This window comes from Acinetobacter sp. P8-3-8, from assembly GCF_000214135.1.
Lineage (GTDB): Bacteria > Pseudomonadota > Gammaproteobacteria > Pseudomonadales > Moraxellaceae > Acinetobacter.
This window is the reverse complement of record NZ_AFIE01000027.1, coordinates 1-46,097: the sequence shown is the minus strand read 5'-3', so window position 1 is coordinate 46,097 and position 46,097 is coordinate 1. Positions and strand designations below refer to the sequence as shown.

Below are 46,097 nucleotides of genomic sequence, written 5' to 3'. Positions count from 1 at the left end.
TAATCAAAAAAAGATTAAAGGACTATTTGAAGAGTTTCTGGATGAATTCTTAAAAGATAGACATTCTATTGTACATGGTCATGTTTTAAAAAATCCTACAGATGATTTTGAAATATTTGAATCCAAGATTAAAATTGAAATCTTAATATATGCATTTATAATCTGCCTATGCTCAAATAGTACTCCTATTTATTTTTTTAATACTAATCAAGAATATTAACCTCATATTTCTAACTCATACCTTCTATAAAAAATCTCCCATTTTACTCCAATTCTTTTTATCAATAAAAACCCAAAATATTATCCAATTCATGTTAAAAAACACTCAACAATAATTTTCTTTGAACCCTTATGAAAAAATCTATTCTAACTTTTACAACCTCAATCGCACTACTCAATTCATTTTCAACTGTGGCAGAAACCAATAAAATGCTACCTATCATCGAACAACAGAAACAAGTCGCAGGCTTCTATCAACATCAAGTCGGAAATACTCAAATCACCGCTTTACTGGATGGAACAAACTTTATATCCCCGACTTTATTTCAAAACACGCCTCAAGATCAGGTACATAAAATTCTTAAAAAGTACCATGCAGACCAAGCCAAAGGTGTACAAACCTCAGTGAATGCTTTCTTGGTCAATACAGGACAATCTTTGATTTTAGTTGACAGTGGTACTGCGGATTGCTTTGGAGCGCATTTAGGTTCTGTGATGAAGAATTTAAAAGCTGCGGGATACCACCCTGAACAAGTCGATACCATTTTATTAACGCATTTACATCCTGATCATTCGTGTGGCGTCAGTAAAAATAGTGTTGCGAATTATCCAAATGCCACAATTTATGTTTCTGAAAATGAAGCTGATTATTGGCTAGACCCAAAACAACTGCAAAAAATCTCAAAAGATAAGCAAGCGAATTACACTGGTACTGTGGCAAAAATTAAAGCAGCACTTGCTCCATATCAGGCAAAGCAACGATTTAAGACCTTTAAACTTGGTGACAAAATTGATGGATTTGAAGTGATCAGCACCGCAGGACACACCCCTGGTCATTTCAGCTATATGCTTAAAACCTCTGATGAAGATGTGGTTTTTATTGGAGATATTGTGCATTCACATACAGTTCAGTTTGATCAACCGAAAACAGCCATTGATTACGATATTGACCCGAATAAAGCCGTTGAAACGCGCTTAAAGCAATTTGCTGATTATGCAAAGAATGGGCAAACTATTGCTGCGCCACATCTTCCTTTTCCGGGAATTGGGCATATTTATTCAGCGGATGGAAAAAGCTATCAGTGGATTCCTGTACATTTTAAAGATTGATTTATAATGCAATTCTCCACTCCTGTTTAGAATGTGAAACATTGTTCTGCAAGCGGATGAAGTAAAACTTTTACTTCATCCCAAAAATTAACTTCAACCCAAGTACAGTCATTACCCCACCTGCAACACGGTCAAATATTTTTTTAGATTTTAAATAAACCCTACGAGGGCCTTCCGCTGAAAGTGCTACAGCCACCAATGAATACCACCCTGCATCAATAAAAAAACATAAAACAGGTAAAACAAAATAATAATAAGTTGGAATTTCTTTCGGTAAAAGTGCTGTAAAAACACTGGCTAAAATGATGGCTATTTTCGGATTACTCAATTGAGTGATTAAACCCAAACGATAAGCATGCGCAAAACTCATCACTTGCGCTGCGCCATCCATCTGTTGCATCGGCTCTTTGGCATGTTTAATAATTTTATACGCCAGCCAAAGTAAATATAAACCACCACAGATTTTCAAAGCTAAATAAGCAGATGGTACTGCCAATAAAATCGCTTGTAGTCCCATGACTGCTAAAAGTCCAAACAAAGCAGCCCCTGTCCCTGTCCCCAAAGCGGTGAATAAACCATGTTGACGTGAAATCGCAATAGAGTTTTTCGCTACATAAATAAACGTAGGCCCAGGACTAATCGCACCCAACATGAGGGCTAAAGCAATTGAGCCTAAAACAATTAACGATTCCACAATGCGCCACTCAGATAGATTTTTAGCAAGGCAGATTTTACCCTAAAAGTATTTTTTAAAATATAAATATTCATTGAAAATGGTCATACGATACACTTCATTTCACTCCTGACCTGCTCAATTCTTACTGACAATAACGGTCCTTCATGAAATAACGACTCGTGATAAACAATAGGCATTAAAAAAATGAATAAATTCAAATAATAAAATAATTTTCAAAGATTTATATAAAAAGCCATTGAATCAGACGACGGATACTTTCATTTAAAATAAAAAAAGCATAAACTAGCCCAACAATTAATTACAACTTAAAAATAAATGTAATGAATCTAAAGAAATCATCTAAAAATATGACCATCGCTGAAGCACTTTTACTTCGTGGTGAGTTGATCACGAAACGAGATGCTTTGCAGCAAAGGATCAATAATAATTTATTGATCAAATCAGATGCAAAACTCAACGATGCACCTCATATTTTGATCCGTGAAGCGTTTTCAGTGAATAGAGAAATTTATGAGCTGACCAATCGTATCGCAGCTACCAATGCCGTAACAAAAACCATTCATGGACGTAAAGTTTTAAATGTACTTGCAGATCGAAAAGCTCTCCTCAAACAGCAAAGAATCATACAACAAGCCATTGATAAGATTAACGAAGACTACCACCTGTATAAGCAAGATGCGTCATGGATTCATACCATCACGATGAATGATCTACAAAAACACTATGATGAAGTCACCGCTCAATTGCATCAATGTAACTTAGAAATTTTCGCATCAAATTGGCAAATTGACCTCATTTGATCAAACTTTTAAATATTTTATTTTGATTTCTAACGGAAAATATATCGTACTCGTTTAAATTCTTAGATCTAAAAACATGAGAAATAAACAAAAGAGCATCTGATTTGATGCTCTTTTTATTGATTCATAAAGAAAAATCTAGCGCTCAGTCTCAATAACATTTTCGCGCGTACTTAGGCGATAATCTTTTTCATAAACAGGCATCCCTGCGATATGAATCGAACGGACTTCTGTTTTTGCTGGGTTGGTTGGTGCTTTCTTTTCACATCCCACTAAAAACACAGCCAACACTATACTCAAACCGATGGATAGCTTATTCATCACATATCCTCTTTCCTTATTTTTATCTATTCAGCATATCATTTTTGTATAAAAATACAGCTCTTTTTTGCACAGCTTAGTTTTTAAATTCTACTTTAACGTCAGTTCGGGATAAATTTTGATGTAAGTTATTGAAAAGATAGATCAGACACAACGGAGTCTTACCGTTTAAAAGTCAAATGCAAGGATTAACCTTCGGTTCGACCTGAGAGGTGCTACCTCGCAAGGCTTTCGGGATGAGTGGCACTGCCACGCAAGGGCAAAACCATTTGTCAGTCGCCAACTCGACAAATATCATCAAGTACCAAATAGATCACAAAAACAGTATATTACAGATGTAGCCCGGCCTCGAACAATGCGACTGACGTTTCCGCGTATCAAATAGTTGGGAACATATCTTATCTCGAACTCAGGTTACTTTAAATTTTCAAACATGCTGAACTTGTAGATTGATAATCTTTACCCCATGTTCGATAAGCTTGCGTATCAATATGAAAACGATTATGACCGTAAACGCCTAACCCCATTTTAAAATGCTTACCTTCAACTTTCCAAAATTGACACATTTTTTTCAGCAATATTTTGCGATCACTTTCATTTGTTTCTTTAGGATCAAGTACATAAAAATCCACTGCAAAATTATATAAATGCTTACTTTTCTCGGCACCATGTATACATTTATTTAACTCAGGAGAACGATAAATTGCGGTAATGGTATATTTTTTAAAAAATTCATTACGATTCAATTTTTCCACTAACTGCAAACTATTTACGACATTTTTCCAATAACGCTGAGGTGGAATGGCAAACCGTTTGGAATAGCATCGCTCAGGCATATAGTTCCGTGTTGTTGTTAACTCAATTAGACTCGGAGGATGCTTTAAATATTGTGAGATAAATTGATAATATTCAGCAAGTAATTTTGGATTTTGCTGTGCTTTCCATTGCTCAAATTGTTGTTGTAACTGAGCACTGCTTTTATTGTGTTGGGTTTCTGCATGATCTGGTGGATTACAACCACTTAACAGTATGAGGTTGATTGAAAAGTATAAATATAAAAACTTCCTAAACAAATCCACAAATTTTCCCATTTTTATCAATCATATACTGCTTAAAGTCAGTCTTGTTTTTGCTATCCATCATCCACAATATGTATTTTTAGATGGATGTTCATTTTATATAGATTCGGACTGTTTCTTTTTTTAAATTACAAAAATAAACAGCGAAGCATTTTACATCGGACAAAAATGTCCGTTAAATATATCTATCGACTTCTCATCCCTCCTCTCCCATGCTTAAACGTCAACAACAAGCTGCACAGAACCGTGAAGATTTACTTTCAGCTGCGCTGAAAATATTTCGTGAGCAAGGTATTCGTGCACCTTTACAATTGATCATTGATGAAGCAGGTGTAGGACGAGCGACTTTTTATCGAAATTTTCAAGATCGTCGAGAGTTGGTGATTGCATTAATGGAGCAAGGTTTGACTCGTATGGAAGAACGAGCAAAGAACTATGTCCAATACCCAGATGGTATGTTGCAACTCGTTCAAAATCATGTCGATAATTTGCCTTATTTAACAGCGCTGATGGAGTATTGGAGAGTCATTGATCACGATGATCCTGCTTTGATTAATATTTACCAACGGCGTGACCAAATTTTACAGCCTTTAATTGATAAAGCGATTGCGCATAATATTTGCCGTCCAGATTTAACAACCAAGGATTACTCTCTCATCACGGGGATTCTCAGAGCATCTTTTCAAGGTATGAATGATGAAGAGCAGATCAAACTGGCAAAACGCGCTGTAGATTTATTAATAAATGGTATGAAAGCATAGTAGGTATAGAAATGGAGAAAACACCACGTCTATTAGAACCCACGCCTGACTGGACACCTGAAGAACGTCCAACTTTACCGGGTTCACCTGCTGCAATTGCACATCCACTTCCTAAGAAACTGATTTATTTTTTTATCGGTTTATTTATCGCTATTTCAGGTAGTTTGAGTAATGGCTTTATCACAGCCAATCTGCCTTTAATTCAAGGCGAATATGCGCTCACACCAGCAGAAGGTGCATTAATTCCTGCTGCTTATGTCATGGCAAATATCAGTTCGAATTTGCTGCTTTTTAAAGCACGACAACAGTATGGATTACGGCTTTTTTCAGAAATTGGCTTAGTTCTTTTTATCTTTGTCCTTGTCTTACATATCTTTGTGCATAATTTTCACATGGCACTGTTGGTACGCATCATTAGTGGCTGGGTGGCAGCACCTTTAAGCTCACTAGGTATGTACTACATCATGCAAGCGTTTAAACGTGAGAACTTTGGGCGAGGGCTTTATCTCGCACTCGGTTTTCAACAATTGGGGATTCCTGTAGCGTGGATCATCTCACCTTACATTGTCAATGTGAATGATTGGACTGTTCTTTATACCTTTGAACTGGGTTTGGCTTTGTGTTGTTTGGCAATGGTGGTTTCGGTCAAACTTCCACGAAGTATGCGAATAGAAGTTTTTGAAAAACAAGATTTTTTCACATTCCTCCTTCTCGCACCGGGTTTTGCATTACTGTGTATTGTCCTGACGCAAGGGCCTATTCTGTGGTGGTTTCAAGAAAAATGGTTAGGTTATGCCTTAATTGCTGGATTTAGTTTAATCGTCATTGGCTTAACCTATGAACATTTTCGTGTAAACCCACTGATTATTACCCGCTGGTTAGGTTCATCAACGATGCTTAAATTCATCTTTGGTGCTTTAACCATTCGCATACTCATGTCTGAACAGAGTTATGCCGCGGTCAATTTTCTCAAAGCCATGGGAATGGGGCCTGACCAGTTCGTTACGTTTTATATGGTGATCGCACTCGGTATTGTTTCTGGAACTATTTTTAGTGCATTAACATTTAAAAGAGAACGAGCTGTTTTGCATTTAATCGGCGCTGTCGTGCTTATTTTGATTGCTTGTGCGCTGGATTACCATCTCACTAGTGATGTACGTCCAGAAAATTTTTACCGTAGCCAGTTTCTGGTTGGATTTGCCAGTGGTATGTTTATTGGTCCATTACTGCTTACAGGAATGATCCGTGCCTTACAAAAAGGCCCAACGCATATGGTTACTTTTGTGGTTCTGTTTTCTGCAACCCAAAGTTTTGGGGGATTGGTCGGAAATTCATTTTTCTCAACTTATCAGAAAATTCGTACACAAAATTATAGTGTTGAAATCATCAGTGATTTACCACGTACAGATCCTACCGTAGAGCAACGTATAGCAACCTACCAAAAAAGCGCAGGCAAATATACTTTGGATCAAAGTCTGGAACAGAATCAAGCTGTTCGAAATCTAAACCAAGTGGTTACGCGTGAAGCTCAAGTTCGTGCTTATAAGGATGTCATCGCCCTCAATGGCATATTTGCAATTGTATTATTCATTTGGGGAGTTTTTAATATGCTTTGGAATAAGTATCAATTGAAAAAACAGCAACAAATGATCAATAGCAGTTAAGCTAAAGAGATGTTATTACTCAATAAAGTGCTTGGTTTTCATTATATGTTTTCAATTTGAGATTCACTATGTCGCAAGATCAAAACCCATCAGAACAAACATCAAATACACCGCCTCAACAGCCTCAACAGCCTCAAGCTACAGTAACACCTGCTGCTGCTCCGCCGTCGAGTAAATTGATTCCAACGACCAAACGGACCTTGGTACTGATGTTTTTTGTCTTATTACTGGGAATTACCTTGATCTTGTGGGCTTGGAGAATAGGCCCATTTGATAATGCTATTGAATCTACGGATAACAGTTATATCAAAGGTAAAACGACTGTTCTTTCCTCTCAAATTAATGGCTATGTTAAAGATGTACTAGTCACCGATTTTGATCATGTCAAAAAAGGTCAAGCGCTCATGCATATCGACACCACGACCTATGATCAAAAAATCACCCAAGCTCAATCAGGTGTAGAGCAGGCAGATACGACCTTAGCCAACCAAACCCAAGCCATTCAACAACGCAAAGCAGACATTGTTGCAGCTCAAGCCAAAGTGGATCAGGCTCGTGCCTCTTATGAGCTTGCCAATGCGCAATTGAATCGTTATCAACAATTGGGTAATACAGGCGCTGCTTCTAAAACCGAGCAAGACAAAGCTGCGGCAGATGCAAAAAATAATTTGGCGCTACTTAAACAAGCTGAAGCAAATGTATTGGTCGCACAAGAAGCACTTAAAACTGCACAAGTTGCAGAATCAGGCTTAAAAGCCCAAGTGACCAATGCCAAAGCACAATTTGACCAAGCGGTGACAACGAAAGATTACAGCGTGATTTCGGCACCCATGGATGGTCAACTGGGTGAAGTAACGCCACGAGTTGGGCAATATGTTGCGGCAGGCTCTCAGTTAATGTACTTGATCCCGCAACAAACTTGGGTTATCGCCAACTTTAAAGAAACGCAAATTGCTGATATGAAAATTGGACAGAAAGCGTCTTTTACAGTTGATGCGATGAAACATCAAAAATTTACAGGGCATGTAGAACAAATCTCTCCTGCTGCAGGTGCGGAATTTAGTGTGCTCAAACCTGACAATACGACTGGTAACTTCACTAAAGTCGTGCAACGTATTTCAGTACGGATTGCGATTGATCCAAATCAAAAAGGAAGCGCCTTTTTAAGACCAGGGATGTCTGTAATCGCTTCTGTTGATACAAGCTCGAAATAATTAAATATCAAGACTGAGTTTGAGTACAATACGATTTAATATCATGAATACAATATTGTTCTATGTTCGATCGTATTGCTCAAACGATTTCTAACCAAAGCCTAAAGCTCGATCTTCCTGTACAAGTTGCAGTTAAACGTCTGGATCAAATTCATCCGCGAATTTCAGGCAATAAATTTTTTAAGCTCAAATACAATTTTTTAGAAGCTCAGCGTTTAAATTTAAAACAAACCATCACTTTTGGCGGTGCGTATTCCAATCATATTGCAGCAACCGCTTATGCCGCACATCGTTTTGGCTTTCAAAGTATTGGCATCATTCGTGGAGATGAATTAGCTCATAAAGCGCTGAATCCAACCTTGCTCACAGCACAGCAATTGGGCATGCAACTTCAATTTGTTTCACGTGAAATATATAGGCTAAAAGATACACCTAAATTTTTAGCTGAATTAAAAGGAAAATATCCGCATGCTTATATCATTCCTGAGGGCGGAACCAATACTTTGGCAATCCAAGGCAGTCAAGAGATTCTGACTAAAGCAGATTTACAAGATTATGATGTGATCTGCTGTGCTGTTGGGACTGGTGGCACAATCACAGGGTTGATTGAAGCCAGTACAGATCGAAACACGATTTTAGGATTCTCAGCATTAAAGGGTGATTTTCTACAACAAGAAGTGGCTCAACGAACATTGAAAAGAAATTGGAAAATTATCGATGATTACTGCTTTGGTGGTTATGCCAAAACAAATTCAGAGTTATTTCAGTTTATTCAAAACTTTGAAAATAAACATCAGATTCCCTTGGAACAGATTTATACAGGAAAAATGCTCTACGGTATTTTTGACCTGATTACCAAAGGCTATTTCGATGAAAATACCCGAATCTTGGCAATCCATTCAGGTGGGTTACAAGGTCGAAAAGTCCCTTAAAAATATTGGAATGGATTCAGAATATTGTTACTTCTAAATACATTAACTCAAGATTAATTCTGAAAATGAACTCAAATTTGTCTATAATCCCCTGCTTTGACTTTTCATGAGTTTTTGCATGTCTTCCAACCAATACGATGTGATTGTCCTCGGTGCAGGTGCTTCAGGTTTAATGCTTGCAGCAAAGGCTGCTGCACGTGGTCGTAAAGTTTTGGTGGTTGAAAAAGCCAATAAAATTGGTAAGAAAATTCTCATGTCAGGCGGTGGCAAATGTAACTTCACCAACCTCTATGTCGAACCTGAAAACTTTATTTCACACAATCCGCACTTTGTTATCTCTGCTTTAACACGCTATACCAATTGGGACTTTATTGGCATGGTATGCGAGTATGGTATTGAATACGAAGAACGCAAGCATGGTCAGCTTTTCACCTTAAAAGGCTCGAAAGAAATCTTAGCCATGCTACTCAATGAATGTGAAAAAACACATTTAGTCGATATAAAAACCAATTGTGAAGTCAAAGCAATCACACAAGTTGATCAACAAGGTTTCCAAGTTGCAACCAATATCGGTTATTTCCAAGCTGAATCAGTCGTTGTGGCTTCGGGTGGTTTATCTATTCCGACCTTAGGTGGTTCAGATATTGGCTATAAAATTGCAAAGCAGTTTGGTCACCATATTTACCCAACACGTGCAGGGCTGGTTCCCTTCACTTTTTCAGATCAATTCAAAGAAGTCACCACACGCTTAAGTGGTAATGCTGTTGAAGCCACTCTTTCCAATGAGCTGAATAGCTTTACCGAAGCACTCTTATTTACACATCGTGGTTTAAGTGGGCCGAGTTCATTACAACTCTCGAATTATTGGAATGTTGGGCAAAGTTTTAAAATAGACTTCTTACCATCCGTTGATCTTTTGGCTTTTTTCAAAGCAAAAAAACAAGCTCAACCTAAAGTTTTACTTCGTACTTTATTGATCGAACATTTGCCTAAAAGTGTCGTACTCGAACTACAACAATTAATTTGGACTGAATTTGCAGAAATAGCGATTGGACAATTAAGCGATGAAAAGCTTGAAAATATTGCCAATAAATTGCATCAATTTGAAGTTAAACCATCTGGAACAGAAGGTTATCGTACTGCTGAAGTCACGTTAGGCGGTGTTGATACGACAGAGGTTTCATCAAAAACCATGGAAAGTAAAAAACAAAAAGGTTTATTTTTTATAGGTGAAATTTTGGATGTGACAGGTCATTTAGGTGGTTTTAATTTCCAATGGGCATGGGCATCTGCATACGCCGCATCTGAGTATGTTTGATGAATTGATTTCAAATCATTTATTTTCAATCATTCTTTTTAAATCAATGCTTTTGGCGGTTTTGTTGAAACTGTGAAATCGCCAAACTGCACGGCATTCAGCTTCTTGGCTATTCTCCAATCACATCTAAAAGTATAAGATTTAAAAATATAAGATTTAAAAAACATAAAATTCAGATTTTTAGTCTTGCGAATCTTTTGGATGATCCTCTTGCGCTTGCTGAGCAGCTTTGCTGCGTTGCTTGTTGGGTTTAGCAAAAACAAATTTATACGCACTGGCTAAAAATCCAATCGTAATTCCAGCAATCACAATTGGCGCAATCAATTTATTCGGCTGCTGGTTTGTAGGTTGTTGGTTTGACATTATTTTTCTCCTCTACGTTTTATACAATACGATGTATTCGCTAAACGATCATAAAATAAAAAGATCGATCAAATATCCTGATCGATCTTTTTTAAAAATTAAAGGTTATTTCGGGTCATTTTCATCATGATGATGAGAATTATCCAATGTATCATTCAAAGATTGATACTCCGTTTCAATAATAGGTGCATCTGCTGTCACTTGATTCGATTCGGCAATCGATGCATCTGAGGATTGGCTATTCTTTTGATTTAAAGGATTCGGTTGATTGGCTTCCTTTTTAGCCTTATCAATTAAATCAGTTAAAACTCGTTCAGCAGGTTGACGTCCACCTAAGCCAAAGGCCAAGGCAAATGCGACTGCAACAGAACCTAAGGTTAAACCAAATGCAAGATTGACAATAGAATCTGCAATTCCCATTGCTTTTAAACCCATCGCAATGACTAGACCCATAATCAAGATACGAACTAAATTTCCCAACCAGCGAGAACTATTATATTCCCCACGTTGCACTATATTTGCCACAATATTGGCTAACCAAAAACCAATCACAAGAATTACAGCACCTAATAAGATGTTCGCACCAAAGTGAATAAACATTGAGATTAGATTACTGACTTGTTCAAACCCAAGTCGATTTGCGGCTTCTGAAACCGCAAATAACATGGTAAAAATAACGATCAGATAGCCGATCATACAAGAAACTTTGGTATCACCTAAGAACCGTTGAACGTCTAATTTCGCAGGAATTTCATCTACACCTGTCCCTGCAACAACTTCAGCAACCAAACGTCCTACAAAACGTGACACCACATAGGCAACGATGAGAATCAAACCTGCTGCAATAATATGCGGAATGGCATACATAATCTCAGCCAACATTGCAGTAGCAGGCTGAGAAATCGCTTGGATACCAAGCGCTTCAAACGCAACGATGAGCGAAGTAATCATCACGATTGCGAAAACAAAAGAGCCTAAAAACTTAGATAAACCTTGATTTGAGTTTTTGAATAAGCCTACTTTTTCAATTTGAGCTTGCAAATTCAAACTGCTAATCAAGCCTTCAACGATACCTCGTACGATTTTCGCCAAGATATAACCAACAAAGACGATCACACCTGCGATAAAAATATTTGGTAAGTATGAAACAGCCTCACCCAACATGTTTTGTATTGGAAGCAATAAACCTTGCAAACCCAATATAGATAAGACGATTGGTAAAAATAATAATAGAATCAACCAATAAACGATATCCGCAACATTTTGAGTAATTGGACTCACACCAACTTCAGCACTGAGTTTTTCATCTAATCGTGTTCGATCTAAAACCCGTTTTAAACCGACTCTAACCAAATTCGCGACAATCCAACCAATAAAACCAATCGCAACTGCAGCCAATAATTGAGGGATAAACAATAAGAACTGTTGAATCATCAGGCTAAATGGACCACTGACACTGGTTAAATTCAGTACATTTAATGCACCTATCAACGCAATGATCATCACCACCCAAAAGACGATTCGAGATAGAATATTCTCAATATTTGAACGATGACCTGTAGCCGTGGATAATTTCTGATTCGTGCCGAGCTTTTCGAGGATTTTTTTGATACCAGCAGCGATAATTAAAGCAATAATCCAACCAATAATCAGGATCGCAACTGCAGCCAGTATGGGTTGAAATTGATCCCAATAATACATGGCATCAAAATGCCCCCGTGCTTGTAAAATTTCATTCATTTTTATATTCCTCAAGCTTGAGATTTATACTTCGTTGAGATTCACAATCATTCTAGGTTGACCCTAGAATGTTGATTTGTTTTTGATTGATTACACATTCACTTTATATTTTGCATATTTATTGTTCAATTCTTACTGCATAACTCCTACAAATATGATTCAAAATAAATCATAAGTACGCTATGCATTAGGCTTAAACTATGAATCACATATAAATTAAATGGATTTAAATTTGAAAAAAATAGACCCTTTTTTAACGTTTATAAATTTTTTTTAGTGAATAAAAATCAAAGACTAAAATCATTTTATTATTCAAATTGTTCTATCAAATCTATCGAAAACATAAACAAAAACTCTAGCAATATGAATATGGCTAGAGTTGGTGAGATAAATCATTTTTCATTATCATAGGGCTGATGTTTTTATTTCATCATACCCAATGCGCTATCATGTAAAGAAGCATCGCGATTAGAAATAACCCCACAAGAATAAGCATATAAACGGGTAAGCGTTTCTTTTGAGTGATTTCTTCTGCACTGGTTACATGAGATGGTTTGCTGAAATCGTGTCGCATAATTTCTACCTCCATCCATATGATGTATTCTCATATTAGCAAGTTAATCTGTTGAGTTGTGTAAAATATTTTAAACGAAAGTAAATTTTGCCCTGAGCAGTTCTTCACAGATAAATAAGCTATAATATGTACCCCATTTTTTGGCTATTGTAGATATGGCTTATCAACGACAAAGTGTCGCACTCGATTTAGACACTGATGTCACACATCAATGCTACTTGCATACGTCTCGTGACGAACATTTGATTGGTATTATTGAATTTAGTAAGCCGAGTTACGTGGTGAAATGGGGCGACCTAGAATATTTCCGCCGCCGTACAGATGAATTTTCTGTTATGCCACTTCCCGACTGTGTCAATGCGATGATTATTGATATTCGTAATGTAGTGCCATTTTTGGATAATGAAGTTCCGATCATCCCGTGGCGCTTGATTGAAGAAGACTGCCCTATTCGTTTGGTTGTTCCACAAGATCGCTTAGAACATTATGCAGGATTTTTTGAACCAACGTGGTTAACGACCGATATCGACACAGCAATTCAAGAATTACGCGAATTTATGGACATGTTTGTGCATTGATGAATCAACGCACAAATATCAGCATAAAGCTTAGATTTTCTATTTAAAATTGACTTGATGGCGCATAAATCATTCAAATAACAAACGATTTCACCAATAATTCTCTACAGCAATATTCCCTTCACCACGACGATTCATAGTTAAGCCACGCGCTTTCAAAGCTGCTTTGGTGTCATCCACCATTTGTGGATTTCCACAGAGCATGACATGGGTCGTTTCAGGGTTAAATGTAAGACCAGCGACTTTTTCCAATTCACCATTTTCAATTAAAAGCGGTAAACGATCGTGCAAAGTTGCATTTGGATCACGGGTAATAATCGGAATAAATTTAAATCCAGTATGCCCTTCACCAAATGTTTCGGCAATTTCCTGAATACGATCGACATAAGCCAATTCTGATGCTGTTCTAACACTATAAACTAAATTAATTTTTTCATATTTAGACCATGTTTCAAAATCTTGTAGCATGGAAATAAAAGGCGCCAATCCTGTACCCGTTGCCAATAACCATAAATCTTTCGGTAATGGCAATTGATAACGTGCTAAAGTGAGGAAACCGTAGGGAATTTTTTCTAAATATAGTTCATCTCCCACTTGAAGGTGCTGTAAATTCGAAGTAAAAGCACCGTCTGGGACAACAATTGAAAAGAATTCCAAGGTTTCATCAAATGGAGAAGAAACCACAGAATAAGCGCGTACAATTAAGTCATCATTCACTTTCAAACCGATTCGTGCAAACTGCCCTGCGGTAAACTTAAAATGTGCAGGTCGGGTCATGGTAAAACTGAAAAGTGTATGCGTCCAACGACGAACAGACAAAACTTTTTCTACGCTAAATTTTTCAATTGACATGATTTCTACGTGGCATGAAAGATAGTGCTCATGGTAGCATGACTATATAATTTATGAATATTTAAAATGTTAAGGCTCTACACATGCGAATGACTTTACGCCAATTGGCTGTTTTCGTAGCTGTTGCTCAAGAAGGTACTGTTACCAAAGCGAGTGATGCAGTTCGGTTGACTCAAAGTGCTGCAAGTATGGCTTTGGCAGACTTGGAGGATGGACTAGGTGCGCCGCTGTTTGACCGTCTTGGGAAACGATTACAGCTTAATGATTTAGGACGCTTTCTACTGCCTCAGGCTTTAGAAATTTTAGGCCGTTGCGAAGCTTTTGAACAAGCAGCGAAAGGTGAGTTACAAAGCATCGATTTACGCATAGGTGCAACATTAACCATCAGTGATTACTTAATGCCTGATTTAATGGCCGATTTTTTACAAGTTCAACCTCAAGCACATTTACAACTTCAAGTCGGCAATACCCGTCAAATGATTGAAGCAGTCAATCAATTCCAACTTGATTTAGCATTGATTGAAGGTTCATGTTATTTACCTCAACTCCAATGCATCCATTGGCGTGATGATGAACTTGCCGTATGTTGCTCACCAAATCATTCATTGGCCAATCTTAACCGCCCACTCAAGCCAGAAGATTTTTATCAAAGTGAGTGGATTCTTCGTGAAGAAGGTTCAGGTACACGTGAAGTTTTTGATAATGCGATTTTAAAAGATTTACCCAACGCCAAAATTCGTCTTACTTTAGGTCATAACGAAGCCATTTTGAAAATCGTTGCAGGTGGTTTGGGGATGTCATGTATTTCTAAACTTGCCATTCAACCTTTGTTGGATAAAGGTGAATTAGTTATTCTCGATACACCTTTTTGGCAGTTGACTCGCCCTCTTTTCATGCTAGTTCATCGTCAAAAATACCAAGGCCCTGGTTTAAAAGCCTTTATGAAATTTTGTGAAAAATAAAAGTTGTGAAAAAAATAAAAGCTCCTTATGGAGCTTTTATTTTTTAAGTCATTTTTGCCATTTGAATAGTTAGATTTCTTCTAATTAAAGAAGAATGAGTTTTTAGAACTACGCTGTGTATCTCAATTAACATGATTCCAATAATACCGTCTGAAATAATCCTACTTTTCTAATTTAATCTCAATAGGTTGAGGTTCAAAATGAAGAGACTGAATATTCTCTTTTAAACTACTTTGAGGCTGTTCACTTAGTGCAATTGGGTTAATCTGACCATTATCTTTACGTGGTTGCATCACTTGCTTTTGCTGCTGTTCTAATTGTGCAAATTTTGCCTTTTGATTGGTTTGGTAAGTTTTATATTGCTCCCATGCACCAACACTAAAATAGACTAAACCTGAGAAAATAACCAAAATCACAACTGAAACAAAACCAAGTTTAGAGCCATCGTTTTTAGCTCGTTTCAAAATATTTTCCTGCTATGATTCATTGGCTTTCGGGATATCTAAATCGTAATTGATTATAGCACCTTAAACGAATCATTTGACTCGTTTGTAATACGCTCAAGATATTTCTACCACGATATATTTTATATTTTCACCCAGTTGAGATCATCTATCATAATGAGGAAATTCAGCCATATACAATTACACTGACAAATTGGGATTAAGATTGGGTAAAAACCCTAAATCCCTCATCATTATAATACTTTATCACTTTGTCCAAATCGAACACACGTTCCCTCATATTCAAATAACGTCGAATCATCTAAATTCACAGATGGAGTTAAAATAAATTCATTAATGATTGATCTAAATACCAACAACAATTTATTTTAAAACTTAACGTGCAGTTGCTTCTCTCTTTTGACGTTTAATTTCTTCCTTCTGTTCCTTTTCATACTGTTGCAATTTTAATAAATTCTCACTTTTATATTCTGTATAGCGATCATGCGCATAAAAGCCAAAGTTAATCGTCACTAATAACACAACACCTGTGACTAAAATCCATGGATTAAAATGAAAACGCTTTTTAACCTCGGGCTTCACTTGAACTTGTTTACGTTTAGAATATAAAAACTTAACCTTCATTTGCTGTATAAACTTTTGAAAGCCACTTAAATTCATCTTTTTTTCAAGCAATTGCCGATCACGTAATTGTTGCTGTAAATCCACAGATTTGACTTTCGGTACTGGTATTTCTTTTTCAGCCACCACTGTATCTAATGCAGGTACTTCTTTAAAAGTTTGCTCATTTGCAACAATACTTTCCATTGATTTATCAATATGAAGATGGTTCTGAGTCGGTTTAATAAGTTCTACTGGTTGAACGGCTTCTACTGGTTTGTAAATGCTTTCATTTAAAACAGGTTCGCTAATCTCAATTACTGGCGTTTCTTCTACTACAGGATTTGATACTGCTTCAATCTGAATGGATTGAACAGGTTCAGGGATGATTTCTTCAACTGCTTGAATTTCATCGTTGATCGACTCATTTAAAACAGGTTCGCTAATCTCAATCACTGGCGTTTCTTCTACTACAGGATTTGATACTGCTTCGACCTGAATGGACTGAACAGGTTCAGGGATGATTTTTTCAACTGCTTGAATTTCATCGTTGATCGATTCATTTAAAACAGGTTCGCTAATCTCAATTACTGGCGTTTCTTCTACTACAGGATTTGATATTGCTTCAATCTGAATGGATTGAACAGGTTCAGGGATGATTTCTTCAACTGCCTCGTTAATCGATTCATTTAAAATAGGTTCAGAAGCATCTACTTCCTGAATTGTTGCAACTTCTTCGAGAATGACTTCATCTGAAACCGATTCGGTGATTTCCGCAACTGGCACTTCTTCTACAACATTATGCTTTTCTATAATCTGAATGGGCTTAATTACCTCAACAAATTTCTCAGTATAAGAGCTGCTTTTGATAATTTGTGGTTGAATCGCTACTCTTTGGAATTGAACTGTTTGAGTAGATTGAGTTGCAAATACATTTTTACTACTGGCAGGCTCATTGTTATCCTTTGCAGCAGGAATGTTTTGATCAACTACAGCATTCTCAGAAATATGCTCATTTTTGTGTGCAATCGTGTCAGCAGAAATTCGTCGTTTCTTCAAAATTTTTCTGGAGTTATGCACATTCTCAAATGAACTTTCATCATAAACAAGCTTGGAAGATGGCTGTTTATTTTTATCAGCGACATAATTTTTATGATCTAAACGCACAATGAATTTAGCTAAAAATTCACCATGTTCTTCTACAACAATACATTTAACCCGTTCACCAATTTGTGGCAAAATCGAGGTGTTGGAAAAATTTTCTAATTTAAAAACAACTTGTTGATGATCAGATGCCAACTCTATATGGCCTAAACCCAAACGATCATCAAAAAAAGTAACAATGCCTTTACGAAACATTTTTTGTTCTCTTTTTAAAGCGTAAAAAAAGGAGACTTTAAAGCCTCCTCTGATCATACTAAATTTTAATCTTTTTGCACACTACCAAAAATTTTATCTCCAGCATCGCCAAGACCTGGAACAATATAACCATGTTCGTTCAAACCTTGATCTACTGACGCAGTAAAAATAGTGACGTCTGGGTGCGCATCTTCAACACGCTTAATGCCTTCTGGTGCAGCAACTAAAACCATCACACGAATGTCTTTACAACCACTTGCTTTAAGCACATCAATCGCAGCAACCAAAGAAGAACCTGTAGCAAGCATTGGGTCAATGATCATCGCGATACGGTTTTGAACATCAGGAACTAATTTTTTATAGTAAGTACGTGCTTCTAAAGTTTCTTCATCACGTTCTAAACCTAAAACTGAAACTTTAGCACTTGGAATAAGATTTAAAAAACCTTCCAACATACCAATACCTGCACGTAAAATTGGCACTACAGTAATTTTTTTCCCTGCAATTCTATCTACAGTGACTTTACCAGCCCATCCACCAATTTCATGGTCACACACTGGCAAATCTTTCGTTGCTTCATAGGTCAAAAGCATGGTGACTTCTTGAGCAAGTTCACGGAAATTCTTAGTACTAATATCTGCACGACGTAATAAACCTAATTTATGACGAATGAGCGGATGACGAATTTCTTGAATAGACACGGGAGTACACCTAAAAAGATAAAAGTAAATTTGCACTATTATAAATGTTTTTTATATTAGAGATAAGAAAAGCCCTCAACGAATGAGGGCTTTTTTTGTTAATAGCTATCGTTTTTTCAGATTATTGCTGTTGTGACATCAAAAAGTGTATCGGAGATAAAATTTCTGATTTCAATGCGAAATTAATAATTGGATCAGGATAAATACCGATCAACAATACTAATGCAGCCGCACCAAGAACCATCAAACCACCAACTTTTTGTCCCCAATGATCCACAGCATCGATACGTGGTGTTTCAGGTGGTGTCATATACATCACCACCATAACACGTAAGTAGTAATACAAACCGATACCACTACCCACCACTACCATTGCAGCCAAGAACCAATGTTGTGTCGTTACAGCAGCCATAACCACCATAAACTTACCAATGAAGCCTGCGGTTAATGGAATACCTGCCAACGATAACATCATTACAGTTAAAGTCGCTGTCAATACTGGACGACGCCAGAATAGACCACGGTAATCCGCAAGTGATTCTGCTTCATCAACATTGTTATAAGGACTAGACATGAGTGCTACAGCACCAAATGCACCAATCGTCGTTAATGTATAAGTCACCACATAAACACTAACGCTACCTAAGCTTGCATAAGTCATACTCACCAATGCAATCAATAAATAACCAAAGTGTGCGATTGATGAATAACCCAAAATACGTTTCAAGTTAACTTGACGTACTGCAAGGAAGTTACCAACGAGGATTGAAAGTACGGCAATTACAGTAATGATCGTCACAATCGATGGGACAAGAATCGCACCTGAAGTCAGTACAAAACGAACCATTAAACCAATGGTTGCTATTTTCGCCACAGTCGCAAGGAAAGTTGCGATTGGCGCAGGCGCACCTTGGTAAACGTCTGGTGTCCACTTGTGGAATGGTGCAAGTGAAAGTTTAAAGCCAATTGCAAAAATAATTAGACCTAAACCTAACACAACCATCGGTTGCTTAATTGCTTCAAATAACGCTTGGAAAGACTCATAGAATGCCAATGAACCTGTATAAGCATATAAATAAGCCATACCCATTAACAACATTGCAGATGCTGTAGCAGAGAGTACTAAATATTTAATACCCGCTTCTAAAGACTTTGAACGTTGATGTGTATAAGCCAATAAACCATAAACAGGAATAGACATTAACTCTAAGCTAATAAAGAACGATGCATAATGTGAACTTGTCACCATTAACATTGCCCCTGCAACAGAGATCAACATTAAGATATACAGCTCTTCACGATTATCCTTATACGTTTCAATATAAGCGTGAGATAAAGTACAACAAGCCAATGCCGCAATAAGAATCATTAATTGATAAAGCAATGTAAATGGATCAACCATAAACATATTCATCACATTCGATGGTGCATAAGCACCACCAAACATCATGAATAAAATATCAATAACTGCAAGGTTTAAACCCACAACCGAAGCTGTCGCAATCAGATTATGATTACGTTTAATCGCAGTTAAGATCATCACGACGATCGCAGTTAACGCTACGATCATTACAGGAGCCAAAGGCATGAGCTCCGAAAATGACATTGTGAAGTTCATGACTATTGGATCTCCACATTTTGTTGTGAAATTACTTGTTGAGTAACATCGACAACTTCTTGAACTGGAATGTAGCTATTTGCTAACCATGCCATGCTTGAATGTGAAATATCCAAGAATGTTTGAGGATAGATACCTAACCAAACTAAGCCGAAAGCACAGATTAATAAAATAACAGTTTCACGTGCATTTAAATCTTTTAATGGGCTTTCATAATGTTGTTTCTGTTCTTCATTTGGCGTACCAAACAACGCTTTATGAATCAAGATCAGACCATAGAGTCCTGCAAATACTAAGCTGATTGCAGCAAGAATAGTAAATGTTGGGAATTTAGCAAATGAACCCATCAAGATCAGGAATTCACCGATAAAGTTACCTAGACCTGGAATACCTACTAGCGCACATACAAAGAACATTAAGAAGAATGGTAAGTATTGGAATTGACCACGAATACCACCCATCAAACGCAAATCACGTGTATGTAAACGCTCATACACCTGACCACACATAATGAACAATGCAGCAGATGATAAACCATGCGCTAACATCATGATCATTAAGCCTTGGAATGTCAGGATATTACCTGCGTACAACGCCAGTAAAACAAAGCCCATATGAGAAATTGATGTATACGCCAGTAAGCGTTTCATATCTGTTTGTTGGAAAGCACACCAAGCGCCGTAGAAAATACCAATCAAACCTAAAATAATTGCAATATCTGCGAATTGTGCAGAAGCTGCTGGGAAGAATGGCATAACAAAACGCAGTAAACCATACGCAGCAGTTTTAATTAAGATACCTGCCAAGTCTACAGAACCCGCTGTAGGTGCTTGAGCATGTGCATCTGGTAACCAACCGTGCAAAGGGAAAACAGGAAGTTTTACCGCAAAACCGATGAAGAAACAGATCATTAATCCATATGCAACATGTGGTGCTTGCGCATCAAGTGTATTTGCAACTGCTAATAAGTAGTTGTAATCAAATCCAATCATACCAGTCATCATGTAACCATAGACCACTAAGCCTAGGATACCGATCAGCATGATTAAACCAGCAACTTGGGTATAGATAAAGAACTTGGTTGCAGCGTAAACACGTGATTTACCACTTGCACCACTGTGACCCCAAAGTGCGATTAAGAAATAGATTGGTACAAGCATCATCTCCCAGAAGAAGAAGAACATGAACAAATCAATCGCTAGGAATACACCGATTACCCCACCTAAAGACCATAAAAGGTTTAAGTGGAAGAAACCAACGTTCTTTTGGATTTCACCCCATGAACAACCTACTGCAAGAATACCAAGCAATGCAGTTAAGCCGACCATTAACAGTGAAAGACCATCTACAGCTAAATGAATATTAATACCGAGTGTTTTGATCCACGGTAAATAAAATTCTGCTGCCCAAGTTGGTACTTTCGCACCCAACTCATAACTAAATCCACCTTGTTTCCATAACACTAATGTTAGGACCAAAGTCAGGATCATCCCGACTAAGGCAATATAACGAGGTAGATGTTGATCAAGTTTATCAACTAACCAGCAAATGAAACCTGCAATAAAAGGTACAAGAATCAGTGCGGGTAAGATCCAGTTGTTTGTGATTTCCATCTTATTTCCCCACTACCTGAATCACGATCAAGATCATCAGCAATACCACTACACCGAGTGACATACTTGATGCATATTCACGTAATGAACCTGTTTGACGGGTACTTGTAAATTTATTACCACTTTTCACAATCGCAGGTAATACCAGCCATAAGCCATCAATTGGGTCACGACCAAGAATTTTTGCAATCAATAAATAAGGTTGAACAAACACAAGGTTATACAGCGAATCAAAACCAAATGCGTTACGGCAAATGTTTGCAAGACCTGCACCGAATGAAGTTTCAGCAAAGCCTTTTACTGCTTTATATGCAAATGCAAATAACACAATAGCGACAGCTAAACCAGCCAATGCAATACCTACAGCAAGATGCTCTGCACCATGCATACCTTCTTCAAGTGCTTGAGAAACTTCAAAAGCAGGAATGTGTGCTGCATTTAAAACGTTCATTACAGGTGCTTTTAAGAAATAAGCCAAACCTGTTGAAAGCACAGCTAACACACCCAAAGGCGCCCAGTAAGTCACACCTTTGATCTCGTGATATGGCGTATTTTCCTTACCAAAGAATACAACCCAAATTAAACGGAATGTATAAATCGAGGTTAAGAACGCACCAGCAACACCTACCCAATATAATGAGTCATATAGTGCTACAGATTGACCTTGTGCCCAAACAGCACCTAAGATCGCATCTTTTGAGAAGAAGCCCACTGTGATGAATGGAATTGCAGCAAGTGCACCACCACCAATGGCGAAGCAAGCAAATAAGAATTTGTTCTTGTAGAACAAGCCACCCATTTTGAAGATGTTTTGTTCGTGATGATATGCAAGGATTACCGCACCTGAAGACAAGAATAATAATGCCTTGAAGAATGCGTGAGCCAACATGTGGAATAGACCTGCTTGGTACGCTTCAGCACCTACAGCCATAAACATATAGCCCAACTGACTCATTGTAGAGTAAGCAAGAATACGCTTGATGTCGGTTTGAACCAATGCAGCAAAACCAGCAACCAATAACGTTACCGCACCCGTAATCGAAATGAACTGCATCACTTCTGGTGTCATTTCAAACACAGAGAACATGCGGCAGCACAAGTAAACACCAGCTGTTACCATTGTCGCAGCATGGATCAATGCTGATACTGGTGTAGGACCAGCCATCGCATCTGCCAACCATGTTTGTAATGGAATTTGTGCAGATTTACCAGCAGCACCCAAGAACAACATTAACGAAGTCCAAAGTGCAAGATTATGATCAAGTGCTAACACTTGTGATGCATTTGCAACAATCGTTCCGATGTGCAAAGTACCAAATTGTTGGTAAAGCAAGAACAATGCGATGAGTAAGAATACATCACCAACACGTGTTACGGTAAATGCTTTGATTGCCGCAAAACCATTTGCAGGGTTTTGGTAGTAATAACCAATCAATAGGTAAGAACATAGACCTACGCCTTCCCAACCTAAGAATAACAACGCTAAGTTGTCACCCAATACAAGCACTAACATGCTCGCAACGAAAAGGTTGAAGTAAGAGAAGAAACGTGCAAAGTCTTCTTCGCCACGCATATACCACGTTGCAAAGATATGAATAAGGAAACCAACACCTGTGATCATGCCCATCATCAATAATGATAAGCCATCTAAGTGCAAGTTCACACCTGGTGCAAAACCGCCGACATTAAACCAAGTCCAAAGGTGCTGTGTCTGAGCAACAGAACCATTATTCACAAAGTCCATGCCTGCAATTAAAGCAAATAATGCAGAAAGTCCAACTGAACCCGCACCAATAATTGCAGCTACATTTTCAGGAAGTTTATTACGCCCTGCCGCTAAAAGGATAAAACCAATGAGCGGAAATAAAATCGTTAAATATAAATAACTCATCCGCGCATCTCACTAGCAGCATCTACATCCAAGTGATGGAAGCGATGATAGAACTGAAGGACGATCGCAAGACCGATACATGCCTCTGCGGCAGCAAGGGTTAAAATCAAGATAAACATGATTTGCCCATCTGGTTGCGCCCATGCGCTACCTGCCACAACGAATGCCAATGCTGCCGCATTCATCATGATTTCAAGGCTCATTAACATGAATAATAAGTTGCGACGTACCATCACACCATAAAAACCCAGTGCGAAAAGGATAGATGCAACGATCAAACCATGTTCTAAAGGAATGTTGCCCATTATTCTTTATCCCCTTCTGCACTAGGTTCACGTTTGCCTAAGTGGAATGCTGCAACAAGTGCTGCGAGCAATAACATTGCAGCAACTTCAACCAATAATAAATATTGTGTGAATAGCGCTTGACCAACCGCTTTAGGACCAACCACTTGTGTGCCAATAACTGCACCTGAAGTTGTGTAATCCGAGCCCAAGCTCCAAACCAAGCATAAGCCTAATAAAAAGCACATCAGTGCAGGATAAGCCCATGCATCTGAAGTTAACCATTTACGTTCTTGATCAACAGTATGTTGACCAAGATTGAGCATCATCACCACAAATACGAACAAAACCATGATCGCACCTGCATAAACAATAATTTCTAATGCTGCTGCAAATGGTGCACCAATGGTTAAGAAAATACCTGCAACTGCAAGTAAAGACACGATCAAACTAAGCAGTGCATGTACTGGATTCGCATTGGTCACAACACGAACCGTAGAAACAATGGCCACGAGAGCCATTAAATAAAATGGCCACATCATGGTAATAAGCTCCGTACATCAACAGGTGCGCTTTCACGTTGCGCTTGACCTTTCTCTTTACCGTCAATTGCCATACCCGCTACACGGTAGAAGTTGTAATCTGGGTATTTACCAGGACCTGAAATAAGTAAGTTTTCTTTCTCATAAACAAGGTCTTGACGTACATATTCACCAAGTTCGAAATCTGGTGTTAACTGAATCGCAGTCGTAGGACATGCTTCTTCACACATACCGCAGAAAATACAGCGTGAGAAGTTAATGCGGAAAAATTCTGGATACCAACGTCCATCTTCTTTTTCAGCTTTTTGCAATGAAATACAACCGACTGGGCATGCAACAGCACATAAGTTACATGCTACGCAACGCTCTTCACCATCTGGATCACGTGTTAACACAATACGACCACGGTAGCGCGGAGGTACGATTTGTTCGGCTGGTACTTCAGGATATAAAATCGTGTCACGTTTACGTGTGACATGGCTAAACACCATCCACAACGAACGAACAATTGACCCGACTCCAGCTAGAATTTTATACATTTTGTACTCCCTGCTGTCCTAGGCTTGATTCATCAGAATCACAGCACCAGTCACCAAAAGGTTAACCAACGCCAGTGGTAAACATACTTTCCAACCAAAGTTCATCACTTGGTCATAACGTGGACGCATTAACGAACCACGAGCCAAGACGAACATCATCACAAAGAATGCTGTTTTTGCGATGAACCAGAACGCATCTGGAATGAATGGAATATTTAAATTGAATGGCGCTAACCAACCACCGAAGAATAAAGTCACGATCAGTGCAGAAATTAAGATGACGTTGACGTATTCAGCTACGAAGAACATCCCCCATTTCATACCGCCGTATTCTACGTGGTAACCTTCAGCCAATTCTTGTTCTGCTTCTGGTTGGTCAAATGGATGACGGTGAGTTACCGCAACACCTGCAACCACGAAAATCATGAAGCCAATAAACTGAGGAATAACAAACCATACATCACGTTGAGCTTCTACGATGTCACGCAAGTTAAATGAACCCGCAATCGCAACGACACCCATCAATGAAATCCCTAAGAAGACTTCATAAGAAATGGTTTGAGCTGCTGAACGTAGACCACCGAGTAGCGCATATTTGTTATTTGATGACCAACCACCAAATAACACGGCATATACTGCAATACCTGCCATTGCCATAAAGAACAATAGACCGATGCTCATGTCTGCAACACCTAAATAAGGTGAAACAGGAATAACCATGAACGACAGTACCGCAGTTGCCATTGCAACTGCTGGTGCTAAACGGAACGTCAGTTTATCAACAAATTTTGGTGTCCAATCTTCTTTGAACATGATTTTAAGCATGTCGGCAACGATCTGGAACATACCGCCTGGTCCAACACGGTTTGGACCATAACGGTCTTGCCATAGACCAAGCAAACGACGTTCAATGAACGACATCAATGCAGCAAGTAAAACCACGACCAACAAGATCACGATAGCTTGAATCACTGAATAAGCGATTGGCCAGTCCTGAGCCCATGTTGGTAGAGCGCGTAAAGTTTCATTCATGATTACACTCCTACCGCCACAGATACAGGTTCTGCAAGAGATACCGTAGGTGCTTGACCTACTGGATAACCAATATAACCTGAAGGTAAATATTCAATCACTTGCACAGGAAGACGAATTATTGTCTCACCTGCATTAACTGTAATTTGCTGACCATCTTGTACATTCAAACGTTTCGCATCTTGCTCACCAACTGCAAATACAGGTGCTGGAATGCGTGACTCCATCGCAGGTGTTTTCGCAGTGAACTCACCCGAAGCAAAGATATGGTGCATTGGCACTAAACGGAAACTGTCTGGATTTGCCACAACTGCTGCTGGAGCAACATAGCTACGTGTAGGACGTTTAGCAAGGCGGTCAAATAAACGAACACCTGCATCACCACCTTTCAAATGCCCACCCACTTCATCTTGGTATTTGTTCCAAGATTGCGGAGAGTTCCAACCTGGTGCCCATGCAAATGGAACCAAAGAAGACGCATTTTGAGGGCCAACATAACCTTCCATAGAGAATGTTAATGCTGAATCTTTATCTACAGGTTGTTTAGGCTCATGTACATTTAACAATGCACGAATAGCTGTACGACCTGAGTAACGACGTGGTTCACGAGCAACTTTCAAACCATGTACACGGTAACCCGCATCAGGTGCAACATCTTGAATCGCTTCAAGTGCAGGAACGTTTTTCACAACCGACTCGATAACATCATCAAGTAGCGTCCAAGAAATCGCCTTACCTTTCACGCCAGTTTCAATGGCATGTAACCAACGCCAAGATTCTTTAATCGCAAGTTCAGGTTTGTAGTAACTCGGATCATAAACTTGATAGAAACGCTGTGCACGACCTTCTTGGCTTACCACGGTACCGTCACCTTCGACGAAACTCGCAGCAGACAATACAACATCAGCAGCTTTTACAGTATCCGTTTCAGAATGATCTAAAACAATCACGTTTTGCGCTTTATCTAATGCAGCTTGAACTTGAGTCGCTGGTAAATGACGGAATAAGTCATTTTCCATAATCACGATAGAATCATAATCTTGTGCAAAAGCTTGTTCTAAACTTAAACCGCCAAACAACGCTAAGCCCATTGAGTTCACTTCAGGAACGGTCAATGTTAAACCTGCATTTCCACCAAGATTTTGCGCTACTTGTGTAGCCGCTTCCATGATCGCAGCATCTTGTAAACTTGTACCAGAAATGATCAATGGTTTTTTCGCAGCTTTTAAAGTATCCGCAATGGTTTGAGCAAATGCTTTCGCATCATCATCTAAACCAAGAATGACGTCACCTTTCACTGCTGCAGCGACTGCAAAGCCTAAACGTGCAATATCATTTGGAGAAGCAACAACTTCACCTGTAGCAACATCAGCAAGACGAGTTTGCGTAGCAGCCAAGATATAAATCGGAGATTTCGCATCTTGAGCAATACGTTGTAGAGGTTCTGCTAACCAGTCTTGAGTACGACGTTCTGCAGCCATTTCTTTGGCTTTGTTTTTCGCAGCTTGGCGAACAGACAATGCCATACGTGGCGCAGTTTGCGTTAAGTCTTCACCGAGAATTAACACAGCATCATAACTTTCAATCTCACGCATACCCGGATTATAAATACCTTCGGTTTGCATAATTGAAGCAGCAAGCTCAACCAAACTTTGTTCTTTCTGTGACATACCTGTTGAATAGTGTTGCTGTCCAACAAGCTCACGCAGTGCATAGTTTGATTCAAGTGATGCACGTGGCGAACCAATACCCAAAACTTTTTTGCCTTGAATATTTTCAATCACAGTATCTAAAGCCGTATCTACAGAAACTGTAGTGACTTCAGTACCACTGCGGAATTGTGGTTGACGTGGACGATCTTCAAGATTCACATAACCTGCACCAAAACGGCCTTTATCGCAAAGGAAGTATTGGTTAACGTCACCATTGAAACGGTTTTCTATACGACGTAACTCGCCATAACGCTCACCCGGTGAAATATTACAACCTGAAGAACAGCCTTGGCATACGCTTGGCGCATACTGCATATCCCATTTACGGTTATAACGTGCAGAATGTGTTTTATCGGTAAATACACCTGTCGGGCAAACTTCAGTTAAGTTCCCTGAGAACTCTGATTCTAAAGTGCCTGATTCTGGGCGACCGAAATAAACACGTGAAGCGCTCGCATATACACCAAAATCTGTACCGCCTGCGTAATCATTGTAATAACGAACACAACGATAACATGCGATACAACGGTTCATTTCATGTGCAATGAATGAACCCAATTCTTGATTGTGATGCGTACGCTTAGTGAAACGATAACGACGACGGTCGTGACCTGTCATTACTGTCATATCTTGTAGATGACAATGACCACCTTCTTCACAGACTGGGCAGTCATGTGGATGGTTAGTCATTAAGAATTCTACGATAGATTCACGGAAATCTTTCGCTTCTTTATCTTCAATCGAGATATAGGTATTGTCAGAAGCAGGCGTCATACATGACATTACTAAACGACCACGCGTATCCTCAGGATTCGCATATTGAGTAACAGCACATTGACGGCAAGAACCGACTGAACCTAAGGATGGATGCCAACAAAAATATGGGATGTCGATGCCAAGACTCAAACATGCTTGTAGCAAGTTTTCCGAGCCGTTGACTTCATACGATTTTCCATCGACATGAATTGTAGCCATAGTCGAGTTCCTTAAACTTGTTCTACGTTGCTTGCTTGAGCAGCAGGACGATCTGTCACTTTTGCTTCAAACTCGCTACGGAAATATTTGAGTGCGCCCATAAGTGGTTCCATCGCACCAGGTGCGTGAGCACAGAAAGTCTTACCAATCCACAATTTACGTGTGAGTTCTTGAAGATGTTGAATGTCTTCCATCTTCCCTTCACCATTTTCAATTGCTTTAAGCGCTTTAACTGCCCAAGGTAAACCATCACGGCAAGGCGTACAGAAACCGCATGACTCACGAGCAAAGAACTCTTCTAAGTTACGTGTCGCTGAAACCATACATTGTGTTTCATCAACCACCATCAACAAGCACGTACCTAAACGTGAACCTGCTTTCATGATGCTTTCTGCATCCATTGGAAGGTCGATGTGTTCAGCGGCCAAGAAGTCAGTCGATGCACCGCCCGGTAACCATGCTTTAAGTTTCAAACCATCACGCATACCGCCCGCATAGTCTTCGATCACTTCACGTGCAGTTGTACCAAATGGAAGCTCCCATAAACCAGGGAATTTCACCTTACCTGATGCACCATAAATTTTTGTACCCGGATCTTTCGACTTACCCGCAGAAAGATTGATGTACCATTCAGGGCCACGCAAAATAATTGCAGGCAAGTTATTGTAGGTCTCTACGTTGTTGACAATCGTAGGACGACCCCAAGCACCCGCAACCTGTGGGAAAGGTGGTTTAGTACGTGGATTTGCACGACGACCTTCAAGTGAGTTAATCAATGCAGTTTCTTCACCACAAATATAACGACCTGCGCCCGTATGTACGTGTAAATCAAAGTTCCAACCTGTACCGAGGATATTATCACCCAAGTAACCTTTGGCACGAACTTGCTCTAAAGCATCATTGAGATACTGAGCAGCTTCGATGTATTCCCCACGAATGAAGATATAGCCTTGAGTTGCCTCTAAGGTATAAGCTGCAATCAACATTCCTTCGATTAATTGATGTGGAAGTTTTTCCATCAACAAACGGTCTTTGAATGTACCCGGTTCCATTTCATCAGCATTACAGATCAAGTAACGAGGGCCACCATCATTAGGTGCCATCAATGACCATTTAATACCTGCTGGGAAACCTGCACCACCACGACCTTTTACAGTCGCCGCTTTAATCACTTCAAGCACATCTTTCGGTGGCATAGTGATGGCTTTTTTAAAGCCTGCATAACCTTCAAGCGCTTCGTAATCATCTGCATTACGTACAAATTCTTGTTTGCTTAAACGCCATGTTAATGGATGGGTTTCTGGGTTACCTTCGCCATAAATTGGTTTTGGTTCGGTATTCATACATACTTCTCCAATAACTGTTGAATTGATGTCACTTCAACCAAGCCGTGAGTATCTTCATCAATCATCAACGTCGGACCTTTGTCACAGTTACCTAAACAACAGATTGGCAATAAAGTGAAACGACCATCAGCGGTTGTTTGACCAAATTGAATACCCAATTCACGTTGAAAAGCTTCTGCCAAAGTTTCCGCACCCATCAAGAAGCAAGCAATTGAGTCACACAATAAAATCACGTGACGACCAACAGGTTGGCGATAAATACGGTTATAGAAGGTTGCAACACCTTCAAGATCAGCAACACTGATTGTCAACAATTGTGCAATCGCATGTAGCTGTGCATCATCCACCCAACCATTACGGCGTTGTACGCATTTTAAAGCATCCAAGGACGCTGCGCGTGGGTATGGATAATGACCAATGTGATGTTCAATTTCATGGATTTCATCCGCAGTCAAAATCCCTTCAACATTCACACGTGGCTTTTTATCAGTCAAAATCATCATAATGCGTCTACCCCTAGCGATCCACGTCAGCCATAACGACGTCAATAGTCGCTAAATAAATGATCAAGTCAGATACAAGACTGCCGTTAATCACGGAAGGAATTTGCTGCAAATGTGTGAATGTTGGCGTACGAATACGGGTACGGTAACTCATCGTTGACTTATCAGAAGTCAAGTAGTAGTTAGATGCACCTTTCACAACTTCAGCCATTACAGACGCTTCGCCTGCTGGCATTACAGGACCCCATGACACGCTCAAGAAGTGCGTAATCAAAGTTTCAATATCTTGTAAAGTCTTGTCTTTTGGTGGTGGAACAGCCAATGGATGATCTGCTTTATACGGACCAGATGGCATATTATCCAAACATTGCTTAACAATCTTCAATGATTGGTTAATTTCATGGAAATGCACCATCACACGCGCATAAGCATCGCCTTCATACTCTAATGGCACTTCGAAATCATAGTTTTCGTAGCCACTGTATGGACGATATTTACGAACGTCAAAATCAATACCTGTTGCACGTAAACCTGTACCTGTTACACCCCAAGCCAATGCAGATTTTGCATCGTATTGCGCAACATTACGGGTACGACCAATGAATACTGAGTTACGTAACGCAGCTTTGTAGTATTCATTCATACGACTTGGCATCCATTCGAGAATTTCACGAATGAGTTTTTGCCAGTTATTTGGTAAGTCGTGCGCTGTACCACCGATACGGAACCATGCTGGATGCATACGGAAACCTGTGATCGCTTCAATCGCGTCATAGATTTTTTGACGATCCGCAAACATATAGAATACTGGTGTCATACCACCCGCATCCTGAATCGCAGTACCGATATACAACAAGTGGTTATTGATACGGAATAATTCAGACATCATGACACGGATACACTGTGCACGGTCAGGAACAGTGATTCCCGCCATTTGCTCCACACCCATCACATAAGGCATGTTTTGCGCACAACCACCCAAGTAGTCGACACGGTCTGTATACGGAATGAAAGAGTGCCAAGTCTGACGTTCAGCCATCTTTTCCACACCACGGTGGTGATAACCAATATCAGGTACACAGTCTTTCACTTCTTCGCCATCAAGCTGCAAAATCACACGGAATGCACCGTGAGCAGATGGATGGTTAGGACCTAAGTTAAGGAACATGAAATCTTCATCGTCATTACCACGAGTCAGACCCCAGTCTTCTGGTACGAAACGAAGATGTTCTTGTTCAAAATCTTGCTTTGCTTTGTCTTGCATGTACGGCGTGTATTCAGTCGCACGTGCAGAGTATTCTTTACGCAGTGGATGACCTTCCCAATACGTCGGTAACAAAATACGACGAAGCATTGGATGCCCCTCGAAATTGATCCCAAACATATCGTAAGCTTCACGTTCGTACCAGTTAGCATTTGGCCAAATATTGGTCGCAGTTGGAATATTAAGATCATTCTCACTCAACGCCACTTTAATACGAATATCACTATTGCGTTCCAAAGAAAGCAAGTGATAGAAAACCGTAAAGTCAGATGCAGGTAAATCCTCACGATGAGTACGTAAACGCTCATCTACTGCTGACAAGTCAAACAGCATCACATAAGGACGTGACACTTTACGCAGGTACATTAAAACGTCTTGTACACGTGCGCGTTCAACCCAGACCGTTGGAAAATCTTCAAACGTCGGTTGCACGTAAAAGTTCTCGCCAAATTTGGCTTTGAGATCTTCTACAATCGCAAATGCTGGGCGTGAATCAACTGGAGTTGATTCTGGCATAGCAATTTCAGTTTCAGCCATTGGCTTGGCTTCCTATTTAATACAAATTCTGTGAAATTTCCTGATGATCATATCCATCAGATATGTCAAACATTCATCAGTAAAAATTACTCAATTTCGTCCATAGAGCGTAAGTTTTTAACTGCAATACGTTCAGCATTCTTACGGTCACGTTCAGGCATCATCTTTGGCTTATACACTGGCTTAAGATCATCACCGATTACCGCAGAAAGTGGACGACGCTCTAATTGAATTTGGTCTTGTAATAACATTAATGCTTGGATCAATGCTTCAGGACGAGGCGGACAACCTGGAACGTACACGTCAACAGGAATAATCTTATCCACACCTTGCACAACTGAATAAATATCGTACATACCACCAGAGTTTGCACAAGCACCCATTGAGATCACCCATTTAGGCTCAAGCATTTGTTCATACAAACGTTGAATTACAGGTGCCATTTTTACAAAGCATGTACCTGCAACGATCATTAAGTCAGCTTGACGTGGTGAAGCACGAATAACTTCGGCACCGAAACGAGATAAGTCATGCACACCTGTTAAAGTTGTTGCGTATTCTACGTAACAGCATGATGTACCAAAGTTAAAAGGCCATAATGAATTTTTACGGCCCCAGTTCACAGCTGTATGCGCCACATCCTCTAAACGAGTCATGAACACATTTTTATTCACTTCTTCTTCAAGTGGATCAGTCACAATTTGACGATCTTGAAGTGGATATTGCTCAGCTTCTGGATTCGCACGGGTTAACGTATATTTCATTCCCGAGTTACTCCTTATTCAGTGACATAGTCGGAGATTTAGATTTCACACGACCTGATGATTGAGCTGGAATTGTACCTGTAGGGTCAATCACTAACTCTTCAATAGAATTGAAGCGGGTAATTTCTGCAAGGTCCATATTCGGAGAACCTACTTTAGGTTTGATACCTGCTGCTTTACGACGATCTGAAGGTGCCCAGTTAAGTGCGCCAGTTGAAAGTTCATAAACCAAACCAACAAGCAAAACTAAAATAAATACAGCCGCAGTTGCAAAACCAACCCAACCCACTTCACGAACAGAGTTCGCCCATGCGTATAAGTACAGCGCTTCTAAGTCGAACACGACAAAGAAGATTGCAACCAAATAAAATTTTGCAGATAAGCGGATACGTGCACCACCAGCACTTACCACACCTGATTCAAATTGCTCTTGCTTCGCACGTCCCCACGATTTACCCCCAAGGAGTAAAGGAACTGTAAGCATAAAGACACATAGAAATGTAACGCCGATCACGAAGGCAATAATCGCCCAATCGTATGGAGTAATGGCACTCATGCGGGGATAACTCCTGGCAGGCCTATTATTAACAAAGAATGTATGTATTGGCCTAGTAAATACACCATACACAAAATAAATCTGACTAATTGTACCCGATTGATGTCATCTGTTGCTAGTTAATCACTCTAAGTCTTTCGGATGATTTTTTATGCAAAATACATAATTCCGCATCATTTAAGCCAATACAGCCACTTTTTATCGTTTTATTAAATATAAACCTCTATTATCATTATATTTTCCGAACTATAAATACAGCACATAAATTAAAAATAACAAATCAGTAGCTTAGTTCTGTTCTCAGGACTTTAAAAAGCCGTTTTTTTCAATTTTTTGTAGCATAAGATCAATTTTTCATGCGAATTTGAGATTTTTAAAAATTAAACATTTTGTTACACTCTATGTTACAAAACAGACTAAAGCTCAAGACAATTTAGTCAAATTATCAATATGAGATAAAATACAAACATTAAAACAATATTTTTAAATTTTAATAATATTTTTTATCACAATTAATACTACTTATAAAAGCAAATTCTTTTAAATAAAGCATAAAACAATGACGATGCCTACTTTTCACCTACCTTAAAACAATCAATCCATTTTTACCCATTGAAAAATTTCAATTTGACAACATGGATTAATTAACTTTATACAACAATGAATGATTTTCTGTGTATGCTAAGCATCAATAACTTATCAATAATTTCAAACCTATAACGTAGGAGCTGAACAACGTGGAATTCTCAAGTAAACCAAATTACTTTTTATTTGCTCAATTAATCATTCGCCATATCGAAACCTATGTCAAAAAGCACCCTGATGCACAAAATGCAATTTTTGATCTAAGAGATATTTACGAACTTTTCCGTCAAGATTTAGCAGCTACGACAACAAATTTAGAAGGTATTTTGAATATTGCCGATGAATATCGCATCGACACAATCAATGGTGATCAGAAAATTATCAGTGGTTTTAAAATTGATGCTGAACAAAATAGCTTATTGATTGATTTTAATGCAGATGCTTTAGAAGCATTAAAAGAAGGCAAGCCGTTTATCGTACCAGATGCGACACTGTTGGAATAATCCATCCATATTTTAAATATAAGCATTTAAAATTCAAAAACATCAAAAAAAGCGCCAAACAATTTGGCGCTTTTTTATTGGCTTAGTCTTTGCCCATTTTTTAATTCAAATACTACATTTGAGTGCTTGCTGATTCACAATTTCACAATTAGATTTTTTTCTTTTTAAAACGATTGACTGGCCATGACATGGTAAATCGTGCACCGCCTAATTCAGGGCTTTGATCAACCTGAATCGTGCCACCAAACCAATATGCGATTCGACTTACAATCGACAATCCTAAACCATAACCACCCGAAGCCCGTGTACGACTATCATCTAAACGTGCAAATGCTTCAAAGACACGCTTACGATCTTCCTCAGGAATCCCTGGCCCATCATCTTCAATGCATACATAAGCCATTTTATTTTGATGATTAATACCACCGCTAATATTGACTTGATTATCACAATAACGCACAGCATTACCCACTAGATTCTGTACCACACGATGCAGATAACGACGCTCTGCATCTACAATAACGTCTGGAGCAAGTGGATTTAAATGAATAATTTTCTGAGTTTTCAAAGCTTCTGTTTCAGTTGCAACTTGTTGTAAAACATCAACCAAAGCAACTTTTTCAAAATCTAAAGAAGGCGTGCCCTGCTCCAACTTGGCATAAGTCATGATTTCATCAATAAGCGTATTGAGTGCTTCAATATCTTTATCAATCATTTCAACTTGTTGTAAGCGATACTCATAATCCTCTTCGTCCGCCAACATTTCCATACCAAAGCGTATTCGCGCAACAGGTGTACGCAACTCATGCGATACCGCTCGCATCAACTCACGTTGAGCCTCAATCAAACGCTGGATATGATCAGACATGCTGTTATAACTGGTTGCCAAGCTTGCCATTTCATCATGACCTTCCACAGGCACACGTTGTGACATATCACCTGTTTTCATGATGTCTAATGCTTCATTGACCTGTTTCAACTTACGCTGCATTGGCACAATCAAACCGTAAACACCCAAGCACAGTAAGAACATACTCAACAATGTAATACCCGCTGCAAGTTTGACAGGCATCCAGTTAAACATTGGTACTGGCCCCATGACCAATACATCACTTGGTGAATTTGGTAATGGAGAAACGATGGAGATTGTTGTACCACGTGCTGTAGCGCTATCACGCCATAGAATGACACTTTGGTCTGAACGTAAACGTCCAATTTGCTCTGAATCTAAATTCAGCTGAGAAATTTTTTCTACACCAACATTATAGTAAAAATGCTGTTGGATTTTTTTAAGATATTCGCGCTCTTGCCCCGGATAATAAACCAAATAATCCAGAATAAAGACGGGCAAGGCCTTCATTTGGCGCTCACCGATTTGATCTACTTTAATATATAGATAGTGCTTAGGATCATTACGAATCCCAATCACTAAATAGGCAATCCCCTGTTCAGCATCATAGCGCACCACAGCCTTTTGACTTTCTATGCGCTTTTCTTCAGTCCGCGACAAATCAACTTTTTGTGCATCGAGATAATAAATGGGTAATTCCAATAAATCTGATGCATCAGAAATCCAATCTAATCGTTGCTGTTCAGTCTGCTGACGTGCCACACCTTCACTGATGACAAACGAAATACCATCGGTCAATGATTCACGATATTCTTGCGCACGTTGGTAGTTGATGATTTGCACCAACAAATAACCAAATAGCGCGACTAAAACCACAAGAATAACAAGTCCTGCGTAGATACGCAGGAATATGCTGTGTTTTGACACCAAAGTTGTCCTTAGAAGGAATGACACAAGAAGGGATTAAATTGCTTAAAGACCATTGGTTTCTTTAACAAAAAGATAACCTTTACTACGTACTGTTTTAATACGTTTTGGATTTTCAGGATCATCACCAATTTTTGGACGAATACGTGAAATACGTACATCGATTGAACGGTCTTGACCATCGTATTCGATACCACGTAAACGCTCGAAGATATCTTCACGAGAAAGAATACGACCTGCATTTGAAGCCAATAACCATAACAAATCATATTCAGCGCTAGTGAAGTCTACAAGCTCACCATTCAATGTCACTGAACGTCCACCATTATCGATCACGAGATCATCAAATTCGATACGTTGTGCCACTTCATCTTCAGGTGCTTTGTCGGTACGGCGCAATAATGCACGGATACGAGCAAGTAAAACACGTGGTTGTACAGGTTTAGCGACATAGTCATCCGCACCCATTTCCAAACCAAGCACTTGGTCCATATCTTCAGTACGCGCTGTCAACATCAAGATCGGTTGATGATAATGTGGACGTACTTCACGACAAACTGTTAAGCCATCTGCACCCGGCAACATTACATCAAGTACAACCAAATCAGGCTGTTCCGCAATAATTCGACGGATGGCACGGTTACCATCTGGTTCTACCCCAACTTCTAATCCGTTACGAATTAAATATTCTTGAGTCAAGCGAGCCAGACGCTCATCATCTTCAACGATTAAAATTTTAGGTAACTTTTCTTCTTGGCTCATCTATTTGCCCCTGTATTTAATTTCGGTATCTGCGTACAAATCTCGCAGATTCAACACACTATGTTTTGCAATATACACACGTTTACAATGTAAACAAGACCTCATTCACCAAACTGATACATGAGCGCATCAATTTGTTATATTTTTATTAATTATTGAATTATTGACACTTTTCCTGCATAAATCGGCTTTATTTTAAAATTCTCGTTTACACGCCTTAACCAGATAGTTTTTTAAACAAAATATTTCATTGTTCATATTATGTCTAAACAGTTTATCGCTTTTTGACTTATCCACACACTTATCTATAAGCACTCTTTGCGGACTTTGTTATGCTATGCCCTTGTCAAATAAGGCATATAACAAAAACGGTTCTTTTAGGAAGAAAGAAGCAAATAAAAATTTACTGTTTAGGGATAAAACATTCTTAAAATGTCAATATTGATCTACCTTAAAAATTACCGTATCTTGTGTTCTAAATTAAATTAAACCACTAAGTATTGTGTTTAGTCCTCAAATATCGTGACAACATTTTTGTGTAGTCTGTCCGATTCAAATGGTCCATAAACATAACAATGATGACAATGGAGCTACGCTGACAATGAACGCCATTACAACCCCAGGTCAACTGCAAGTGATTAAACGCACTGGCGACGTTGCCACTTTTGATGCAGATAAAATCTCTGTAGCAATTGGTAAAGCTTTTTTAGCTGTTGAAGGCCAACAAAGTGCTGACTCAAGCCGAATTCATGACCGTATTGCACAATTAACAGAAATGGTTATGAATACTTTTAATCGCCGTTTGCCTTCTGGTGGAACAATTCACATTGAAGAAATTCAAGATCAAGTTGAATTGGCGCTTATGCGTACTGGTGAACAAAAAGTTGCACGTGCTTATGTGATTTATCGTGAGCAACGTTCTGAAGCACGTAAACAAACGGGTGCTCATCATCATCCGACCCTACAAATCTTAGATACGAATGGTCAGCTTCAACCTCTAGATTTAGGTAAACTTCAAGCCACGATTGAAAAAGCAAGCGAAGGCCTAGAAGGGATTGACGTTCAAGCCATTGTCGATGAAACAGTTAAAAACTTATATAACGGTGTAAAACAGTCAGACATCTCTACAACGATGATGATGGCGACTCGTACCCGTATCGAACAAGAACCAAACTATACCTATGTGACTGCACGTTTATTGCGTGATGACTTGGTTGCAACTGGTCTTAAATTTTTAGGTTTAGCAACAGATACCATTGAAGGCGATGCACTCGAAACTTATTTGAAGAAAGGGATCGAGCTCGAGCTTCTATCTCCAGAGCTTTTAAACTTTGACCTTGCTAAATTGGCTGCTGCGATCAAACCTGAGCGTTCAAACCAATTTACCTATTTAGGTTTACAAACTTTATTTGATCGTTACTTCATTCATTCTAATGATGTGCGCTTCGAACTTCCGCAATTGTTCTTCATGCGTGTTTCGATGGGTCTTTCGTTAAATGAAGAAAATCGTGAAGACCGTGCAATCGAATTCTATGACTTATTGTCTAGCTTCGATTATATGGCGTCTACCCCGACATTGTTTAACTCAGGGACATTACGTCCACAGTTATCAAGCTGTTATTTAACGACAATCCAAGATGACCTTTATGACATCTATGGTGCGATGCGTGATAATGCCCTCCTTTCTAAATGGGCGGGTGGTTTAGGTAATGACTGGACGCCTGTTCGTGCCTTGAATTCATATATCAAAGGAACAAATGGTAAGTCACAAGGTGTTGTGCCTTTCCTTAAAGTTGCCAATGACACTGCTGTTGCAGTAAACCAAGGTGGTAAGCGTAAAGGCGCAGTATGTGCATACCTTGAAACTTGGCACTTAGACATCGAAGAATTCCTAGAGCTTCGTAAAAACACAGGTGACGACCGTCGTCGTACCCATGACATGAATACTGCAAACTGGGTTCCAGACTTATTCATGCAACGTGTGATTGAAGATGCTGAATGGACTTTATTCACACCATCTGAAACACCTGACTTACATGATTTGACTGGTGTTGAATTCGCTGAACGCTATGCGTACTACGAAGGCGTTGCCAAAGAAAGCAACATGCTTCATAAGAAAATCCGTGCGAAAGACTTATGGCGCAAAATGCTATCTATGTTGTTTGAAACTGGTCACCCTTGGATCACCTTCAAAGATGTTTGTAACTTACGTTCACCACAACAACACGTGGGTGTCGTGCATTCATCAAACTTATGTACTGAAATCACTTTAAATACCAATAAAGATGAAATTGCAGTATGTAACTTAGGTTCGATCAACCTTGTTCAACACGTTCAAGGTGGTGCATTAGACCGTGAGAAATTGGCACGTACAGTAAAAACTGCTGTTCGCATGCTCGATAACGTGATTGACATTAACTACTATGCAGTTGAACAAGCACGTAATTCAAATATGAAACACCGTCCAGTCGGTATGGGTATCATGGGCTTCCAAGATGCTTTATATGAATTGGGTATGGGTTATGGTTCTGATGCAGCGGTAGACTTTGCTGATGAATCTATGGAAGTGATTAGCTACTTCGCTATCCAAACTTCGAGTGATTTAGCTGTTGAACGTGGCGTTTATTCAACATTCAAAGGCTCATTGTGGGATCAAGGGATTCTACCTATCGATTCTTTAGACATCGTTGCGAAGTCTCGTCCTGAACGCATGTTTGAAGTTGACCGTACACAACGTTTGGATTGGGACACATTACGTGCCAAAGTTCAAAAAGATGGTATGCGCAACTCAAATGTGATGGCGATTGCACCAACTGCAACGATTTCGAATATTTGTGGCGTTTCTCAGTCAATCGAACCGACTTTCCAAAACTTATATGTAAAATCTAACCTTTCTGGTGAGTTTACAGTGATCAACCCGTACTTAGTACGTGCGTTAAAAGATCGTGGTCTTTGGGACTCTGTAATGGTTAATGACTTGAAACACTTTGAAGGTTCAGTACAAAAAATTGCCCGTATTCCTGAAGAATTAAAAGCAATTTTTGCAACTGCGTTTGAAGTGGATACACGTTGGATCGTTGATGCAGCTTCTCGCCGTCAAAAATGGATTGATCAAGCTCAGTCACTTAACCTTTACATCTCTGGTGCAAATGGTAAGAAACTGGACATCACTTATAAAATGGCGTGGTTACGTGGTCTTAAAACCACTTATTACCTCCGTGCATTAGGTGCGACATCTGCTGAGAAATCTACGATCAACACAGGTGCATTAAACGCTGTTAAACCGACAACTGTTGCTGCTCCAGTCGCTGCGGTAGCGCCAGAAGTTAAAGCGGAAGTTGTTGCTGAAGAAGATGGTTTCTCTCAAGCTGCTCCAGTACCAATGGCATGCTCAATCGACAATCCTGATTGTGAAGCTTGTCAGTAATTTTTTGATCCTCCCTTGCGTAGCAATGCTACTCACCTTTTTTCAAAGGAGGGAGACTCCTCGAAGCAAATGGCGGGATGCAAGTCCCCCTTTGCAAAAGGTGAGGAACGATGAGTTCCGCAAGGGGGGGATTCAAAAAATCTGAAATTATAAAAGGCTAAGAAATGTTCCATTTAAGTCATAACTACGAGTTAGGCGTAATCGCACTGATCTTAGCCTTTTTAATTTTTTATATACCTGCGGTTTATGCATTTATTGCAATCCGTAAACAGCAAAAGCGTAATCAAAATAAGTAGTGTAGATATCTGTTCTTTCGAACAAGAACAGCTCAGCTATCGGCAAAACTTAATTTTGCTTACACAGAATAAGCGTATAGTAGTCACATCTTCGTTTGTAAGATGTTGAACAAATATTAACAACGAAGAGAGAACAACGATGTCTATCCTTAGTTGGGACGATTTTGAAGATGATGAACCGAAACAAGCTGCACAAGCTCACCAGCCTGCGCCCGTCGAACCGAAAAAAACGACTGATTCGCAGATGGTATCTGATGCAAAACAGTCATCGCAGAGTGTGGCAGCTACACAACCCGCTAGAACCAGTGCAAATCGAGCAACAAATCCAACCGATTCGTTGGCAAGAGCATCTAACGCCTTAGAAAGTTTGGATGTTGCACCTGGCTTAGAAGAGCTTGAAATGGGTGCTCAGCGCGTACAAGTTGACGATAAAGCGATGATCAACTGTCGTGCAGACTTAAACCAACTTGTTCCATTCAAATATGAATGGGCTTGGCAAAAATATCTAGATGGTTGTGCAAACCACTGGATGCCACAAGAAGTGAACATGAACCATGACATCGCACTTTGGAAGTCTGAAAATGGCTTAACTGAAGATGAGCGTACCATTGTTATGCGTTCTTTAGGTTTCTTCTCAACTGCGGACTCATTGGTTGCTAATAACTTGGTTTTGGCGATTTACCGTCATATTACCAACCCTGAATGTCGCCAATACATTTTGCGTCAAGCATTTGAAGAAGCGATTCATACACATGCTTACCAATACTGCATCGAATCTTTAGGTATGGATGAAGGCGAAGTCTTCAATATGTATCGCGAAGTTCCATCGGTTGCGCGTAAGGCAGCATGGGGCTTGAAGTATACTCAATCTTTGTGTGATCCTACTTTCAAAACAGGTACACCTGAAAACGATCAAATCTTACTTCGTAACTTGATTGCATTCTACTGTGTACTTGAAGGGATCTTCTTCTACTGTGGTTTCAGCCAAATCTTGTCTATGGGCCGTCGTAATAAAATGAATGGTGTTGCTGAGCAATTCCAATATATTTTACGTGATGAATCTATGCACTTGAACTTTGGTATCGACATGATTAACCAAATCAAGATTGAAAACCCAAGCTTGTGGACTGCTGAATTCCAAGAAGAAATCATTCAAATGATTCTTGAAGGAACAATGCTTGAGATCGAATATGCGCGTGACACCATGCCACGTGGTGTATTGGGTATGAATGCTGCAATGATGGAAGAATATTTAAAATTCATCTGTAACCGTCGTTTAGCTCAGTTAGGTTTACCTGAACAGTTTGCTGGTGTGAATAACCCGTTCCAGTGGATGTCTGAAATGATGGACTTACGTAAAGAGAAGAATTTCTTTGAAACACGTGTAACAGACTATCAAACTGGCGGTGCTTTAAGCTGGTAAGTCTTTAAAATCCCGTCTTTCATGGCGGGATTTTTTATTCAATGAAAGCTAAATATAAAAACAATGGAAATCCATGAGAAATCTAAGAAAAACTCAAGAAGCTTATCAAATCCTAAAAAATAATGCTTATTTTTCGATTACTTATACATTAATCATGTTAGCTATATTTATTGGGTTTGATATTTTTAATAGCTTAGACTTTATGGGGTTAGCTCCTTTTTTCTTTTTACTATTTTCAAGCTTAGTTATTTTTAAAAATAAAACTAAAGACATAAATGAAAAAAAGGAGTCTTTCCTCCTGACTTGCATCATTATGATTGGAGCACTAGGCATTACTAACATGAGTCTTTTTACGACGCTTTCAACCTTCAAAGCCATCAAAGTATTACCTGTCGCAGAATTAACAGCGACTCATAAAGAAGCTAAAGGGACGATTCATATCAATAAATACCAGACTGGTTCAGGTAGAAATGCAGCTTATTACACTGATATTGAATTATTAGACCAACAAGGACAGCCTCAATTCAAAATTAGGTGCGATTTTCTTAAAGCTAAAAGAGGCTGCACACAATTAGAAAAATTTGAGCAGCAATTTTCCCAAATTAAATATTTTTCTAATCCCCCGTATTTCTCAGATCAAAATGTACTTCTACTCAATTTAAAAACAGCAACAGAAGAATTATCTTTTTCAGAACTTATGGAACAATATCAAAATCAAAAGTATGTGGGTTGGTTTTATTTATTGATGGTAATGCTTACAAATGTGTTCATTATCAGAATACATATTTTAGAATATCGTTATGACAAAATATCTCAACAAGCTTAAAATAAGTCATTTCTGTAAAATACAAAATTGATGGCTAATTAAATCAACTATAGAAAACAAACGGATATTATCAAAATCGTTTTTATTCGTAATCTAAACTCAAAAATTCCCTATTTATTTTCAGGTTTTTATCGTTTTTTATAATTTAGCAATGTATTCCTACGTGCTTTTACTTTAAAATAGGCTTACTATCTTTCTGTAATTCGTCTCCACCTCTCTCCAATGTACTCGTTTCATTGTGTGGTAGTACGGATAAAACATGCCTTTGAAAATTCGCGTGGCTAATAAATTGTAATGACTCAAACATCGCATGATTCTATGGAATTGGTTTCCCATATCCGAGTTTTGGATGAATGGCAAGAAACCATTCCAGAGGATTTATATATTCCACCTGCTGCATTCGAAATTCTGCTTGAACATTTCGAAGGACCACTCGACTTTTTAATTTATTTGATTCAAAAAAACGGTTTTGATTTATTACAACTCGATATCGCCCCGATTGCGGCTCAATATTTGTCGTATATGGACAATATGAAGTCTTTGAATATCGAGTTGACCGCAGACTATATGGTGATGGCAGCTTTGTTAGCAGATTTAAAATCTCGTTTGTTATTACCAAAACCTAAAGCTGTAAATATTGAAAAAGATCCAAAACAAGAATTAATCGACCGCTTAGAAACCTATTTACGCATCAAAAAAGCGGCTGAACGTTTAGGTCAAATGCCTGTTTTAGATCGAGATACTTATATGACCAGTGTATCAATTGGTCATATTCCCAAAGTATATGAAGGTTATGAAGTTGAAATGTTAAGAGATGCATTATTCTGCATTTTCAATCGTCCAGAACCCGTTATACACAAAATCGAACAAGAACCTGTTTTACTTGAGGAGCGGATCGCCTATATTGAACAAATGGTTAAAACAGGCGAAGTGCTGAATTTTCAAGCGTTACTTAAGCCAAGCCAAGGTCGTATGGGTATGGTCGTTACTTTTATGGCAATTTTAGAATTAACCCGTCAGCAAAAAGTTCAAATTATTTCTTCAGGTGTTGAAGCTCCGCTTTCGATTCAAGGAGCGTATGCATGACCATTGATCAAAATAATGCTTTCAATGTTGATGGCTCTCAACATGATCACCATCACGAAGTTTTAATGCAATTGGAAGCGATTATCTTTGCAAGTGATGCGCCAGTATCATTGGCTCGTTTAAAAGAAGCTTTTCAAGACCAATATTCTAAACAGCAATTACGCCAACATTTGCAACAATTGTCTATTTTGCAACATGGTCGTTCGATTGAACTGGTAGAAACCGCTTTAGGCTATCGCTTTCAAGTTCGTGCAAAATATCGAAATGTGATTGCGCAGGTTTGGCCAGATCGACCAACAAGATTATCTCCGTCACTGTTAGAAACTGTTGCAGTGATCGCTTACCATCAGCCCGTAACACGTGCTGATATCGAGCAAATACGTGGAGTCACGAATAATAGTCAGATACTCAGAACATTATTCGATTGGAACTGGATTAAAGAATCTGGTTTTCGAGAACTCCCTGGAAGACCCGCGTTGTTAGTCACAACGCCACAATTTTTAAATGCTTTTGGTCTAATTTCTCTAGATCAATTGCCTCCCCTGCAGGACGCCAAGGAAGCTTTTATGGCTCTGGATGCGCAAGCTCCAAAGTCTTAAATAGGTGCACTGTTGATGATTATTTCTAAGGTTATGCTGTCATGAGTGAAAAATTGCAAAAGGTACTCGCACGAGTTGGTTTGGGCTCTCGCCGTTATATGGAAGAGGTCATTGCGGCTGGTCGTGTAAGTGTCAATGGGCAGGTTGCTCAAGTGGGTGAGCGTATCGAACCAACAGATGAGCTTCGCATCGATGGTCGTAAAGTTCAGTTCCAAATTGAAGATGAAATTCGTCGTCGTGTTTTGATTTACTATAAGCCTGAAGGTGAAATCTGTTCACGTAACGATCCAGAATCTCGCCCGACTGTTTTTGAACATCTTCCAACCATTGCCAATGACCGTTGGGTTATGGTGGGTCGTTTAGATATCAACTCTACAGGTTTATTACTATTCACAAATGATGGTGAACTTGCCAATCGCTTGATGCATCCATCAAATGAAGTTGAACGTGAATACGCTGTACGTGTGATGGGTGAAGTGACACCTCAATTGAAAAACAACATGATCAAAGGTGTTGTTTTAGATGATGGCCCTGCCAAGTTTGAATCTTTCACTGAAATTGGTGGTGAAGGGATTAACCGTTGGTATCAAGTTGTCGTGAAAGAAGGTCGTAACCGTGAGGTTCGTCGTATCTTTGAATCACAAGGTTTAAAAGTCAGTCGTTTATTACGTACACGTTACGGTACTGTTATTTTACCACGTGAGCTTCGTACTGGTCGTTGGATGGAACTCGATAAAAATGATATCGACAATCTAACTAAAGCAGTTGAGCTTAAACCACGTCAAGGTACTGGCCTATTTGGTATGGCAAAACGTCGTACTGAACGTATGCAAGATAAACCTATGGCTGCACGTCGTGGTGGGTTCTTACGTCAGCAACGTCGTGATAGCGAAGGCGAATTGAATCAAAACGGACATGATGCTCAACCAAGTGGTTATCAAGGCAATCAATACGGTCAAAACCGTTCTGATAACCGTAATGAACGTTCTGACAATCGCAACGAGCGCTCAGAAAATCGCTTTAACAAAGCACGTTCAGGTGGAAATAGCTATAACAACAATCGTTCAGATAACCGTTCTGACAATCGTGGCAATAGCTATAACAATGATCGTTCTGAAAATCGTTATGGTCAAAATAAACGTTCTGAAGGTCGCCCTAGTTTCAATGAACGCCGTGATTATTCAGATCGTGAAGAACGTAGTGAACAAGCTGAAAAGAAAAAACCTTTTGTTGTGAATAAAGGTTTTAAGAAGTTTTAATTCGTTAAAACTTCTTAAAGACAGTAAAAAGCCACTCGTTTGAGTGATGCTGATCAGTTAGCCTTTTTAA

The 46,097-nt window shown here is 39.1% G+C and carries 41 protein-coding genes and 2 pseudogenes; 18 read left to right on the top strand and 25 right to left on the bottom strand.

Translation table 11 applies throughout. The features are described from left to right. Nucleotides 1-220, top strand: a 220-nt coding sequence (locus GGG_RS21035; protein ID WP_010115155.1) for a hypothetical protein, incomplete at its 5' end; no start/stop codon positions are given. A gap of 131 nt (nt 221-351) precedes the next feature. Beyond that, nucleotides 352-1,329, top strand: coding sequence for an MBL fold metallo-hydrolase (locus GGG_RS0111915; RefSeq protein ID WP_010115154.1), 978 nt, complete (start codon nt 352-354; stop codon nt 1,327-1,329). Nucleotides 1,330-1,399: 70 nt separating this feature from the next. Here the strand turns inward: GGG_RS0111915 and GGG_RS0111910 are convergent, their stop codons facing one another. Then, on the bottom strand, nt 1,400-2,026 hold the full coding sequence (locus tag GGG_RS0111910; protein ID WP_171057696.1) for a LysE family translocator: 627 nt from the start codon (nt 2,024-2,026) through the stop codon (nt 1,400-1,402). Between the two features lie 320 nt (nt 2,027-2,346). Here GGG_RS0111910 and GGG_RS0111905 point away from each other — a divergent pair, with 320 nt between their 5' ends. After that, the gene (locus GGG_RS0111905; protein ID WP_227500498.1) at nt 2,347-2,826 is read left to right on the top strand and encodes a DIP1984 family protein; all 480 of its coding nucleotides are present in this window, start codon (nt 2,347-2,349) and stop codon (nt 2,824-2,826) included. 138 nt (nt 2,827-2,964) lie between these two features. On the opposite strand, the gene GGG_RS0111900 is transcribed toward GGG_RS0111905, so the two are convergent. Continuing rightward, nucleotides 2,965-3,147, bottom strand: coding sequence for an NF038215 family lipoprotein (locus tag GGG_RS0111900; RefSeq protein WP_010115149.1), 183 nt, complete (start codon nt 3,145-3,147; stop codon nt 2,965-2,967). Between the two features lie 419 nt (nt 3,148-3,566). Next, nucleotides 3,567-4,238, bottom strand: coding sequence for a D-Ala-D-Ala carboxypeptidase family metallohydrolase (locus GGG_RS0111895; protein ID WP_010115147.1), 672 nt, complete (start codon nt 4,236-4,238; stop codon nt 3,567-3,569). 200 nt (nt 4,239-4,438) lie between these two features. Here GGG_RS0111895 and GGG_RS0111890 point away from each other — a divergent pair, with 200 nt between their 5' ends. The 5 genes from GGG_RS0111890 (at nt 4,439) to GGG_RS0111870 (ending at nt 10,115) form a co-directional block, all read left to right on the top strand. Continuing rightward, the gene (locus GGG_RS0111890; RefSeq protein ID WP_010115145.1) at nt 4,439-4,987 is read left to right on the top strand and encodes a TetR/AcrR family transcriptional regulator; all 549 of its coding nucleotides are present in this window, start codon (nt 4,439-4,441) and stop codon (nt 4,985-4,987) included. Nucleotides 4,988-4,998: 11 nt separating this feature from the next. Continuing rightward, nucleotides 4,999-6,651: an MFS transporter gene (locus GGG_RS0111885; protein WP_010115143.1), complete on the top strand. Its 1,653-nt coding sequence runs from the start codon at nt 4,999-5,001 to the stop codon at nt 6,649-6,651. 68 nt (nt 6,652-6,719) lie between these two features. Next, complete coding sequence (locus GGG_RS0111880; protein WP_010115141.1) at nt 6,720-7,865, top strand: HlyD family secretion protein; 1,146 nt, start codon at nt 6,720-6,722, stop codon at nt 7,863-7,865. Nucleotides 7,866-7,927: 62 nt separating this feature from the next. Continuing rightward, the gene (locus GGG_RS0111875) at nt 7,928-8,797 is read left to right on the top strand and encodes a 1-aminocyclopropane-1-carboxylate deaminase/D-cysteine desulfhydrase (protein ID WP_010115139.1); all 870 of its coding nucleotides are present in this window, start codon (nt 7,928-7,930) and stop codon (nt 8,795-8,797) included. 118 nt (nt 8,798-8,915) lie between these two features. Beyond that, on the top strand, nt 8,916-10,115 hold the full coding sequence (locus tag GGG_RS0111870; protein ID WP_010115138.1) for an NAD(P)/FAD-dependent oxidoreductase: 1,200 nt from the start codon (nt 8,916-8,918) through the stop codon (nt 10,113-10,115). Nucleotides 10,116-10,295: 180 nt separating this feature from the next. On the opposite strand, the gene GGG_RS0111860 is transcribed toward GGG_RS0111870, so the two are convergent. The 3 genes and pseudogenes from GGG_RS0111860 to GGG_RS21570 form a co-directional block, all read right to left on the bottom strand. Then, nucleotides 10,296-10,478, bottom strand: a complete 183-nt coding sequence (locus GGG_RS0111860) for a hypothetical protein (RefSeq protein WP_010115137.1) — start codon at nt 10,476-10,478, stop codon at nt 10,296-10,298. A 105-nt stretch (nt 10,479-10,583) separates the two neighbouring features. Continuing rightward, nucleotides 10,584-12,218, bottom strand: coding sequence for a mechanosensitive ion channel (locus GGG_RS0111855; RefSeq protein ID WP_010115136.1), 1,635 nt, complete (start codon nt 12,216-12,218; stop codon nt 10,584-10,586). Nucleotides 12,219-12,660: 442 nt separating this feature from the next. After that, nucleotides 12,661-12,792: pseudogene (locus tag GGG_RS21570) on the bottom strand (hypothetical protein); the annotation flags it as partial. Nucleotides 12,793-12,947: 155 nt separating this feature from the next. On the opposite strand from GGG_RS21570, the gene GGG_RS0111845 reads away from it, so the two are divergent. After that, the gene (locus GGG_RS0111845; RefSeq protein WP_010115134.1) at nt 12,948-13,370 is read left to right on the top strand and encodes a hypothetical protein; all 423 of its coding nucleotides are present in this window, start codon (nt 12,948-12,950) and stop codon (nt 13,368-13,370) included. Between the two features lie 90 nt (nt 13,371-13,460). Here the strand turns inward: GGG_RS0111845 and GGG_RS0111840 are convergent, their stop codons facing one another. Next, a complete protein-coding gene (locus GGG_RS0111840) occupies nt 13,461-14,222 on the bottom strand; it encodes a ferredoxin--NADP reductase (RefSeq protein ID WP_010115132.1) in 762 nt (253 codons plus the stop codon). 83 nt (nt 14,223-14,305) lie between these two features. On the opposite strand from GGG_RS0111840, the gene gigC reads away from it, so the two are divergent. After that, nucleotides 14,306-15,184: a LysR family transcriptional regulator GigC gene (gigC, locus tag GGG_RS0111835; protein ID WP_010115130.1), complete on the top strand. Its 879-nt coding sequence runs from the start codon at nt 14,306-14,308 to the stop codon at nt 15,182-15,184. Between the two features lie 161 nt (nt 15,185-15,345). Here the strand turns inward: gigC and GGG_RS20475 are convergent, their stop codons facing one another. The 16 genes from GGG_RS20475 to ndhC form a co-directional block, all read right to left on the bottom strand. Beyond that, complete coding sequence (locus GGG_RS20475) at nt 15,346-15,648, bottom strand: hypothetical protein (RefSeq protein WP_010115129.1); 303 nt, start codon at nt 15,646-15,648, stop codon at nt 15,346-15,348. Nucleotides 15,649-16,023: 375 nt separating this feature from the next. Then, complete coding sequence (locus tag GGG_RS20470) at nt 16,024-17,607, bottom strand: hypothetical protein (protein WP_010115127.1); 1,584 nt, start codon at nt 17,605-17,607, stop codon at nt 16,024-16,026. 65 nt (nt 17,608-17,672) lie between these two features. Beyond that, the gene (gene upp, locus GGG_RS0111820; protein WP_010115125.1) at nt 17,673-18,308 is read right to left on the bottom strand and encodes a uracil phosphoribosyltransferase; all 636 of its coding nucleotides are present in this window, start codon (nt 18,306-18,308) and stop codon (nt 17,673-17,675) included. 121 nt (nt 18,309-18,429) lie between these two features. Continuing rightward, the gene (nuoN, locus tag GGG_RS0111815) at nt 18,430-19,926 is read right to left on the bottom strand and encodes an NADH-quinone oxidoreductase subunit NuoN (protein WP_010115123.1); all 1,497 of its coding nucleotides are present in this window, start codon (nt 19,924-19,926) and stop codon (nt 18,430-18,432) included. 2 nt (nt 19,927-19,928) lie between these two features. Continuing rightward, nucleotides 19,929-21,533, bottom strand: a complete 1,605-nt coding sequence (gene nuoM, locus GGG_RS0111810) for an NADH-quinone oxidoreductase subunit M (protein ID WP_029574562.1) — start codon at nt 21,531-21,533, stop codon at nt 19,929-19,931. A 7-nt stretch (nt 21,534-21,540) separates the two neighbouring features. Then, on the bottom strand, nt 21,541-23,430 hold the full coding sequence (nuoL, locus tag GGG_RS0111805; RefSeq protein WP_010115119.1) for an NADH-quinone oxidoreductase subunit L: 1,890 nt from the start codon (nt 23,428-23,430) through the stop codon (nt 21,541-21,543). Further along, nucleotides 23,427-23,735 (bottom strand): NADH-quinone oxidoreductase subunit NuoK, encoded by a 309-nt coding sequence (gene nuoK, locus GGG_RS0111800; RefSeq protein WP_004827952.1) that lies wholly within the window; start codon nt 23,733-23,735, stop codon nt 23,427-23,429. The genes nuoL and nuoK overlap by 4 nt, the downstream gene beginning before the upstream one ends. Then, a complete protein-coding gene (nuoJ, locus tag GGG_RS0111795; protein WP_171057695.1) occupies nt 23,735-24,253 on the bottom strand; it encodes an NADH-quinone oxidoreductase subunit J in 519 nt (172 codons plus the stop codon). The genes nuoK and nuoJ overlap by 1 nt, the downstream gene beginning before the upstream one ends. Further along, nucleotides 24,253-24,795 (bottom strand): NADH-quinone oxidoreductase subunit NuoI, encoded by a 543-nt coding sequence (nuoI, locus tag GGG_RS0111790; protein ID WP_010115116.1) that lies wholly within the window; start codon nt 24,793-24,795, stop codon nt 24,253-24,255. Before nuoI ends, nuoJ begins: the two co-directional genes overlap by 1 nt. Nucleotides 24,796-24,813: 18 nt before the next feature. After that, a complete protein-coding gene (gene nuoH / locus GGG_RS0111785; RefSeq protein WP_010115115.1) occupies nt 24,814-25,827 on the bottom strand; it encodes an NADH-quinone oxidoreductase subunit NuoH in 1,014 nt (337 codons plus the stop codon). Nucleotides 25,828-25,829: 2 nt separating this feature from the next. Further along, nucleotides 25,830-28,514 carry an NADH-quinone oxidoreductase subunit NuoG gene (gene nuoG / locus GGG_RS0111780; RefSeq protein ID WP_010115114.1) on the bottom strand — a complete coding sequence of 895 codons (2,685 nt, stop codon included), beginning with the start codon at nt 28,512-28,514 and terminating at the stop codon, nt 25,830-25,832. An 11-nt stretch (nt 28,515-28,525) separates the two neighbouring features. Then, nucleotides 28,526-29,857 (bottom strand): NADH-quinone oxidoreductase subunit NuoF, encoded by a 1,332-nt coding sequence (gene nuoF, locus GGG_RS0111775; RefSeq protein ID WP_010115113.1) that lies wholly within the window; start codon nt 29,855-29,857, stop codon nt 28,526-28,528. After that, nucleotides 29,854-30,363 carry an NADH-quinone oxidoreductase subunit NuoE gene (gene nuoE / locus GGG_RS0111770; RefSeq protein WP_010115112.1) on the bottom strand — a complete coding sequence of 170 codons (510 nt, stop codon included), beginning with the start codon at nt 30,361-30,363 and terminating at the stop codon, nt 29,854-29,856. The genes nuoF and nuoE overlap by 4 nt, the downstream gene beginning before the upstream one ends. Before the next feature lie 13 nt (nt 30,364-30,376). Continuing rightward, a complete protein-coding gene (nuoC, locus tag GGG_RS0111765) occupies nt 30,377-32,164 on the bottom strand; it encodes an NADH-quinone oxidoreductase subunit C/D (RefSeq protein WP_010115111.1) in 1,788 nt (595 codons plus the stop codon). An 86-nt stretch (nt 32,165-32,250) separates the two neighbouring features. Further along, nucleotides 32,251-32,928, bottom strand: a complete 678-nt coding sequence (locus GGG_RS0111760) for an NADH-quinone oxidoreductase subunit B family protein (protein ID WP_010115110.1) — start codon at nt 32,926-32,928, stop codon at nt 32,251-32,253. A gap of 7 nt (nt 32,929-32,935) precedes the next feature. Further along, the gene (gene ndhC / locus GGG_RS0111755; RefSeq protein ID WP_010115109.1) at nt 32,936-33,484 is read right to left on the bottom strand and encodes an NADH-quinone oxidoreductase subunit A; all 549 of its coding nucleotides are present in this window, start codon (nt 33,482-33,484) and stop codon (nt 32,936-32,938) included. A gap of 737 nt (nt 33,485-34,221) precedes the next feature. Between ndhC and GGG_RS0111750 the strand changes: the two genes are divergently transcribed. Further along, entirely contained in the window at nt 34,222-34,572 is a 351-nt protein-coding gene (locus tag GGG_RS0111750) for a hypothetical protein (protein WP_010115108.1), read from the top strand. Nucleotides 34,573-34,720: 148 nt separating this feature from the next. On the opposite strand, the gene bfmS is transcribed toward GGG_RS0111750, so the two are convergent. Then, complete coding sequence (gene bfmS / locus GGG_RS0111745; protein ID WP_029574561.1) at nt 34,721-36,349, bottom strand: sensor histidine kinase BfmS; 1,629 nt, start codon at nt 36,347-36,349, stop codon at nt 34,721-34,723. 45 nt (nt 36,350-36,394) lie between these two features. Beyond that, on the bottom strand, nt 36,395-37,111 hold the full coding sequence (gene bfmR, locus GGG_RS0111740; RefSeq protein ID WP_010115106.1) for a response regulator transcription factor BfmR: 717 nt from the start codon (nt 37,109-37,111) through the stop codon (nt 36,395-36,397). 556 nt (nt 37,112-37,667) lie between these two features. Between bfmR and GGG_RS0111735 the strand changes: the two genes are divergently transcribed. From GGG_RS0111735 to rluB, 7 genes and pseudogenes are all read left to right on the top strand, one after another. Further along, complete coding sequence (locus tag GGG_RS0111735; protein ID WP_081399944.1) at nt 37,668-40,538, top strand: ribonucleoside-diphosphate reductase subunit alpha; 2,871 nt, start codon at nt 37,668-37,670, stop codon at nt 40,536-40,538. Between the two features lie 164 nt (nt 40,539-40,702). Beyond that, nucleotides 40,703-40,834 carry a hypothetical protein gene (locus GGG_RS20685; protein ID WP_010115104.1) on the top strand — a complete coding sequence of 44 codons (132 nt, stop codon included), beginning with the start codon at nt 40,703-40,705 and terminating at the stop codon, nt 40,832-40,834. 139 nt (nt 40,835-40,973) lie between these two features. Beyond that, complete coding sequence (locus tag GGG_RS0111725; protein ID WP_010115103.1) at nt 40,974-42,257, top strand: ribonucleotide-diphosphate reductase subunit beta; 1,284 nt, start codon at nt 40,974-40,976, stop codon at nt 42,255-42,257. Nucleotides 42,258-42,330: 73 nt separating this feature from the next. Continuing rightward, a complete protein-coding gene (locus GGG_RS0111720; RefSeq protein ID WP_010115102.1) occupies nt 42,331-43,083 on the top strand; it encodes a hypothetical protein in 753 nt (250 codons plus the stop codon). Between the two features lie 294 nt (nt 43,084-43,377). Continuing rightward, entirely contained in the window at nt 43,378-44,169 is a 792-nt protein-coding gene (locus GGG_RS0111715; RefSeq protein WP_010115101.1) for a ScpA family protein, read from the top strand. Further along, nucleotides 44,166-44,768 (top strand): SMC-Scp complex subunit ScpB, encoded by a 603-nt coding sequence (scpB, locus tag GGG_RS0111710; RefSeq protein WP_010115100.1) that lies wholly within the window; start codon nt 44,166-44,168, stop codon nt 44,766-44,768. Before GGG_RS0111715 ends, scpB begins: the two co-directional genes overlap by 4 nt. Nucleotides 44,769-44,809: 41 nt before the next feature. Then, a pseudogene (rluB, locus tag GGG_RS19740) lies at nt 44,810-45,655 on the top strand (23S rRNA pseudouridine(2605) synthase RluB); the annotation flags it as partial. Nucleotides 45,656-46,097: the final 442 nt, after the last annotated feature.

Coding starts and splice junctions, on each gene's coding strand:
- GGG_RS0111715 (WP_010115101.1), top strand. CDS start 43,378: ATGACTCAAACATCGCATGATTCTATGGAATTGGTTTCCCATATCCGA.
- GGG_RS20470 (WP_010115127.1), bottom strand. CDS start 17,607: ATGTTTCGTAAAGGCATTGTTACTTTTTTTGATGATCGTTTGGGTTTA.
- nuoH (WP_010115115.1), bottom strand. CDS start 25,827: ATGAATGAAACTTTACGCGCTCTACCAACATGGGCTCAGGACTGGCCA.
- GGG_RS0111855 (WP_010115136.1), bottom strand. CDS start 12,218: ATGAATGAAATTTTACAAGCACGGGGGCATTTTGATGCCATGTATTAT.
- GGG_RS0111885 (WP_010115143.1), top strand. CDS start 4,999: ATGGAGAAAACACCACGTCTATTAGAACCCACGCCTGACTGGACACCT.
- nuoG (WP_010115114.1), bottom strand. CDS start 28,514: ATGGCTACAATTCATGTCGATGGAAAATCGTATGAAGTCAACGGCTCG.
- GGG_RS0111760 (WP_010115110.1), bottom strand. CDS start 32,928: ATGAAATATACGTTAACCCGTGCGAATCCAGAAGCTGAGCAATATCCA.
- scpB (WP_010115100.1), top strand. CDS start 44,166: ATGACCATTGATCAAAATAATGCTTTCAATGTTGATGGCTCTCAACAT.
- GGG_RS0111725 (WP_010115103.1), top strand. CDS start 40,974: ATGTCTATCCTTAGTTGGGACGATTTTGAAGATGATGAACCGAAACAA.
- nuoF (WP_010115113.1), bottom strand. CDS start 29,857: ATGAATACCGAACCAAAACCAATTTATGGCGAAGGTAACCCAGAAACC.
- GGG_RS0111870 (WP_010115138.1), top strand. CDS start 8,916: ATGTCTTCCAACCAATACGATGTGATTGTCCTCGGTGCAGGTGCTTCA.
- GGG_RS0111895 (WP_010115147.1), bottom strand. CDS start 4,238: ATGGGAAAATTTGTGGATTTGTTTAGGAAGTTTTTATATTTATACTTT.
- GGG_RS0111845 (WP_010115134.1), top strand. CDS start 12,948: ATGGCTTATCAACGACAAAGTGTCGCACTCGATTTAGACACTGATGTC.
- GGG_RS0111735 (WP_081399944.1), top strand. CDS start 37,668: ATGGTCCATAAACATAACAATGATGACAATGGAGCTACGCTGACAATG.
- nuoN (WP_010115123.1), bottom strand. CDS start 19,926: ATGAACTTCACAATGTCATTTTCGGAGCTCATGCCTTTGGCTCCTGTA.
- GGG_RS0111720 (WP_010115102.1), top strand. CDS start 42,331: ATGAGAAATCTAAGAAAAACTCAAGAAGCTTATCAAATCCTAAAAAAT.
- GGG_RS0111880 (WP_010115141.1), top strand. CDS start 6,720: ATGTCGCAAGATCAAAACCCATCAGAACAAACATCAAATACACCGCCT.
- GGG_RS0111915 (WP_010115154.1), top strand. CDS start 352: ATGAAAAAATCTATTCTAACTTTTACAACCTCAATCGCACTACTCAAT.
- nuoI (WP_010115116.1), bottom strand. CDS start 24,795: ATGTATAAAATTCTAGCTGGAGTCGGGTCAATTGTTCGTTCGTTGTGG.
- bfmR (WP_010115106.1), bottom strand. CDS start 37,111: ATGAGCCAAGAAGAAAAGTTACCTAAAATTTTAATCGTTGAAGATGAT.
- nuoJ (WP_171057695.1), bottom strand. CDS start 24,253: ATGTGGCCATTTTATTTAATGGCTCTCGTGGCCATTGTTTCTACGGTT.
- ndhC (WP_010115109.1), bottom strand. CDS start 33,484: ATGAGTGCCATTACTCCATACGATTGGGCGATTATTGCCTTCGTGATC.
- nuoE (WP_010115112.1), bottom strand. CDS start 30,363: ATGATGATTTTGACTGATAAAAAGCCACGTGTGAATGTTGAAGGGATT.
- nuoK (WP_004827952.1), bottom strand. CDS start 23,735: ATGGGCAACATTCCTTTAGAACATGGTTTGATCGTTGCATCTATCCTT.
- GGG_RS0111905 (WP_227500498.1), top strand. CDS start 2,347: ATGAATCTAAAGAAATCATCTAAAAATATGACCATCGCTGAAGCACTT.
- nuoL (WP_010115119.1), bottom strand. CDS start 23,430: ATGAGTTATTTATATTTAACGATTTTATTTCCGCTCATTGGTTTTATC.
- GGG_RS0111875 (WP_010115139.1), top strand. CDS start 7,928: ATGTTCGATCGTATTGCTCAAACGATTTCTAACCAAAGCCTAAAGCTC.
- nuoC (WP_010115111.1), bottom strand. CDS start 32,164: ATGGCTGAAACTGAAATTGCTATGCCAGAATCAACTCCAGTTGATTCA.
- GGG_RS0111890 (WP_010115145.1), top strand. CDS start 4,439: ATGCTTAAACGTCAACAACAAGCTGCACAGAACCGTGAAGATTTACTT.
- GGG_RS0111840 (WP_010115132.1), bottom strand. CDS start 14,222: ATGTCAATTGAAAAATTTAGCGTAGAAAAAGTTTTGTCTGTTCGTCGT.
- gigC (WP_010115130.1), top strand. CDS start 14,306: ATGCGAATGACTTTACGCCAATTGGCTGTTTTCGTAGCTGTTGCTCAA.
- GGG_RS0111860 (WP_010115137.1), bottom strand. CDS start 10,478: ATGTCAAACCAACAACCTACAAACCAGCAGCCGAATAAATTGATTGCG.
- GGG_RS20685 (WP_010115104.1), top strand. CDS start 40,703: ATGTTCCATTTAAGTCATAACTACGAGTTAGGCGTAATCGCACTGATC.
- GGG_RS0111900 (WP_010115149.1), bottom strand. CDS start 3,147: ATGAATAAGCTATCCATCGGTTTGAGTATAGTGTTGGCTGTGTTTTTA.